The 50249-nt window shown below is 42.7% G+C and carries 45 protein-coding genes and 1 pseudogene; 17 read left to right on the plus strand and 29 right to left on the minus strand.

All coding sequences use genetic code 11. The features are described from left to right. The first annotated feature begins 297 nt into the window (after window positions 1–297). The 5 genes from mnmG to JMY06_RS09585 all read left to right on the plus strand — a co-directional run bounded on the left by mnmG (window position 298) and on the right by JMY06_RS09585 (window position 6082). Window positions 298–2193 (plus strand): tRNA uridine-5-carboxymethylaminomethyl(34) synthesis enzyme MnmG, encoded by a 1896-nt coding sequence (gene mnmG, locus JMY06_RS09565; protein WP_201618065.1) that lies wholly within the window; start codon window positions 298–300, stop codon window positions 2191–2193. A gap of 85 nt (window positions 2194–2278) precedes the next feature. Continuing rightward, window positions 2279–3238, plus strand: coding sequence for an AEC family transporter (locus JMY06_RS09570; RefSeq protein WP_201618066.1), 960 nt, complete (start codon window positions 2279–2281; stop codon window positions 3236–3238). Window positions 3239–3367: 129 nt separating this feature from the next. Next, window positions 3368–3577, plus strand: a complete 210-nt coding sequence (locus JMY06_RS09575) for a ChaB family protein (protein WP_201526038.1) — start codon at window positions 3368–3370, stop codon at window positions 3575–3577. Window positions 3578–3735: 158 nt separating this feature from the next. After that, on the plus strand, window positions 3736–4695 hold the full coding sequence (locus tag JMY06_RS09580) for an AEC family transporter (protein ID WP_201618067.1): 960 nt from the start codon (window positions 3736–3738) through the stop codon (window positions 4693–4695). A 325-nt stretch (window positions 4696–5020) separates the two neighbouring features. Continuing rightward, window positions 5021–6082: an ornithine cyclodeaminase family protein gene (locus JMY06_RS09585; protein ID WP_201618068.1), complete on the plus strand. Its 1062-nt coding sequence runs from the start codon at window positions 5021–5023 to the stop codon at window positions 6080–6082. A 115-nt stretch (window positions 6083–6197) separates the two neighbouring features. Here JMY06_RS09585 and JMY06_RS09590 read toward each other — a convergent pair whose 3' ends face one another. The 4 genes from JMY06_RS09590 to katG form a co-directional block, all read right to left on the minus strand. Then, window positions 6198–6362, minus strand: a complete 165-nt coding sequence (locus JMY06_RS09590; RefSeq protein ID WP_201526041.1) for a hypothetical protein — start codon at window positions 6360–6362, stop codon at window positions 6198–6200. Window positions 6363–6392: 30 nt separating this feature from the next. Beyond that, window positions 6393–7412: an LLM class flavin-dependent oxidoreductase gene (locus JMY06_RS09595; RefSeq protein ID WP_201618069.1), complete on the minus strand. Its 1020-nt coding sequence runs from the start codon at window positions 7410–7412 to the stop codon at window positions 6393–6395. Between the two features lie 407 nt (window positions 7413–7819). Beyond that, window positions 7820–8755, minus strand: coding sequence for a LysR substrate-binding domain-containing protein (locus JMY06_RS09600; protein WP_201618070.1), 936 nt, complete (start codon window positions 8753–8755; stop codon window positions 7820–7822). 381 nt (window positions 8756–9136) lie between these two features. Then, entirely contained in the window at window positions 9137–11365 is a 2229-nt protein-coding gene (katG, locus tag JMY06_RS09605) for a catalase/peroxidase HPI (protein WP_227672276.1), read from the minus strand. Window positions 11366–12114: 749 nt separating this feature from the next. On the opposite strand from katG, the gene JMY06_RS09610 reads away from it, so the two are divergent. The 5 genes from JMY06_RS09610 to JMY06_RS09630 all read left to right on the plus strand — a co-directional run bounded on the left by JMY06_RS09610 (window position 12115) and on the right by JMY06_RS09630 (window position 18464). Then, a complete protein-coding gene (locus JMY06_RS09610) occupies window positions 12115–13812 on the plus strand; it encodes an AmpG family muropeptide MFS transporter (protein WP_201618071.1) in 1698 nt (565 codons plus the stop codon). A gap of 62 nt (window positions 13813–13874) precedes the next feature. Continuing rightward, window positions 13875–14798 carry a peptide chain release factor N(5)-glutamine methyltransferase gene (gene prmC / locus JMY06_RS09615; protein ID WP_201618072.1) on the plus strand — a complete coding sequence of 308 codons (924 nt, stop codon included), beginning with the start codon at window positions 13875–13877 and terminating at the stop codon, window positions 14796–14798. A gap of 97 nt (window positions 14799–14895) precedes the next feature. After that, entirely contained in the window at window positions 14896–15687 is a 792-nt protein-coding gene (locus JMY06_RS09620) for a HesA/MoeB/ThiF family protein (protein WP_201618073.1), read from the plus strand. A gap of 52 nt (window positions 15688–15739) precedes the next feature. Continuing rightward, complete coding sequence (locus tag JMY06_RS09625) at window positions 15740–17080, plus strand: ABC1 kinase family protein (protein WP_201618074.1); 1341 nt, start codon at window positions 15740–15742, stop codon at window positions 17078–17080. A gap of 139 nt (window positions 17081–17219) precedes the next feature. Continuing rightward, window positions 17220–18464 carry a YbfB/YjiJ family MFS transporter gene (locus JMY06_RS09630; RefSeq protein ID WP_413786913.1) on the plus strand — a complete coding sequence of 415 codons (1245 nt, stop codon included), beginning with the start codon at window positions 17220–17222 and terminating at the stop codon, window positions 18462–18464. A gap of 2 nt (window positions 18465–18466) precedes the next feature. Here the strand turns inward: JMY06_RS09630 and JMY06_RS09635 are convergent, their stop codons facing one another. Beyond that, complete coding sequence (locus tag JMY06_RS09635; RefSeq protein WP_201618076.1) at window positions 18467–18955, minus strand: Lrp/AsnC family transcriptional regulator; 489 nt, start codon at window positions 18953–18955, stop codon at window positions 18467–18469. 241 nt (window positions 18956–19196) lie between these two features. Here JMY06_RS09635 and leuA point away from each other — a divergent pair, with 241 nt between their 5' ends. Beyond that, window positions 19197–20993: a 2-isopropylmalate synthase gene (gene leuA / locus JMY06_RS09640; RefSeq protein ID WP_201618077.1), complete on the plus strand. Its 1797-nt coding sequence runs from the start codon at window positions 19197–19199 to the stop codon at window positions 20991–20993. Window positions 20994–21311: 318 nt separating this feature from the next. Then, window positions 21312–21938, plus strand: coding sequence for a hypothetical protein (locus JMY06_RS09645; protein WP_201618078.1), 627 nt, complete (start codon window positions 21312–21314; stop codon window positions 21936–21938). Between the two features lie 148 nt (window positions 21939–22086). Here JMY06_RS09645 and accC read toward each other — a convergent pair whose 3' ends face one another. The 5 genes from accC to JMY06_RS09670 form a co-directional block, all read right to left on the minus strand. Beyond that, window positions 22087–23451, minus strand: coding sequence for an acetyl-CoA carboxylase biotin carboxylase subunit (gene accC, locus JMY06_RS09650; protein ID WP_201618079.1), 1365 nt, complete (start codon window positions 23449–23451; stop codon window positions 22087–22089). A 145-nt stretch (window positions 23452–23596) separates the two neighbouring features. Then, a complete protein-coding gene (accB, locus tag JMY06_RS09655) occupies window positions 23597–24025 on the minus strand; it encodes an acetyl-CoA carboxylase biotin carboxyl carrier protein (protein WP_201618080.1) in 429 nt (142 codons plus the stop codon). 400 nt (window positions 24026–24425) lie between these two features. Then, window positions 24426–25793: an MATE family efflux transporter gene (locus JMY06_RS09660; RefSeq protein WP_201618081.1), complete on the minus strand. Its 1368-nt coding sequence runs from the start codon at window positions 25791–25793 to the stop codon at window positions 24426–24428. A 421-nt stretch (window positions 25794–26214) separates the two neighbouring features. Continuing rightward, complete coding sequence (locus JMY06_RS09665) at window positions 26215–26688, minus strand: PH domain-containing protein (RefSeq protein ID WP_201618082.1); 474 nt, start codon at window positions 26686–26688, stop codon at window positions 26215–26217. Continuing rightward, complete coding sequence (locus JMY06_RS09670) at window positions 26685–27185, minus strand: EVE domain-containing protein (RefSeq protein WP_201618083.1); 501 nt, start codon at window positions 27183–27185, stop codon at window positions 26685–26687. The genes JMY06_RS09665 and JMY06_RS09670 overlap by 4 nt, the downstream gene beginning before the upstream one ends. A gap of 263 nt (window positions 27186–27448) precedes the next feature. Here JMY06_RS09670 and hemW point away from each other — a divergent pair, with 263 nt between their 5' ends. Continuing rightward, the gene (gene hemW, locus JMY06_RS09675) at window positions 27449–28678 is read left to right on the plus strand and encodes a radical SAM family heme chaperone HemW (protein ID WP_201618084.1); all 1230 of its coding nucleotides are present in this window, start codon (window positions 27449–27451) and stop codon (window positions 28676–28678) included. Between the two features lie 61 nt (window positions 28679–28739). Here hemW and JMY06_RS09680 read toward each other — a convergent pair whose 3' ends face one another. Then, window positions 28740–28880 (minus strand): lipoprotein, encoded by a 141-nt coding sequence (locus JMY06_RS09680; RefSeq protein ID WP_201618085.1) that lies wholly within the window; start codon window positions 28878–28880, stop codon window positions 28740–28742. Window positions 28881–28982: 102 nt separating this feature from the next. Next, window positions 28983–29126 carry an entericidin A/B family lipoprotein gene (locus tag JMY06_RS09685; RefSeq protein ID WP_201618086.1) on the minus strand — a complete coding sequence of 48 codons (144 nt, stop codon included), beginning with the start codon at window positions 29124–29126 and terminating at the stop codon, window positions 28983–28985. A gap of 281 nt (window positions 29127–29407) precedes the next feature. Between JMY06_RS09685 and JMY06_RS09690 the strand changes: the two genes are divergently transcribed. Continuing rightward, window positions 29408–29959 carry a tRNA (cytidine(34)-2'-O)-methyltransferase gene (locus tag JMY06_RS09690; RefSeq protein ID WP_201618087.1) on the plus strand — a complete coding sequence of 184 codons (552 nt, stop codon included), beginning with the start codon at window positions 29408–29410 and terminating at the stop codon, window positions 29957–29959. A 46-nt stretch (window positions 29960–30005) separates the two neighbouring features. Here the strand turns inward: JMY06_RS09690 and JMY06_RS09695 are convergent, their stop codons facing one another. The 7 genes from JMY06_RS09695 to JMY06_RS09725 form a co-directional block, all read right to left on the minus strand. After that, window positions 30006–30377 (minus strand): TusE/DsrC/DsvC family sulfur relay protein, encoded by a 372-nt coding sequence (locus JMY06_RS09695; protein WP_201618102.1) that lies wholly within the window; start codon window positions 30375–30377, stop codon window positions 30006–30008. Between the two features lie 11 nt (window positions 30378–30388). Beyond that, entirely contained in the window at window positions 30389–30718 is a 330-nt protein-coding gene (locus JMY06_RS09700; protein WP_201618088.1) for a hypothetical protein, read from the minus strand. 130 nt (window positions 30719–30848) lie between these two features. Next, window positions 30849–31172: a hypothetical protein gene (locus JMY06_RS09705; RefSeq protein WP_201618089.1), complete on the minus strand. Its 324-nt coding sequence runs from the start codon at window positions 31170–31172 to the stop codon at window positions 30849–30851. Between the two features lie 50 nt (window positions 31173–31222). Next, entirely contained in the window at window positions 31223–31666 is a 444-nt protein-coding gene (tusD, locus tag JMY06_RS09710) for a sulfurtransferase complex subunit TusD (RefSeq protein ID WP_201618090.1), read from the minus strand. Between the two features lie 212 nt (window positions 31667–31878). Further along, window positions 31879–32937, minus strand: a complete 1059-nt coding sequence (locus tag JMY06_RS09715) for an NADP-dependent oxidoreductase (RefSeq protein ID WP_201526064.1) — start codon at window positions 32935–32937, stop codon at window positions 31879–31881. Between the two features lie 57 nt (window positions 32938–32994). Beyond that, window positions 32995–33921, minus strand: a complete 927-nt coding sequence (locus tag JMY06_RS09720) for an IS30 family transposase (protein WP_201618091.1) — start codon at window positions 33919–33921, stop codon at window positions 32995–32997. A 160-nt stretch (window positions 33922–34081) separates the two neighbouring features. After that, window positions 34082–35320: an amidohydrolase gene (locus JMY06_RS09725; protein WP_201618092.1), complete on the minus strand. Its 1239-nt coding sequence runs from the start codon at window positions 35318–35320 to the stop codon at window positions 34082–34084. A 285-nt stretch (window positions 35321–35605) separates the two neighbouring features. On the opposite strand from JMY06_RS09725, the gene glnE reads away from it, so the two are divergent. Together glnE and JMY06_RS09735 are read left to right on the plus strand one after the other, a co-directional pair. Continuing rightward, window positions 35606–38458, plus strand: coding sequence for a bifunctional [glutamate--ammonia ligase]-adenylyl-L-tyrosine phosphorylase/[glutamate--ammonia-ligase] adenylyltransferase (gene glnE / locus JMY06_RS09730; protein ID WP_201618103.1), 2853 nt, complete (start codon window positions 35606–35608; stop codon window positions 38456–38458). Between the two features lie 280 nt (window positions 38459–38738). After that, a complete protein-coding gene (locus tag JMY06_RS09735) occupies window positions 38739–39668 on the plus strand; it encodes a branched-chain amino acid transaminase (protein ID WP_201526066.1) in 930 nt (309 codons plus the stop codon). Window positions 39669–39796: 128 nt separating this feature from the next. On the opposite strand, the gene JMY06_RS09740 is transcribed toward JMY06_RS09735, so the two are convergent. The 4 genes from JMY06_RS09740 to JMY06_RS09755 form a co-directional block, all read right to left on the minus strand. After that, the gene (locus JMY06_RS09740) at window positions 39797–40813 is read right to left on the minus strand and encodes a ChbG/HpnK family deacetylase (RefSeq protein WP_201526067.1); all 1017 of its coding nucleotides are present in this window, start codon (window positions 40811–40813) and stop codon (window positions 39797–39799) included. After that, window positions 40810–41283, minus strand: a complete 474-nt coding sequence (locus JMY06_RS09745; RefSeq protein ID WP_201618093.1) for a GtrA family protein — start codon at window positions 41281–41283, stop codon at window positions 40810–40812. The genes JMY06_RS09740 and JMY06_RS09745 overlap by 4 nt, the downstream gene beginning before the upstream one ends. Next, on the minus strand, window positions 41276–42457 hold the full coding sequence (locus tag JMY06_RS09750; protein WP_201526069.1) for a glycosyltransferase family 2 protein: 1182 nt from the start codon (window positions 42455–42457) through the stop codon (window positions 41276–41278). Before JMY06_RS09750 ends, JMY06_RS09745 begins: the two co-directional genes overlap by 8 nt. A gap of 98 nt (window positions 42458–42555) precedes the next feature. Further along, window positions 42556–44175, minus strand: a complete 1620-nt coding sequence (locus JMY06_RS09755; protein ID WP_201618094.1) for a glycosyltransferase family 39 protein — start codon at window positions 44173–44175, stop codon at window positions 42556–42558. A 211-nt stretch (window positions 44176–44386) separates the two neighbouring features. Between JMY06_RS09755 and JMY06_RS09760 the strand changes: the two genes are divergently transcribed. After that, window positions 44387–45250, plus strand: a complete 864-nt coding sequence (locus tag JMY06_RS09760; RefSeq protein WP_201618095.1) for a glycosyltransferase — start codon at window positions 44387–44389, stop codon at window positions 45248–45250. Window positions 45251–45302: 52 nt separating this feature from the next. Here the strand turns inward: JMY06_RS09760 and JMY06_RS09765 are convergent, their stop codons facing one another. The 6 genes and pseudogenes from JMY06_RS09765 to JMY06_RS09790 all read right to left on the minus strand — a co-directional run. Next, window positions 45303–46229 carry an IS30 family transposase gene (locus tag JMY06_RS09765; RefSeq protein WP_201618096.1) on the minus strand — a complete coding sequence of 309 codons (927 nt, stop codon included), beginning with the start codon at window positions 46227–46229 and terminating at the stop codon, window positions 45303–45305. Between the two features lie 127 nt (window positions 46230–46356). Next, a complete protein-coding gene (rffA, locus tag JMY06_RS09770; RefSeq protein WP_201618097.1) occupies window positions 46357–47493 on the minus strand; it encodes a dTDP-4-amino-4,6-dideoxygalactose transaminase in 1137 nt (378 codons plus the stop codon). Continuing rightward, on the minus strand, window positions 47477–48052 hold the full coding sequence (locus JMY06_RS09775) for an acyltransferase (RefSeq protein WP_201618098.1): 576 nt from the start codon (window positions 48050–48052) through the stop codon (window positions 47477–47479). Before JMY06_RS09775 ends, rffA begins: the two co-directional genes overlap by 17 nt. Window position 48053: 1 nt before the next feature. Beyond that, complete coding sequence (locus tag JMY06_RS09780; RefSeq protein ID WP_201618099.1) at window positions 48054–49091, minus strand: TDP-N-acetylfucosamine:lipid II N-acetylfucosaminyltransferase; 1038 nt, start codon at window positions 49089–49091, stop codon at window positions 48054–48056. 2 nt (window positions 49092–49093) lie between these two features. Then, window positions 49094–49963 carry a glucose-1-phosphate thymidylyltransferase RfbA gene (gene rfbA, locus JMY06_RS09785; protein ID WP_201618100.1) on the minus strand — a complete coding sequence of 290 codons (870 nt, stop codon included), beginning with the start codon at window positions 49961–49963 and terminating at the stop codon, window positions 49094–49096. A 56-nt stretch (window positions 49964–50019) separates the two neighbouring features. After that, window positions 50020–50172: pseudogene (locus tag JMY06_RS09790) on the minus strand (dTDP-glucose 4,6-dehydratase); the annotation flags it as partial. Window positions 50173–50249: the final 77 nt, after the last annotated feature.

Consider the following 50249-nt stretch of genomic DNA (forward strand, 5'->3'; position numbering starts at 1 on the left):
TTATGAAGCTGCTGTGATTCTAGCCTGTGTCTTTATTTGGCTGCCGCTGATTTGAATTCTATACAGACCCTAATATACTTATAGTTTTTAGAGATTAATTGATGGTTTTTCAGTATAAATACTCTTAAAGCTTTGATTTATTGTTATAATTATTAGTTTTCTAGCTTTTGGTCGCGTTTAGCGGCTGTTATCCTTTTTTTTAAAATACGATTGATGTCCATTTGCGTTATTACCTGTTATTGATTATTAACCAATAATAGGTAATAAAAAAGTACTCATTAATCAAGCGAGGCACATATGCAATACCCAAAAACTTACGACGTGGTGGTCATCGGTGGTGGTCATGCCGGTACAGAAGCGGCCTTAGCTGCCGCGCGTATGGGCGCGCAGACCTTGCTATTGACCCATAATATTGAGACCCTCGGGCAGATGAGTTGTAATCCGGCGATTGGCGGTATCGGCAAGTCGCATCTGGTGCGTGAGATTGATGCGCTTGGTGGCGCAATGGCGCTGGCTACTGATAAAGCTGGTATTCAGTTTCGGGTATTGAACAGTCGTAAGGGCGCGGCAGTTCGAGCAACGCGTGCACAAGCAGATCGTATTCTCTACAAAGCCGCTATCCGTCATACGCTTGAGAATCAGCCCAACCTTGATATATTTCAGCAAGCTGCTGATGATATCTTGGTCGAAAATGGTTGCGCAACTGCCGTTGTGACGTCTACTGGTATTGTCTTTAAGACTGAAACCGTCATATTGACCTCAGGAACTTTCTTGGGCGGCGTTATCCATATCGGTTTAGAGAACTCCAAAGGGGGACGAGCAGGGGATCCGCCTTCTATTAAGCTTGCCGACCGTTTGCGTGAGCTTAAACTTCCCGTAGGTCGCCTCAAGACAGGCACGCCCGCACGTATTGATGCGCGTAGCGTCGATTTTAGCGTGATGACCGTTCAGGCCGGCGATACGCCATTGCCAGTGATGAGTTATATGGGTGACGCCTCCATGCATCCTGAGCAAGTGAACTGTTATATTACTCATACCAATGCGCGTACCCATGACATTATCCGTGAAAATTTAGACCGCTCACCAATGTTTTCTGGCAAAATTGAAGGGATTGGCCCACGTTATTGTCCTTCCATTGAAGACAAAATTCATCGTTTTGCGGATAAAGACAGCCATCAGATATTTATTGAGCCCGAAGGCTTAACCACCCATGAGCTGTATCCAAACGGTATCTCAACCAGTTTACCGTTTGATGTGCAGTTAGAGTTTATTCATAGTATGAAAGGGCTAGAAAATGCACATATCACCCGTCCCGGCTATGCGATTGAATACGATTATTTTGATCCCCAAAGCCTAAAGCCAACTCTTGAAACCAAGTCCATTGATCGCTTATATTTCGCCGGTCAAATCAACGGTACGACCGGTTATGAAGAAGCAGGCGTGCAAGGATTGCTAGCAGGTACCAACGCGGCATTAGTCACTCGTGATAATAATGAGTTTGAAACCTGGACCCCGCGCCGTGACCAAGCTTATCTTGGCGTACTTGTCGATGACTTAATCACTCACGGTACTACTGAGCCGTACCGGATGTTTACCAGCCGCGCTGAATATCGTTTGCTACTGCGTGAAGACAATGCCGATCAGCGTCTCACTGAAATCGGTCGTAAGCTTGGCTTGGTAGATGATACGCGCTGGCAGGCCTATGAACAGAAAATGGATGCTATCAGTACAGAGGCCAATCGCTTAAAAGACTTATGGGCAACGCCTGTAAATGCGCTTGGACAACAAGTAACCGCGCAAACTGGCGAGGTGTTGACGAAAGAATCTACCGCTTACGACTTGCTTAAACGTCCGCAAATCCACTTCACCGATATTGCTGCAATTACTGACTCGCAAGTTGATGCCCAAGTCGGCGAGCAAATTGAGATATCAGTTAAATATGCCGGCTATATTAACCGTCAGCAAGAAGAGATTGATCAGATGAAACGTCTGGAGTTGACGCCATTGCCACTGGACTTTGATTATAGTATGGTGTCCGGCTTATCTAATGAGGTGGTACAAAAACTGACTCAAGTTCGTCCTGCAACGCTTGCACAAGCGGGCCGTGTCAGTGGGGTTACGCCTGCCGCGATTCAAATTCTAGCGATGACTGTCAAAAAGCAGAAAAAAGTAAAGGCGGCATTAGAGTCATAATTTAATCTGAACCGTTCTAGTCTATTATAACTTACCCTGATACTGTCCTTATCTGTTTGGGCACCTTGTCGACCTGAGCCTATTTATGACTGCTGCTATTATTTTTGCGATTACCATTATTATGCCTAACCTTATGTTAATGGGGTTGGGTTTTTTTATGCAGCGTCATGAACAGGCGAGTCAAGAGTTTATTGATCAAGCGTCAAGTTTCGTCTTTAATTATTGCCTGCCAGCGTTATTGTTTTTTAGTGTGGTCGATAGTGAGGTCGATTATGCCAAGCAAATGGTCCTCATAGTTGCTGGCATTGTCGTCACCTTTATCTTGTTTATTGGCTCTGAGATATATGCCAAACGCTTTATCAGTAAGCCTGCGGATCGAGGGGTATTCGTCCAAGGTATATTCCGTAGCAATATGGCCATTATCGGTCTGGCAACGGTCGCCAATGCTTATGGTGAGCGCGGCCTAAGTATTGGCGCGGTCTATATGGGTATTGTGACGATATTGTTTAATATTTTAGCTGTCATTACCCTGAGCCGCGTGTCTAAAAGCGCCGATGATACGTGGGTCAGTCGCAGCACAATGGTCATTAAAAAGCTGGCGACCAATCCACTTATTATTGCCTTATTAGGTGCCTTTGCTTATAAGGCGCTGCCACTACCACCATTAACCGGTATGATTCATACCACTGGTGATCTGCTTGCTGCGGTGGCGCTACCATTAGCACTTATTTGTGCAGGCGCGAGTATTGATTTAAAGTCTATGCTCAGTCCCTCGGGATTGTCCATGCAGGCCAGTATCGGCCGCATTGTTATTGCCCCATTGCTGGCGATTGCGGTGGGTTTGGGTTTTGGCTTATCTGGTATCCATATGGGCGTGCTGTTTCTGATGGCAGCATCGCCGACTGCTGCTGCTAGCTATGTAATGGTAAAAGCTATGGGCGGTAATGATATATTAGCGGCTAATATTTTAGCTTTTACTACCGTAGTAGGTATGTTCGGTATGGCAATTGGGGCGGCAATATTGCGTGGATTTGGACTGATGTGAGATGTTTTTTTATCGTTAACACTTTTAGAACAGCAGGATACCGAGCTGTTCTAGTTTGAGGGCTAGCGGTATGTAAAAATACAGTGGCTAATAACAACTCCAATCGATTATACAAACTAGGTGCACCCCATGCCTTATGATAAATTATCAGACCTTCCAAGCGCTGTAAAAGACAACCTACCAAAACATGCGCAAGAAATTTTTCAAGCCGCCTTTAATAGCGCCAGCAACGAGCATGGTGATGAATCGCGCTGGTTTGCTACTGCGTGGGCCGCTGTCGAAGAGGTCTATCAAAAAAATGATGACGGTAATTGGGTAAAAAAGCCCAATCATAAATAACCAGTCTAATTATAACCAGCGGCCTATACGTCATAGCTATCATAAGTTGCCATGAGCCATCATAACTCGACCGACCCAATCATTTATAACTCTCCATAACCTAATCTATAACAATCATACCTGCATTATTGAGGGTATCCTGTTGACTTGAGCCATTTATGACCGACGCTATTCTTTTTGCGCTTACTATTGTTGTGCCCAATTTAGCCTTGATGGCGTTGGGTTTTTTTATGAAAAGACAGGGTCAGGCCAGCCAAACGTTTATTGATCAAGCATCCAACTTTGTCTTTACTTACTGCTTGCCAGCCTTACTGTTCTTTAGTGTGGTTGACAGCCATGTCGATTATGCCAAGCAAGCCGTATTGATTGCAGCTGGCGTGTTGATCACCCTTATTCTATTTTTTGGTGCTGAGTTATTTTCTAAGCGTTTTATCAGTGATCCCGCTGATAAAGGGGTATTTGTACAAGGAGTATTCCGTAGTAATTTGGCCATTATCGGTCTATCGACGATATCGAATGCTTATGGGCAGGAAGGGTTAAGTATTGGTGCGGTCTATATTGGTGTGGTGACGATACTATATAACACCCTAGCGGTCATCACTTTAAGTAAGGTGTCTACTGATTCTAATGAGTCATGGCCGAGCCGTATTAAGTCCGTCTTTAAAAAGCTCATTACCAACCCGCTGATTCTGGCTCTCTTAGCCGCTTTTGCTTACAAAGCACTACCACTACCGCCACTCACAGGGGTTATTCATTCAACTGGCGACCTACTGTCATCAGTCGCCTTACCGCTGGCACTGATTTGCGCTGGTGCTAGTATTGATTTGAAGGCTATGCTGCGTCCATCGGGTCTGTGTGTGCAGGCCAGTGCTGCTCGTATTATTATCGCACCACTATTAGCAGTTGTTATAGGTTTGAGCTTTGGTTTAACCGGTATTCATATGGGTGTGTTGTTTCTGATGGTGTCAGCGCCAGCAGCAGCGGCGGGTTATGTGATGGCAAAAGCAATGGGCGGCAATGATGTACTGGCGGCGAACATTCTAGCCCTTACTACCGTGGTTGGTATGTTCGGTATGGCGATCGGGGCAGGACTATTACGCGGGTTTGGATTGATGTAAAACATGCTTAGTGTTAGAGACTGATTGTTAATTAAAAGGTAGTAGATAATTTATTAAAATAGCCTAAGCCCCAATTTCCAAATTAACAGAGCCCACTTAATACTTTGAATGGGCTTTTTTATGTCAATAATAAGTGCCTAAAATTTTTTAGCTTGTCTGAATTTTTTGTTATCTTAATATTAAACAATTAAAGTATTACCAACTGTTTTGCGCGTTATATAACGGCATGATAGGTAACTTATGATAATAATTAATTTAATAAAAATATTGTTAGTATTAGCGACCATCATCGACTCCCACTATTAACCAACAAGGAACGCTTTCAATGCAACTCTTAAACCAAGCAGAGGTCACCGAATATCTTAATATACAAGATGCTATCGACACTATTGAGCAGCTATTACACCAGCAAGCTGCTCATCCAAGCTGGATTAAATCGCCTGAACGCTTAGTGATTGAGACTTTTAGCGAAGATCTTTTTAGCAATAGTGGCGAGCACAGCTCAGGCGCGCATTTATCAATGCCTGCAATTATTTATAATGGTAAGCAAGAATATACTGCCGTGAAGCTGGTCACCATTTGTCCTGACAATCCCAGTCGTGACCTGCCAACGACTACCGCCATTGTCACGGTATCTAATAATGCTACCGGTAAGATATTAGCAGTGATGGATGGTATTTATATTACTCAAGTGCGCACCGCAGCGCTATCGGGTATCGCTACTAACTATATGTCAAAATCTGACTGTCAAAGCGTAGCAGTTGTCGGCTGCGGCGGTATGGCTTATGAGCAATTGAACGCGGTACTAACGGTACGCCCTAAAATTAAAACTGTTTATTTATGGAATAGAAGCCCCAGAGGTGCTGAGCAATTTAAAGCACGCTTCGCCCGTGATTATGCGCAGTGGAATGTTGAATTAAACGTCTGTGAGCAGATTGAAGATGCTATTAAAGATGCCGATATTATCAATGTAGCAACTCGCTCTGATGAGGGTTTATTTAGCGTTGAGCAAATAAAGTCTGATGCACACATCAATGCAATAGGCGCGTATCGGCCATCGATGAAAGAGATTAGCAATGATGTTATTAAAAATAGCGGTATGATTATAGTCGATGATCTGGCTGGTAGCCGTCATGAGGCTGGTGACTTGATCCAAGCTGATGAAGCTTCCGATTGTGCGTGGACGTGGGATGATCTGAGTGGTGATTTGCAAGCGCTAGTGACAGGCAAATTAACGGACAAAGCAGCTAAGGCGAAGCAAGCCATAACCTTGTTCAAGTCTGTGGGCGCAGCAAGTTTCGATGCAGCAGTAGCGCTATATGTAGCCAAGCAAGCACAGGAAAATAACTTAGGGGAACAGGTTGTTTGGGAAAAACTTCCAAAGTAATCATTATTACAATTAATATTTTTTGTAATTAGCCTTCTTAAACCCATAAATATAGCCAAAAAAAACCTCCTATTTTAATTAAATAGGAGGTTTTTGTTCTTGATTTATTTATTGGCTATCGACGGTTATTACGTTTATCTTCACGACGCTTTTTACCTTTAGGGCTGATACGATAGGTCAAATAGCCGCCTATCGCCATAACCGCAATAAAAGCCAAAATATAAATGAATATTGATGAGCCAATAAGTAATGAGGCACCGATAATAGGAGTAGCGTCCATGGCAGTTATCCAATCATAGTTTATCAATAATTATGCAGGGGCAGCAGCAGATTGTAAAGTAAACAAATTTAGCTGAGGTGTAAGCGCTAGTGAATGCAGACGTGCCGCTTGGTCATAGACGTTGGCGGTGACAATCAACTCATCCGGCTGATATTTTGCAATAAATTCAGCAATTTTTGGCTGCACGGTTTCTACTGAACCAATAAACGAGATCGATAATGCCTTGTTGACAGCCATTTTTTCTGCAGGACTCCAGATCGCATTCATATCTTCTATGGGTTTTGGCATTTGCCCACGCTCATTACGGAGCAGGTGCACAAAGCTTTGCTGTGCTGAGGTAAAGTGATAATTGGCAGTGGCATCATCATCAGCTAACAGTAGATTTGCAGCAAGCATGACATAAGGCTTGTCGAGATAAGCAGAAGGTTGGAACTGCTCGCGGTAAGTGGTGATAGCATTCTCAAGCATTTGCGGTGCAAAATGCGAAGCAAATACATACGGTAGCCCTAAATGTGCCGCTAAGGTTGCACCAAATAATGAAGACCCTAAAATCCAAAGTGGCACATTTGATTTTGCACCAGGGAATGCTTGCACTGGACTGTTATCAGTACCATCGCCTAATAAATATAACAACTCTTGCACATCTTGCGGGAAGCGCTCAGCATCTTGCATCTGCCGACGTAACGCCTGAAAGGTAGCGCCATCGGTACCAGGGGCACGGCCTAGACCTAAATCAATACGATCGCCATACAACGCTTGTAACGTACCGAATTGCTCAGCAACCACTAAGGGCGCATGGTTCGGTAGCATGATACCGCCTGAGCCAATACGAATATGCTCAGTTTGGCTACCAATATGCGATAGCAAGACTGAGGTCGCGGCACTAGCAATACCCGCCATATTATGGTGCTCGGCCATCCAATAGCGGTTTAAGCCAACCTTTTCTGCTTGCTGGGCAATCTCAACCGTTTGGGCAATACCATCAGCGATGGTTTTACCGGTAGGGACGGGTGCTAAATCTAGGAAGGATAAAGGGATTGTGTTACTCATAAGTCACCTATTATTATGATGCCATATCGAATATGGCATTCTTATCTTTGTGTTTATTTATAGTATTATAAAAGCGCTGGAGGTTCGCTATAACATTTTTTTATAGGCTTGGTATAGGCCGCCTTGAGCGCTTAACACTTAATATAATGGGGCGGAATTTCGGAATATAAAGGTCAATGTTAAAGGTAATAACAAATCTTAATAAGACTGTGTTTTAAGCAGGGTGTAGCGAAGAATAAGCCTAATAGGCAAGCCTAAATTAGAAAGTTTATGTATTATTATAAGGAAAGTAGAGGATTATAATAATAACTAAGAGCCAAAATCAGAGAGAAAAAGGCCTCATTATCAATGAATAATGAGGCCTTAGCAATAAATAGTGCGTTGGAGTACGCACGTTATGAGCCAAACTAATCTTGGTGGTTAAACTGCTTCTGACACAGCTCCATAAAGGCACGGCCGTATTGACGGATTTCAGCATCATCACGCACGGCCATCCAACTGGTAAAGCGGCCAAAATGATCGACTGGAATGGGCGTTAGATTATGATAATGACTGGGCTCAAAGGCCATCTCAGCGATAATACCAATACCTAAACCCAGTGCCACATAAGTGCTGATCACATCAGCATCAAGGGCTGCTAGTACGATGTCAGGCTCAAGACCTGCATCACTAAACGCTTTATCGATCGCACTGCGGCCGGTAAAACCGCCGTGATAAGTCACAATCGGATAGCTGGCAAGGGTCGGTAGATCAACAGTCTCTAGACCGGCAAGCTCATGATCACTCGGCACAATAACACGGTGCGTCCAATCATAATAACGATGGCAGCGCAAATAATTATTATGAAGCAGCGACTCGGTGGCAATACCAATATCAGCTTGGCCACGAATCACCATCTGTGCGATAGTTTCAGGATCGGATTGCTGTAATATTAAATTCACTTTTGGAAAGCGTTCTTTAAATTCTTTTACCACTTGTGGCAACACATAGCGCGCCTGCGTATGAGTAGTCGCAATCGTTAGCGTACCGATATTTGGATTGTTGAAGTCGAGGCTGAGGTTTTCAATCGTACGGATTTCAGCAAATATAGACTCAATGTGTGGCATGAGCGCTGTGCCCATGGTCGTCAGTCCCGTTAGGCGTTTGCCTTGACGGACGAATACTTCGGTTTTCAGTTGATTCTCAAGCGCAGCAATATGCTTGGATAAGCTTGATTGACTGGTATGTAGCACTGTTGCGGCTTGGCTTAAGTTATAACCATTGACCACGGTATGCCACACTGTTTCCAACTGCTTAAGTTGAATTTGTAGATGCCGCTGATTGACCACCACATCGATTGCCATAACCTAATTCCTCATAAATATAAAAATATACACTGTCTGTATATAAGAAAATCAAAACCCACAAAAATGCAGCAAGTCGCTAGTGTAAAACAAAGCCATTATTCTTTTATATACTAAATAGAAATTTATTTATACTATTTTGGAATATATAGTTAAAGTATTAAGTAAAGAAATGAGCGGGAATGTGGAGTAATTATGATTAGATTTACGAGTTAGCTATTAGGGTTGGTTCTTTTAACGAGCTGCTCAACGTTTAATAAACCTGTGGCGAGTAGTAAAAGTGATAGTTATGAAGTTTTAAGCCTGTCATCATAATGATAAAAAAGAACCACCTTATATAAGATGGCTTTTTTCGTAGGATTAAATAATTATAAGTAAATGCTAAAAGCAATTTGCATTCATGACCTTACTCCAAGCTTTGATAAAGTCATGGACAAACTTTTCTAAATTATCATCTTGTGCGTATAACTCAGAATAAGCACGTAAGACAGAGTTTGAACCAAATACCAAATCGACACGGGTGGCCTGCCATTTCACATTACCGGTCGCACGTTCGCGTATTTCATAAAGGTTAGAAGTATGAGGCGAGTCAGCATTGTCTTGCATAGGATGCCAAGTAAGATTCATATCCGTTAAATTAACAAAAAAATCATTACTGAGCACGCCGGCACGGTGGGTAAAGACGCCGTGTTGGCTGTGATTGTAATTGGTGTCGAGAACGCGCATACCGCCGATGAGTACAACCATTTCAGGGGCGCTTAGGCCCATCAGTTGGGTGCGGTCAAGGAGCATCTCTTCTGGGGATACTGCATAGTTGTCTTTTACCCAGTTGCGATAGCCGTCATGACGCGGCTCCAGATCAGAGAAGGATTCAGCGTCAGTCATCGCATCCGTTGCATCGCCGCGCCCTGCGTTGAAAGGTACAGTTGTCTTAACGCCTGCATCAGCAGCAGCTTGCTCAATAGCGCTATTACCAGCAAGGACGATTAAATCAGCCAAGCTAACGGGTTTAGCAAACTCAGTTTGAATGCGAGTTAAAGTCTCAAGTACACGTTGTAACTGCTCAGGCTCGTTACCAATCCAATCCTTTTGTGGCGCTAGACGAATACGGGCACCGTTGGCACCGCCGCGGTAGTCAGAGCCACGGAAAGTACGGGCGCTGTCCCACGCAGTGATAATTAGCTCGCGGCGGCTGAGGCCACTGTCTAAGATTTGCGCTTTTAAGGTTACAATATCATCAGTCGTTAAGTCAGCGTTGCCTTCTGGAATAGGATCTTGCCATAAAAAGTCCTCTGCTGGTACGTCAGCGCCTAAGTAGCGTGATTTTGGTCCCAAGTCGCGATGGGTCAGCTTAAACCAGGCCTTGGCAAAGGCTTCGTCAAAGTATTCTGGATTTTTATGGAAGTTTTCTGAAATCACGCGATAAGCCGGATCTTTAATCATTGCCATATCGGCATCGGTCATCATAGGATTGCGGCGTACACTTGGGTCATGCGCATCTACAGGCTTGTCTTCTTCACGAATATCGGTAGGCTCCCATTGCCATGCACCCGCTGGGCTTTTGGTCAGCGCCCAGTTGTGATTGAGAAGCAACTCGAAATACTCATAATCCCATTGGGTCGGATGGGTGGTCCATGCGCCTTCAATACCACTGGATACCGTATCGCCAGCATTACCGCTGCCATTAGGGTTGTGCCAGCCTAACCCTTGCTCTTTGACATCGGCAGCTTCTGGCTCATCCTCTAAGGCGGTCGCATCGCCATTACCATGACATTTACCAACGGTATGGCCACCGGCGGTTAAGGCAACAGTTTCTTCATCATTCATCGACATCCGGCCAAAGGTCGTACGGATATCTTGTGCGGTTTTTATCGGGTCAGGGTTGCCATCGACACCTTCAGGGTTAACATAAATCAAGCCCATTTGTACCGCAGCCAATGGATTTTCAAGTGATTCCCGCTTATTATTATCGTCATAGCGGTTTTTAGTTTCAGCAAGCCATTCACGCTCCGAACCCCAATAGATGTCTTTTTCTGGATGCCAAATGTCAGCGCGGCCACCAGCGAAACCTAAAGTTTTAAAGCCCATAGACTCATAAGCCATATTACCAGCTAGAATCATCAAATCAGCCCAAGATAGCTTATTACCATACTTTTTCTTCATTGGCCATAAAAGGCGACGGGCTTTATCTAAGTTAACGTTATCCGGCCAGCTGTTCAACGGAGCAAAGCGCTGATTGCCAGTATTAGAACCACCGCGCCCATCGGAGCGGCGATAAGTACCCGCTGAATGCCAAGCCATACGAATCATAAGGCCACCGTAATGACCCCAATCGGCCGGCCACCACTCTTGCGAGTCCGTCATCAAATCTTTTAGGTCTTGTTTTACGGCTTCTAAGTCTAATTGCTTAAAAGCGGCTGCATAATCAAAGTCAACATCCATTGGATTGGTTTTATGATCTTGCTGATGTAAAATATCTAAGTTTAAGCTGTTTGGCCACCAGTCCGTTGCTGCAGAAGCTGAGGTTGTATGTGCTTGGTGCATTACCGGACAGCCACCCATGCTAGGACGCTGCGGGGTATGCGACTCATCTACGTTTTCACTATGCATCGTAGGGCCTTTACCATTGCCTTGGTCATAAGTGGTATTGCTTGCGGTGGCTTGATTGTCATGGTCGACAGGGCAGCCGTTAGACTCTGATGTTGAATTACTGGAGGTCGAGTTGGTCATGGGATAATTCCTTGGCTGTTACAATATAAAAAGGGAATAGTGATAGGGGATCGTTATTCTTTATGGATACAGCATATAACGTTATTATCAATTAATAAAACCAATATATGAGAACAAGGAGTTTTATAATATAAATCATTAATTGCATAGCGTTCTATTATTTATATGAGTGTAGCAATAGCAACACCTAAATACGTATTCCATTAATGCTGAATTATAGTCATTGTCGCTTATAGCTAACCAGAAGGTTTTATCGGATTTGGTGAGGAGTTGTTATCGATTTACCGAGGCGTTATTATAGGTAGCTAACTGAATGGTATTGTAGTGCATAAAATCCTAGATTGCCCTTAATATTTCTGTAAGTTCACTATGTTGTAAGTTCACTATATATAGTGTTATCGCTATGAGATATCTACCTTTCATAGATGCGTATAATAGGGGGGGTTAATACAAAAATATTATCAGAATGTCTAGTCAAGATAAGCGTTCTAAAGTACCATAATTCAATTTTGTCGCAAGTACGGTTATTTGTGCAGCGCTAGACGATTTCTTATGGTTATTTAACATTGATGTTTAGTAGGAAGTTGCGCACTGTTGTGTTCTTTCGTCTCAAGTTTTGGTGAGTTGTTATGTCTGCTGTCCAACCTGTGCCACCCAGTCCTCCAATTGCCAAAAAGTCTTGGGGCGAGGCGGCACAAGCTTATCTTGATCGCCGTGCGATTATCATACTATTTTTGGGGTTTTTCGCTGGCATTCCTATTATGCTGATCTTCTCAAGTCTGTCATTGTGGCTGCGAGAAGCAGGAATTGACCGTGGCGTAGTGACGATGTTCAGTTGGGCCGCGCTGGGCTATTCGTTTAAGTTCATTTGGGCGCCCTTGGTCGATGCGGTACCACTACCGATCCTGACCAAACTACTCGGTCGTCGGCGTGCTTGGATATTAGTTGCACAGTTGATGATTATTCTGGCGATTTGTATCATGGCGAGTGTCAACCCGATTACTGAGGGTAGCCTAACGCTTATGGCAATCGGCGCGGTACTGCTTGGGTTTTCATCAGCCACTCAAGATATCGTGGTTGATGCTTACCGTATTGAGCTGGCACCGCCAAGTCTACAGGCGGTGCTGTCTGCTATGTATGTCGCAGGCTACCGTATAGGTATGATTGTCGCGGGAGCTGGAGCGCTATATCTGGCTGATTATTTTGGCTCTACCGAAGCCCTATATAGCTATGAGGCATGGCGCAATACCTATTGGGTAATGGCAGGAGTCATGGCTGCTGGGGTTGTAACCACCTTGATTATTCGTGAGCCTGTCATCAGTCGGGTGCTCACCACAAAAACATCAGACGACGAGCCATTTCTAATACCCCACAAAACGTCAGACTACGCGCGTCTGTTATTAGTATTTGTCTTATCTGTTTCTGGTTTTATAGGGGTATTCATTACAGCCGGGTCGCTACTGCCAGAAACTGACAGTGCGGTGTTGGGATTCTTGTTAGAGATAGTACATCTAACAGTGAGTTTGGCCGCCGCTTTGATTATTGGCTATGGTTTAGTAAAAGCGGGTTTGGTTAAAAAACAAATGGCTATGGAGATGTGGGTTGAGCCTATTGCTGATTTCTTCCGGCGCTATGGTAAAAAGGCGCTATTATTACTGGCGTTAGTCGGACTTTACCGTATTTCTGACATTGTCGCTGGGGTCATCTCCAACGTTTTTTACTTAGATATGGGCTTTACTAAGATTGAGATTGCCAATGCGGTGAAGTTGTTCGGGGTCATTATGGCCATTGCCGGTGGCTTCTTGGGTGGCTTATTAGCACAAAGAATGCGTATTATGAGAGCCATGATGGTTGGGGCAATCCTCGCCTGCGTGACTAACCTACTGTTTGTTCTATTGACTTATAATCCGGGTAGTTTACCTTACATGTATTTGGCAGTTAGTCTTGATAATTTGGCTGCAGGGCTTGCCAGTGCCATATTTATTGCCTTCTTATCTGCACTAACCTCCATTCGTTTTACTGCCGTACAGTATGCAATATTTTCCTCGCTAATGACCTTACTCCCTAAAGTGCTAGGTGGTTATTCGGGTACTATCGTTGATAATACGAACTATCAATTCTTCTTTATCTTCACCTTTGCTATTGGGATTCCTATTTTGGCGCTGATTTATTATGTTGATAAGCATATCGTCATTGGCGATAACGATGATATTTATGATGATGGCGGTGACGATGATAATGACAGTAGTGGTAATAAAGGTGTTGAATTAACCAAAGCTAACCCTAATTTATCCAATACTAATGAGCCACCGCGTGCTACGGAATAAAGTACGAATTATAATGAGTAAGACGTAGATAACTATGAGTAGATAACCATGAAGAGTCATTTATGACCGTGCCCAAAGTAAAAGCAACGACAGTGCAGCAAATAAAACAGCAAGTAGCAAATACGGCTAACAATGCTGGAATTCCACCGTTTTGGATAACGGATTGGTTGCTCTATGTGCTAGATAAGCCGTCGCTATTTCTTCTTACGGATGATAGTTATCAGCTGGCTGATACTGAGTTTGAACAATTTAATATTGGGGTGACTAAGATGCTGCAAGGCATCCCTTTAGCTTATTTGACTGGACGACAGAAATTTTGGTCACTTGATTTTATGGTCAATGAGCATACCCTAATACCAAGACCGGATACGGAAGTGTTGGTTGAACAAGTGCTGCTTTGGATAAAGGCGCAGGATGGTGTTGAAATTAATAATAATGGTACTATTACCCAATCTTATGCTATCAATAATAAACGCTTGCTTGACTTAGGTACAGGCTCAGGCTGTATTGCCATTAGTCTTGCGCATGAGTTGAGCAAAGCCAGCTGGCAAGTAGTCGCTGTTGATTTTTCGGCGGAGGCACTGAAAGTAGCACAGTATAATGCCGAACTGAATAAGATTGATAATATTGAACTTGTCCAAAGCAGCTGGTATAGCGAATTATCCACAGAGGCTACTCAGTTATTCGATATCATTGTCTCAAATCCGCCCTATATTGATGAAGCGGATGAGCATTTAACAGGTTTGCTAGCAGAGCCAATCAGTGCCTTAAGTGCGCCCAATCAGGGCTTGGCTGATATTGAACATATCGTTGAGTACGCGCCGCAATATTTATATAGTGACGGACTATTAGCGGTTGAGCATGGCTTTGATCAAGGGGCTGCCGTCCGCCAGTTATTTTTAAATAATGGTTTTGCAGCAATACAAACTATCCAAGATTTTGGCGGCAATGAGCGCGTGACCCTTGGGCAAATTAAAGCGCTTTAGGTAATTTATTTGAGCTTATAGACCGTACCTACTTTATTTGATATTCCCTATATGCTCGCTCAACACTGTTTTTCTTAAGCTAAGTTATGGTAAAAATATGACGCACTCATTAGATACAGAGATGTTGTTAGATGCTGAACTGCTACGTTACGCCCGGCAAATATTACTTGAGGGTTGGGATGTTGATGCGCAACTACGGTTAAAATCTGCCCGTGTGGTAATGATTGGGGCGGGTGGCCTGGGTTGTCCAGCTTCTGAAACCTTAGTGCGCGCCGGTCTTGGACAAGTGCACCTGATCGACGATGATGTCATTGAGATGAGCAATCTACAACGGCAAACGCTGTTTTTACCCACTGATATTGGTAAGCCCAAAGCTTCGACAGCCGCGCAGATGTTGCAAAGGATTAATCCTCTTATCAAGGCTCGCGGAACCGTTGCCCGTCTTAGCGAAGAGAATGCTTATGAGCTGCTGGATATGGCATCTGGCAAGCCGGATTTACTATTAGATTGTACCGATAATTTTGCGACTCGCGATATCGTTAATCGTATTAGCGTGCGCTATCAAATTCCGCTTTTGACCGCCTCTGCGATTGCTATGCAAGGGCAATTGGCGCTGTTTGAGCCGCAGTTAAATTCGGGCTGTTATCACTGCGTATTCGGTGCGCCTAATACTGATACAGAACTTGATGAACGTACTTGTGCTAATTCCGGTGTCCTTGCTAGTACTACTGCTATTATGGGTAGCTTGCAGGCTAATGCAGCGTTGCAATATTTAGGATTAACCAAAAATCCACTGACAGGCAAGTTGTTATTATGGGACGGTAGCTTGATGCAGCAGAGGCTGATGGGCTATAAGCAAGATACAGATTGTCCCATTTGTAGCGTTTAACTTCTTATGTACTTTTATAATTATCTTTTGCTTACTACTATAGTTGTCCTTTATGAAAAATTATCGTCCTCATTTATTAAAGCACACATTTAATGTGGTGAACCGTGTGCGCCAAACGGCCAGTATTGCAGGCCTATCAGCATTAAGAGTCGCTAAAGGCGAGAAGCCGGATGCAAGACTGCTAAAAGATACCTTTGAGCAGCTGGGCACCACTTATATTAAGATAGGCCAGTTTATTGCCAGTACGCCTTCACTCTTTCCTCGTGAATACGTCGAAGCCTTTCAAGACTGTTTGGATCAAACCACACCGTTATCGTATGATTATATTGAAAAAGTATTGACCGCTGAACTAGCGGTTGATGGACAAACACTGGCTGATAAGTTTGCCCATATTGAGCAAAAACCGCTCGCTTCAGCGTCTATTGCCCAAGTCCATGCTGCGCGTCTGCACAATGGGGATGAAGTGGTATTAAAGGTGCAAAAGCCCGGGGTCGAAACCATCATGCAGACAGATTTAGGAGTGCTGCATGCGGTCACTAAAATAATCGAGGTGTTAATGCCATCGATGAGGTTCGCCAGTATCGCGCCCATTATCGATGAGATACGCTTGCGTATGCTGGATGAGACTGATTTTATCTCTGAGGCGCAAAATATCCGTGATTTTCAACAGTTCTTAGCGGTATCAGGTAACACGCGGGTGATAGCGCCGCAAGTCTATGATGAGCTTACCACGAAGCGCATATTGACCATGAGCCGTTTGCGCGGCGTGTCTATGGTCGATGAGGCGGCAATGCACCAATATTGTGATGACCCTGCACAAGTCATGGCTGATACTTTGAATACTTGGTTTGCCAGCCTGATGCTGTGCAATAGTTTCCATGCTGATTTGCACGCGGGCAATTTGATGCTGCTAACCGATGGCCGGATTGGCTTTATAGATTTCGGCATCGTGGGTAAGTTAAAACCTGAAAGCTGGCGCGCATGTATGGGTATGATGCAAGCCTTACAGGAAAATGATTATCATGCCATGGCAAAACATATGGTTGATATGGAAATGACGCACGGGCAAGAGGTAGATGTCGTGGCTTTAGGTGAGGATTTGCAGCGTATGATGCAAGTTATTATGGCAGAAGATAGAGCATTCACCAGCGGTATACCTTTTAATACCAAAGAGCAGGCCGATGAGCTCAATAAAATGATGCTAGAGGTAGTGGCGGTCGGTAAGCGTCATGGCATTCATTTCCCGCGTGATTTTGCCTTGTTGACCAAGCAGTTGCTATATTTTGACCGGTTTATGCGTACGCTAGCCCCTGATATGGATATGTTTAGTGATCAGCGCGTAAATATTCTGGGGCAGGATACGCCATCGACGGTGACACCGGTAATTGCTTGATGGTTATTTTTCTATAATGACTACATTATATTGACTGCTCTATAATGATTGTTTTATAAGAATTTTTAAGTTTAGATTTTTACACTCATTGCTAACACAAAGGATTGTGTGCTGCTGGCCACAAATTGGCTCTGTCATGATGACTGCTCCTCAAAACCATACTAGATTTACCATTACTAATGAAACCGCTATCGCTTTAATAGGCTTATACTGTATGGCGGTGGTGATGGGTTTTGGGCGTTTCCTATTTACGGCCACGTTGCCTGACATTATGAGCCAGTTGACGCTATCAACCACCATTGCAGGCTGGCTGGCATCGATTAATTATATTGGTTATTTTATTGGCGCGCTGATTGCGATGTTTGTACCGCAGCGCCTCACATGGCAAGCCTTGATACTCGGCACCATCGTCAGTATTGTGACCACTATTATGCTTGTGATACCAGAGCTATCTTTAAGCTTATGGTATCTCATTCGTTTGTTGGCAGGTATTGCCAGCGGAATAGGGATGATTCTTAGCTCTTCTTTTATCATTCAACGATTTAGTAGCGCTCGGCGTTCTGTGTTATCGACGATACATTTCGCTGGCATTGGCGTCGGTATCAGTGCGTCAGCTGTGCTCACATGGTGGCTGTTAACACTTGGTTATCATTTTGATGTGATTTGGCTGGTTGCAGGTGTGAGTAGTTTACCGCTGTTGTGGCTGCTCTACGCTATTCGTCCGCTAACTACCAATTCAGAGGCTAAGATTAGCGATCAGCGACCATCTGCGCATCAGACCTATATTAATTTTAAACGATCGTTATATGAGGCGATCACAGGCCAAACCAAAGCTATTTCATTATTAGCGGCCAGCTATGTGCTGGCAGGGTTTGGTTATATTACTTCAGCGACCTTTTTACCGGTGATGGCCGCTCAGCGCTTGACGACTCAGACCTATGCCGGACTACTGATTTGGCTGGTTGTTGGTATTTGTGCGATGTTATCCAATCCGGTTTGGGGAGCGTTAGCTAAGCGTATTGGAGAAATCAAAACTTTAATGGGGTTGACTTTGTTGCAGGCGCTGGGAATGCTATTGCCCTTATGGTTGGATGGTGCACTTGGGTTATATGCTAACGCTGCTATTTTGGGTTCAACCTTCGTCGGCATGGTTTCAATGACCCTCAATATTATCAAGAATATGAATCCCGACTATTCCAATTTATTAATAGGTTTGGCGACTTTAGCTTATGGTGCAGGTCAGTTCGTCGGGCCATTAGTAACGGTAGTGTTAGCGGGTAAAAATGATAATTTTAATGCCGGCTTGCTGGTTGCTGGTATTGGATTGCTCGTCAGCTTAGTTTTACTGGTGTTCTTCCGGAGACAATCACAACGTATCGCATAAATTTAAACAATACTGCGACTAAACACCTCTCGTAGCTCAAAGCTGGTATGAACCTGTGCCACGCCCTCGATACGATTTAGCCGGTGTAATAAAAACTCCTCATAATGTGCCATATCGCGCACTCGTACCTTGATTAAATAATCTTCACTACGACCAGTCACAATGCTACAGCTAATCACTTCATCAAAGCTTTGGATTTTACGCTCGAACTGCTCAAAGCGTTCGGCGGTATGGCGATCCATACTAATAGCAATAAACACAGCGAGCGGGTAGCCCAATTTCTGTGCATCAGTTTGAGTGTGATATCCAGTGATAATACCAACCTCTTCTAGGCGCTTAACACGACGTGCACAAGGTGTGGCAGATAGATTAACACGCTGGGCAAGCTCAGTAATACTCATCCGCGCCTCTAGCTGTAATAAGCGCAATAAACGCTTGTCGGTCTCATCGATATCAATTGATAAAGAGTCTTTAGAATGGCTATTTGGCATAATGTGCTATTTTATTAGTGATTTAAGTTGATTATATCAATAATATTAGATTTTATCACTAATATTGCCATAAATAATATGGTATAAAGCTGTTTTCCACCTGATAAAATTTGTTATCATAATGGTATAAACTTTAGTTATCTCGTATGATAAACGCTGTTTTATTTACGAACTAAGTTATTTACAAGCTAAGAAATTGCTAATATAACTTTATTTTTTATACCTTATCTAAGGATTGATTATGTCTGACCAAGCCACACGCACTACAGAATCTGCACCTGCGAAAATTACTCCAAAACATGCTGCTTTTGATTATAAAAAGTATCGCCCTTTTGCATTTGCGCCTTCGTTGCCAGACCGGACATGGCCAAGCAAAACGCTTGAAAAGTCGCCAATATGGGCCAGTGTCGATCTGCGTGATGGTAACCAAGCCCTAATTGATCCAATGACTATTGATCAAAAAATGCGCTTTTTTAAGACTTTAGTAGAAGTGGGTTTTAAAGAGATCGAGATTGGTTTTCCATCAGCGGCGCAAGTAGAGTTTGATTTTGCGCGTAAGCTTATCGAAGAAAATCATGTGCCTGATGATGTGACGTTGCAAGTGTTAGTTCAAGCTCGTGAGCATTTGATTGCGCGTACTTTTGAATCGTTAAAAGGTGCTAAGCGTGCCATTGTTCACGTTTATAACTCAACCTGCCGTATCCAACGTGAAAAGGTATATGGCAAAGATAAGGCTGAGATTAAAGAAATTGCTATCACTGGTGCGAAGTTATTAGTTGAATATGCCGCCAAGTATCCTGAGACTGAATGGGTATTTCAGTACTCGCCTGAGAGCTTTAGCCAAACTGAGACTGAATATGCCGTAGAAGTCTGTGATGCCGTCTGTGATACTTGGCAGCCACAAAATGGCCAAGAAGTAATTCTTAATTTACCAGCGACTGTTGAAGCATCTATGCCCAACATATTCGCCGATCAGGTCGAGTATTTCTGCCGTAATTTAGTAAAGCGCGAGCATGTGACAGTTAGTCTGCATACTCATAATGACCGTGGCTGTGCGATTGCAGCGGCTGAGCTTGGTGTCCTCGCTGGTGCGGATCGTATCGAAGGCACGTTGCTTGGTAACGGCGAGCGTACCGGTAATATGGATATCATGGTGATGGCGATGAACTTGTTTAGCCAAGGTATCGACCCTGAGCTTGATTTCAGTAATATGAGTGAGATTGTACAAGTAGTGAGCGAGTGCAATAACTTACCGGTGCATCCGCGCCATCCTTATGTCGGTGAATTGGTATTTACCGCCTTTAGTGGCTCGCATCAAGACGCCATTAAAAAATCTCTCGATTATAATGAGAAGCACAAAGAGCAGACCGAAAACGTTTGGGATGTGGCTTACTTGCCAATCGATCCGGCGCACATTGGTCGCAGCTATCAAGATGTGGTACGTATTAATAGCCAGTCTGGTAAAGGCGGCGTCGCTTATATTCTTCAACGTAACTATGGCTTTAACTTACCACGGTGGATGCAAATTGACTTTAGCCGCGTCGTCCAGCAGCAAGCAGAAACCGCTGCGCGTGAACTACAAAATGATGAAATCTTACAAACCTTTGAACATACCTACTTGCAGAAAGGCAGTTTTGAGTTATTAGACTACAGTGTGAATAATAAAGGCGGTGAAGTTTACTTTAACGGTCAAGTACAGATGAATGGCGATACCATCACTATTGATGGGACAGGTAACGGTCCATTATCATCGTTCATTGACGGCCTAGCGCAGCATACCGGTAAGTCTTTACACATTATTAACTATGCTGAGCATGCCATCAATCCGCATCATAACAATATTAATGGTGATGGCAACGGCATCGATGATGGTACCAATAGTGATAATAAGACCAATGCCAATGCAGCGGCTTATATTCAGCTGAATGTTGATGGTGACGTTTACTCCGGTATCGGCACTTGCAGTAGCACCGTATCAGCGATGCTAAAAGGGGCATTGTCTGCCTTTGCTCAAGCACCAGTAGGAACAGCGGCATAAGTTTTTGCTTAACTTAATCAGGTATTGGTATAAAACGTAGCAACGATAACGCCATGACTCTTTGCAATAAGCAATCTTAAGTTATGGCGTTATTTTTTGCGTCATTTATTTGCTTTTATGTTTAAATGTTCAGGCTTCTGACTTCTAAGATGTCGCAAAACCTAATTTTAATAGAAACTTAAAGTAGTATTTAAATAATATCAGTTGTCGGGCTATACCCGTATTTAGCAGTCAATAGCATAATTTTACTTGTGTTTTTAGAGCCCAAGACTTACGCTAATGTGTATATAACGTATTGATATAAATAAAAGGTTAACTATGGCATCGCTCTCAATGGCTTCATTTACATTGGCATCTATTTTGTCGTCGCTACCCACCGCTGGCGAACAGGCCAGCCAGTCGAAGATTACGACACATATTAGCCCTGCAATTGCTGGGCAATGGGAGATTGACTTAAGTAGTGTACATACCATCAGTAAGCCTGTGCCACGCTCCAGCGATCCATCACTAATAACTGCTGAACCTAAAATATCCGCGGGTAAATCAGGCGGAGTGATGAATCAAAGTGAGCAGCGTATTATTAATATCGTCCCTAAAAATACATCAAATATTAATTCCAACACTACTTTAACAGCTACAGCTTCAAAAAAACCTGCCCAATGTCGTGAGATATATAACTTTGCGGCCGATAATGAGATGTGGGCAGTCAGTGGTAAGGAATGGACGTATGGACGTTATTTAGTGACCCATCGTGAAGAGGGCTTACCGATTATCGCTATTAAAACCGTTTATGATAATAATGAGGTCGACTGCTCTGGTAATCAGGTTGACCAAACCGATGAAGCCTTAATCGCATTTTTAAATCATGATGGTAATAAAATGCAGTGGTGTGCTGACTCTGAAGGCACTGAATGCTTTATGAGTTTCCATCGTATATTGCCGTAACTGTTGCGTTTATACCAGTTAGTTGGCCCACAAACCAATAAGCTTAACCACAAAAAAACCGCTATTTGATAATATAGCGGTTTTTTTATAAGCATTTTTCTATATTCATATTACTTTTGGATATTATCTTTGGAGATGAAGATAAAAGCTATGACGCTGCGTTTTTATCTTTATTGGCCGTTAATAGTTCTCTTTCAAGATAATGGATATTTTGTGCTTCGTTAACAAAATTCTTATCCGCTAAAATCACATCACGATGCAGTGGGATATTGGTATTAATCCCTTCGATAATCAGCTCATCTAGTGCATGTAAGGTTTTAGCAATGGCTTGCTGGCGAGTCTGCCCATGACAGATGAGCTTACCAACTAATGAGTCATAATAGCTCGGCACTTCATAGCCCGGATATAGATGGGAGTCAAAGCGAACACCAGTGCCACTTGGTGCAAATAATTGCGTGACTTTGCCGGGTGAGGGCACAAAAGTGACCGCATCTTCAGCATTGATACGACACTCAATAGCATGTCCTTGAACTTCAATCTCTTCTTGGCGATAGGACAGACCGTAACCGGCAGCAATTTTTAATTGCTCAACCACTACATCAATACCGGTAATCATCTCAGTAACGGGATGCTCAACTTGAACTCGGGTATTCATTTCAATAAAGAAGAACTCATTATTTTCAAATAAGAACTCAAAAGTCCCAGCACCGCGATACTTAACCAGCTTACAAGCTTTGACGCACGCATCTAAGATGGGCTGACGGACATCATCAGGGATATCAGGAGCAGGAGCTTCTTCTAGTACTTTTTGATGGCGACGTTGTAATGAGCAGTCACGATCATAGAGATGAATGGCATTACCATTACCATCACCCAATACTTGAATCTCAACGTGGCGCGGGTTTTGTAAGTAGCGTTCCATATAGACGGTATCATCACCAAACCACAGCTCAGCTTCTTGTTTTGCCGCTTGGACTTGACCAATAAGCTCATCAAAACGCTCAACCACGCGCATACCGCGTCCACCGCCACCAGAGGCCGCTTTAATCAGCAGCGGAAAGCCGATATTGCGTGCTTGTTCTTCAGCGTTATGCAAGTTTACTGCACCCACAGATCCGGGTACGGTAGGGACGCCTGCTTTTTTCATGGCATTAATTGCGGAAACTTTATTTCCCATTAAGCGGATATGATCCGCGTTAGGACCGACGAAAGTTAAGCCTGCTTCTTCAACACGCTCAGCGAACTCAGCATTTTCAGCCAAAAAGCCATAACCAGGGTGAATGGCATCAGCGCCAGAAACTTCAGCAGCGGTTAAGATAGTATTAATATCTAGATAGCTCTGGTTAGCGTTAGGCTTGCCAATACAGATGGCTTCATCAACAAAGCGCAAGTGCATCAGGTTTTCATCAGCGGTCGAATAAACGCCAACAGTCTCGATACCAAGCGCTTTACAGGCGCGAACGATACGTAAGGCAATCTCACCTCGATTGGCGATGAGCAGTTTTTTTATCATGGGGTCATCCTTGTCAAAGCGGCAGCGATTAATTGTCCCGCTACGAGTTACTCATCATGCAATCATATTCAATGCAATAGTAAATGAGGTAGTAACTGTCATAACGAGGTATCAATCATAACTAGGTAAAGTGGGGCGTAGACCATTAGGCTTTATAGCGTATAACGGGCTGGCCAAACTGTACGACCTCAGAGTTATCCACTAAGATTTCGTCAACCACACCACTTTGAGTAGCCTCAAGCGGGTTCATGATTTTCATGGCTTCAATAATGCCAAGAGTATCGCCCGCTTGTACTTTTTGACCGACTTTGACAAATGGCGGGTCATTAGGACTAGGCGCAGAATAAAACACACCTACCATTGGTGAAGTTTCAACGCTACCCGCTTTTACTTGAGCTTTCGCTTCAGTAGCAAGAGGAGCGACGCCAGCAGAAGGTGCGGCTATCATAGTTGGAGCCGGAGCAGCGTAATGACGGGTTAAGCTGATGTGCTCATCGTCTGAACTGACTTCTAAGTTGACCAGTTCATTTTCTTCCATGAGGGCGACTAGGGTGCGTATTTTTTCAATATCCATAATTTTAATGAGGCCTTTTACTAAAATTTAAGAAGAAATAGTGTAACAAAATATTGTTTAATCAATTACTAATGATACCTATATTCGGCGCAATGAGCAATCAATGTACAGTTGTTAACTGAGGGGTTTTACATATTTTTGATGGTAATATGTTTCTGGGTAATAAATATTCAACTATTTATCATAGTCTATGTAAGCAGGCAGCGCTAGCATTGATTACTAGATACTACGATAGAGACGTATTATGGAACATGAAAGTAGAGTAAAAACTTCAAAAGTTTTGAATAGTCTAAATAAACAACACCAAGATAAAAGCCGTTGCATATCTGTATACGCAACGGCTTAAGTAGTTTACTAGTTTGTGAGTAGTCAGAATAGAATAAAGCGGCTGGGTGACAAGCTAAGCCCATTGCACCTGTAAGCGGTTTTGCTGATAACGCAAACGTAGCGTAAGGAGGATGGAAGATAAGAATAGACCGGTAATTAATGCCATCCAGAACCCTTGCGCGCCAACATCGGTATAACGCACTAGATAGACACCAAGTGGCAAGGCGACTATCCAATAACAAAATAGTGTCACCCACATCGGTACAGTCGTATCTTGCATACCGCGCAGAATACCAGCGATATTGACCTGCCAGCCATCAAATAACTGATAGGCAAGCGCAAAGACTAACAGGTGCATAGCCTGCGCTCTGACTTCCGGATTGTCTGTGAAAGCTGCTGCCAGTTGTGGTCTGAATATCCAAATTCCCAGCATACAGACGACAGCAATAAGTACCGTCCAGATAAGCCCAGTGGCTTGCACTTGGCGTAAAGCCAACAGATTCTTTTCACCAAAACGATTGGACACCATAATAGTCAGCGCCATTGCCACCGATATCGGTATCATAAATAGCTGTGAGGTCACGGATAATGCCACTTGATGCGACGCTGTTGCTAATTCGCCAAGTGGACTGATAACCAGTGCTCCTAAGCTAAAAAGACTGGCTTCAAAAAAGATGGAGATACCAATCGGTATGCCAAGCTTCAGTAGTTTAGTAATTTGCTGACGATTAGGCGCTGTAAAGCTATAGAAAAAGCGTGTACTGGCAAATTGCTGGCGCTTAGTAAAGGTAGTGTAAGCCCCAAGCAGTAGAACGTTAATCCATAATACTATCGCTGTTGCTACCCCGCAACCTGCACCGCCCATCTCGGGCATACCGAACAGACCATGGATGAAAATATAGTTCATCGGGATATCTGCCAATAGACCGATAACACTGATGATAGTCACTGGCTCAGGGCGACCGAGCGCTTCGCAGTAGCTGCGTAGTACCGCATATACGGCAAGGGCTGGGAAACCAAAAGAGACACCATGTAAGTATTGAGTCGCTATCGGTTGAATGTTTTCAGGGACGCCCATCACACCTAAAATATTAGGTGCTAAATTGACGATAATAAAGCCAAGGATACCAATGACGCCAGCAGTCCATAGCGATTGCTGGGTGATATGTGGGACTTGGCCGTATTTATTTTGACCGATTGCCTCACCAATCAGTGGCGTGGTGGCAATCAAAATACCGGTTGCTAATAAAAACAGCGGTAGCCAAATACCAGAACCAACCGCCACAGCAGCCAAATCAAGTGCTGAAACTTGCCCTGCCATAATGGCATCAACGACACCAAGCGCCGCTTGGCAAAACTGAGTAATCAAAATAGGTAACGCTAGTACGCCTAAACGTAAGCTGTAGCTTTTAAAATCTTTGAAGGATAATACGGAAACCATGGTTAGCAACTTGTCAATTATTCACGGTGGTTACTGTTGATGTCAAATATAGCCATCAACAAATCAATAGCGAAACAGTAAGATAGAGATAATGGCTATGAGAATGCCAGTGATAGTACGCTGATATATTATGTTCAGCATTACTATATAAGTTAATAGGGGTTTATCTGTTTATTAAGAAGTAAACAGGTGTGAGAACATAAAAAATAATGCACTTCAGCTATAAAATATAAGCCCTAAAATACAGCCACTAAAATAAAAATAACCTGTCAACTCAAGGTATGAATTGACAGGTCAAAAGTAGACAGAATGGTAAACAAGCCTCGCGGTGATGTCAACGTTTTCGCAATAGATAGTACGCCTCAGTCATATACACTCAGAGACGGTTGTATTAAGTCGTACAAGCATTTTTCTATGACAATTACTTCTCGATTAAGCCGTCACGACTACTATTGGGCTGTAGGGTAGTCGTGCGTACTTGGATAGCATTATAAGATGCGGGTTTGTCTTTTGGCGATATCAGCACGCCTCCATTTCCATCCCTATTTTTATATGCTATTTCAATTCTATCTAAGAATAATGCAGGCGCTGCCAAGAAACTGCTAGAAGGCTGGATGCTAGTGATATCTTTCAAGTTGATGCGACTAGTAGAAAACCCATTATTGACCAATAACTGGTCGTTAGTAACGGTGTATTGTATTTTACAATACGGCAACCAAAGTAGCAGTAGCGTAAATGATATTGGCAAAAAAAGTATAAATATATTTTGGACAAGTGAGGTATTGCTGTTGAACCAATATGGTACGAAAAGACTGAAAACCATCAGCAAAGTAGAATCAATAAAAACTAAAGTTAACCAAGTGTCAATTTTGGAAGCAAAAATAATGTCCGTCATGTTAAGTTATTATCTACCTGATTATCTAACAATCCAAGAGTCTCCGCCATATCCATAATCGCCAGCCAATGTTTGGGCTCAAGTGGAATGACCGTCAATTGCTCACAGCCTTTTCTAAGTAATAGTGAATCCTCAAGCATCGGGATGAATTTAAGCTCGGACAACGGCAAAGTCTCAGTAAAGGTTTGCTCAAAGGTCAAATCCACCATATACCAGCGCGGTTCTTCTTCTGTCGCCTTAGGGTCGTAATGACGATGTTCAGGATGAAATTGGGTCGGGTCGGGGTAGCCCGCTTTACTGACGGTCATGATGCCAGCGACGCCCGACGGCTTGGCACTTGAATGATAAAAAAACACTTTATCACCTACCTGCATATCATCGCGCATAAAGTTACGGGCGCGATAGTTACGCACGCCATCCCACATCTCTGTTCCTAAACGTTGCAGATCGTTTATATCAAAACACTTTGGATTGGATTTTATAAGCCAATATGCCATTGTCTCTATCCTTTTTTAAAATTTATTATGGTTCTATAAGGTAACCGTAATTGTCAGCTATTTTGCCTGTAATGGAGCGCCGTTAACATAAGCGTTTGTTACTTGTTTTATTATAGATGTGCTTTTCTTAAAGATACCCTTTTTTTTAATGAGCTTAGCCGTTATCCTAGCGTTACTTTTTGCTGTTGATGACAGCTTCTCATTGATGAATAAGTCCATTTATGCCCAAATCTAAATCTAATAGCCTTTTGAATGCTTCTAGTATGAATAATATAGACGCGAGGAGTATTCCGCTGGCGCTCTATATCCATATTCCGTGGTGTGTGAAAAAATGTCCCTACTGTGATTTTAACTCACATGAGCTGGGTACGGATATATCGTTGTCGATGTATGACGATTATGTGGATGCGTTATTATTAGATGCACGTCTCCAATTGCCACTGACCCAAGAACGAGATATTAGCTCGATTTTCATTGGTGGTGGCACGCCGTCGTTACTACCGATTGCACAATATCAGCGTTTATTTTCAGAATTACGCACAATTTTTGATTTTGCCGACGATATTGAAATTACCATGGAGGCCAATCCAGGCACTTTGGAGCATGCGCCATTTGCTGAGTATTTGGAGGTCGGCATCAACCGCTTATCTATTGGCGTACAAAGTTTCGCTGCTGATAAATTGCAAACGCTTGGGCGTATTCATGACCCCGAGCAGGCTTTATCAGCGATTAATGCGGCGCGCGAGGCTGGATTTGCGCGGGTAAATGTAGATTTGATGCATGGCTTACCGCAGCAGACCGTGATCGGGGCGTTATATGACATTCAAAGCGCGCATGATGCTGGTGCGACGCATATATCATGGTATCAGCTGACTATTGAGCCCAATACTGTGTTTTATCGCAGCCAGCCTATATTGCCTGATGAAGACAGCTTGGCGGATATTGAGCAGGCAGGGCAGACTTTATTACAGCATTTGGGTTACGATAATTATGAAGTTTCAGCTTGGGCTGGCGCGTCAGATGCACCCTGTCGTCATAATGTGAATTACTGGCAGTTTGGGGATTATCTGGCGATTGGCGCGGGTGCTCATGGTAAGGTTAGTATCGCTAATAACGTGCCAAATCTGTTAACAAACAGTGAGTTATTAGTGGAAACAGGCATTCATCGGTTTAGTAAATCACGACTGCCAAAAGATTATGTTGCTTTTTCTGCTACAGAAAACCAGACTATCCAAAATGCGCCCAAAATGATTGGCTGGCAAGAAATTGCTAGTGATGAGTTAGTCAGCGAGTTTATGATCAATGCGCTGCGTCTACATGAAGGGGTAGCGTGGTCATTGTTTGAAGCACGAACGGAGCTAAATTATGACAGTATCGCGGCACAAATAAATGAACTGGTTAACAAAGGCTTATTGGTTGATAGCTCAGAAAAACTACAGGCTACGGCTTTAGGTCAGCGTTATTTGAATCAAATATTACGAGAGTTTTTATAAAGTATAAAAAAAGGCCTACCGTTGGGTAAGCCTCTTCAAAATGAAATTCAATAATAAAAACTTAGATCTTTCTTTGAACTTCTTGAGCAGTACTACTTACAGCATTACCAGCGATTGATATGTCTTGGCCTAGACCTGTAAACGTGTTGCAACCAGTTAGTACAAACATAGCGGTCAAAGATGCGATAATTACTTTTTTCATAGTAGTGTCCTCAAAAGGGATAGAATTACGAGAGTTTTTATGAAGTATAAAAAAAGGCCTACCGTTAGGTAAGCCTTTTCATTACTAAATCTAAAAGTATAACTATTTGATTTTATTCTGTACGTTACCTGCGCCGTCAGTAACAGCATTACCAGCGCTTGATACGTCTTCGCCTAGACCTTTAAAAGTGTTACAGCCAGTTAGTACAAACATAGCAGTCAAAGATGCGATAATTACTTTTTTCATAATAGTGTCCTCAAAAGGGGTAGATTTACACAAAAGAGCAAACAGCGTTAAGCGGTTTGCCTAAACGCTATCAACTGAGTATAGGATAAAAATTCAGGTTTACAACATCAAATTAAAAATATTAACTAATATTCTATGACATCATGGTATTGTCCTGATATCCATTACGGCTATCATAATAAAAGTTAAATTATATGCAAAGTATCAAAGTGTAATTTTTGACACTAAACTGTAACTTTTGATTACGGAGCAGTTAAACTCTCCTCATTTACGGAATTATTATGACCATTCATATTGTACTGGTAGCCCCAAAGATGCCTAGTAACACTGGTAATATCATTCGTCTGTGTGCCAATAGTGGCGCGCAACTGCATTTAGTTAAGCCGTTAGGGTTTGAGCTTGATGATAAAAAGCTACGCCGGGCAGGTCTCGACTACCATGAATATGCGCATCTACAACTTCATGACGATTGGGCAGCAGCCAAGCAGGCACTGGGGGGCGAAGGTTGTGAGATTATTACTGCCCTGACTACCAAGCTGAGCCGCCCATTTTATGATTATGATTTTATGACTCAGCCAAACAATATAAATAACCATTCAAAAAATGTCGCCTTGATCTTTGGCTCTGAGACAGCGGGATTACCAGATAATATACGTGAGGATATTGGTGTCGATAACTGGCTCAGACTACCGATGTTACCCGACTCGCGTAGCTTAAACTTATCCAATAGCGTGGCGATATGTTTATATGAAGTATGGCGTCAGCAAGGCTTTAGCGGTGACGAAGGGCGCAGTGTTGGCTATGAGACGCTGACAGTATACGATGCAAAATAGTACTGGTTGGTAAGTGCGGCCCGATTATTTATTAAATTATAATAAGTTATAAGCAATTAGGCGGCTTTGGTAGTCCAGCAAGGCGATTTACATGGCGCGCAACCAATCCAGTATTGAACAACTGCTGGAGTTTTTGGTTGCTAATATCCTGCTCCGGCAAAGTTTGTTGTAGCCATTTAATGAGTGGACGGGTAGCCGGCGCGTGATTGAATTTGGTAAAAAAAATACGCACTTGTTGCAAAACCTCTAAATGCTCAGAACTCAGATTAACATCAAGGGTATCAGCAAGTTGTTGAGCAACATCCGGCGTCCAAATAGTATGGTCACACAGGTGACCGTCTTGGTCTAATGCAATAATGTTGGCACTTGTAGTGGAAGGCCCGGTAGCAGAGGTGATAGTAGGCTTAGAATAAGTCATATTAGAAGTACTCATAAGGCAATAGTTACCACTTTATCAAAGCTAGTATCTTGAGTTAGCTTAACCCATTCGCCATCAGTTAAAAGAGCCGTTAACTTAGCATTGAGTTTTAGTTGTGATGTGGTAGTTGTACTAAGCTGGGCAACATCTTCGGCTAGGGCATAAATACCAGTGATACCTTCTATGTCAGCGTCGCCCAAATAAGCATTGAGCCAATCAACAAAAGCAACGGTCGCGCCTAGTAATAATATGCTGTCACCGGCCCGCCATGTTAACGCCAGCTCATTGGTGCTGCGTCTGAGCGTATCCATAGTGCTATGTATTTGATATAAAGTTGCCATAAAGGTGTCCAATTGGTTGCGGTACTCAAGTGAGCATTTAATCTAACTGTAGATAAATCAAAGTAAAACTTATACCTGATTTTTATAAAGATTTTAAGCAGGGTTAGCTGTTAGGATTAATGATAGGAAACTAAAAAATTAAGATTTGCTCAAAGTCTTGGGCGTTAACCATTTCTGGGATAAGCATTAATTGCGTGGCTAAATCATTTGGCAGCATACCCGTCAGCCAACCACTAAAGACATCATCTGGTAGCCAAGCGGCTGGCATGTCATATAATTCGAGCGATTGAATCATGCCATGCAGACGAGACTTAGGTTGCATTAATAGCCCAAAAACAGGCGCATCTAAATAAAGTTGTACCTCATGACCAAAGGTCGCTAGGGTTAAGGCCAGTGCACAGCCTTCATAACTTGCCATTTCGCTGTCAGTGCGTAGCTGAATCAGTAATTTCATTGTTAGTCCTTCGATTATTATCAATGCAATTGCGCTTAACTTGACTATTCTCAGAACTGTATTAAACGGCAGTTGCCTTGCATCATCATCGCAAGCTCACTTAAGCCGACTAACTGGAATTCTGTGGCGATATTGTCGCTATGCAGCTGATGGCGTGCGCTATTATCCGTATCGCTGATACCGCGACTGAGTGCCGTGCTCACGCAAACTGGTAGCGGCAGCTGATATTGCCCGGCAAGTGCTTGCCATTCTTGCGTTAAATTGACTTGGTCAGCGGACTGCCAACGTAATCGATTGGCAGTATGGGCCGCATCGGCATAGAAGAAAATATTTAAAGGCTGTTTAATATTTTCTGAGCTTTCAAGATTTTTATCAGCATTGTCACTGTCATCATTGCTGGTTTGTGCAAGTAAGGCACGAGTGTAACGTAGCGCTAAATGAGCAAGTGGATGGCTAGGATCTTTAGTAATCAATAGTAGCGGGGGGAAGGTCATAAGTGTGGTATCACAAGTTATCGTACGTATATGAAGTTATTATCCTATTATGGCAAAAATTAACGCTAACGCAAAGGTCAGTCTATTTATTGACATCAAATCCGCACTAATAAAAAAGTAAATAAGCCATCACTCTAAAAGAGCAACGGCTTATTTATAAAAAATAGTCTATACATGCATAATAACTACATGCTCAAATGGATTTTCGTAGTTTATTTTTCATTGTCTTCCCCATCACAGCCTTCTGTATCCCCAACTTTAACCATTTGCTTACCGATATTATCACCTTCAAACAAGCCGATAAAGGCCGAAGGAATATTGTCAAAGCCTTCAATTAGGTTTTCTTTATAGACCATTTTTCCATCGTTATACCATTTGCCGATTTGTTTTTTGGCCGCGTCAAACTCATCTTTAAAGTCGTAGACGACAAAACCTTCCATACGCGCACTTTTTTTGGTTAAAGTGTGCATAGGGCGAGGGCCCTGTGGCGCTTCCCCTTTGTTATAATCAGCAATTTGACCACAAATTGCGATACGGGCATGCTCATTAATATTAGCAAAAACGGCATCGAACAACTCACCGCCGACATTATCAAAGAATACATCAACGCCGTTTGGACACGCTTCTTTTATGGCCGCTTCCATGTCATCAGTTTCTTTATAATTAATGCCTTTATCAAGACCTAAATCGTTTTCTAAATAATCAATTTTCTTAGGAGAGCCCGCAATACCAATAACTTTGCAGCCTTTAATGCGAGCGATTTGAGAGGCGATACTACCGACTGATCCTGCGGCACCTGATACGACAACAGTTTCCCCTTGTTTAGGTTGGCCAATTTTTAACATACCAAAATAAGCAGCCAATCCTGTGACTCCAAGCATACTGACAGCGGTGGAGATTGGGGCAAGGTCGGGGTCTACCTTTTCAAGGTCATCTGCGCTAACGCTTTGGTATTTTTTCCACGCAAAACGACCGTGCACAATATCGCCTTTTTTAAAATCATCATTATCGCTGTCGATAACTTGCGCGACCGTTCTGCTGGTGATAGCTTCGTTGAGCTTAAACTTTTTACCGGCATTATCGCTATCGCCTTTGTCCATAAAGCCGCGCATGCCGGGGTCGACCGACACATAAATACTTTTGAGTAATACTTCGCCATCTTTGCAGGTAGGCATATCGATATCATTAAACTTGAAGGTGTCTTTTGTCACCGCACCTTCAGGGTGTTTGGCCAGTACGATTTCTTGGTTTTGTTGTTTTGAATGATTCATTTTAATATCCTTTTTTTATATTATTTAATTTCTTAGATTAACACACCAAGTGCAACGCTAAATGATGTCATAGAAAACCTGATTCGGTGTTTTGAATCCCAGTCGTTTTCTTGGTCTGTTATTCAATCTGTCTTCAATATCTTGTACTTCATTATTAGATACTTGTCTAAAGTCACAGCCTTTAGGCAAGTACTCTCTGATCAAACCATTGGTATTCTCATTTGTTCCTCTCTGCCATGAGGCGTAGGTATCAGCAAAGTAGAACAGGCTAAAGAGGGTTTGTTTAATCTCTTTATTATCAGCGAACTCTTTGCCATTATCAGAGGTAATCGTTTTAACTTGCAGTCTGATAGGTGTCAGTAGATCTATCATAGCCTCTGCTACTAAGTGCGCCGTTTTCTTGGTCACCCGTCTCATTTTAACCAAGCCTGTTCTTCGTTCTACTAGCGTCACGATAGCTTGTTTGTGGTTTTGACCAATAATGGTATCGGCTTCCCAATCACCGATTCGCGAACGGTCTTCTACCACTTGAGGACGGTTGTGAATAGAGACTCGGTCATTGATGTGTCCACGAGTCTCGTTAGTAAGTCTTTGCCGATAAGGTTTGGCTTTGCGTCTTAAATGCTGCCATAGTCCGCCACCTTGTCTCTTATCTGTCCAGAGGTAACGATAGATGCTCATATGGCTAATACCACCATGGACGCCTGCTATTTGTTCAGGACTCCAGTTCTCTTCAAGTTTGTCTGTGACCCAGCCCCAAACCTCTGACATGATAGTGTAAGCGTTATTTGCTCGCCGTGCTGTCGCTTGCTCATTTGCAAACTGTGCCCGATAACCTCGCTGACTTTGATTACGTCTAATTTCTCTGGATATGGTACTCGGGCTTCTGTTTAATTTATCGGCTATAAATTTAGTACTGTGTTTTGCCCCTTTAAGAGCATAAATCTGATATCGTTCACCTAGGCTTAGATGTGTATAGCTCATGGTTGCAATCTCACTTTGGCGGTGGATAGAAACTTTGATGCTAGCGCATCTAGGTCTTTTTTTCACCTGCTCTTTGAAATTGCACTTCATTTGTTAATCTAAGTTTTTTATTAAACTGTGAGTTTTGCTGAATAGCTTTCTTTAGAGCTTTAGTTGTTTATTAGCAAACTAATTTGCCTTTATAATAAACAGCTTCGCGTTTTGGCAAACGTGCCACAGCCTCAGCTGAACAGGATGCTTTAACCAGTATAAAATCAGCATCTGCCCCTACCCATGGCCATACTTGTTTGCCTTGATCATCCAAAGGTAAGGGTTGATCAGTGATCATTTTCAACGCACGATTCAAACGATATTCGTCAGTCCAGCCGTAGAGTTGCGCGCATAGATTGGCTTTTTGCAGCATATCGCCTGAACCAAATGGCGAGAAGTTATCCATGATATTGTCAGTGCCCGCTCTGACGTTGACCTTGTGTTTTATCAAGGTTGGAATAGGCAATGCGTTCTGACCTATCGGGATGCTGGACACGATACCAATACCATATTCTGCAAACTGATCTGCTATATGTTCAAGTTCATTTTGTGGCAGCATGGCGAGCGCATAAGCATGAGTGATAAAGGTTTTACCTTGCAAGATTGGGCTCTCTTTGACGCGCTGTATCATGTGTTCCATCACCGCCTTACCAGAAGGCAGGTCTTCATGAAGATGAATGTCGACGCCTTTATCATAATCTAAAGCAATATCAAACATGATATCCAGAGATTTTTTCATGTCGCCGTCTACGATTGTGGGATCCAGACCGCCAATAAAGTCGATATCTATTTGCGCCGCTTCTCTTAATAGGCCCTCGGACTGTGAGTAAAGAATGCCATGTTGCGGAAAGGCGGCAATTTCCCATGTGAAGCTGTCTTTATAATTGTCTAATGCTAACAGTAGGTGCTCTAAGCTTTTCAGGCCACTGACCGGATCAACGTTACAATGACAACGCGCAAAAGTAGAGCCATAGCTTTGCAGTAGTTGTATGCTTGCTTCTGCCCTTTGCTGAGAATCGGGAAGGAGTTTTGGAATCAGCTCCTCCTCCAGTCGAATCATATTCTTTATGTCACCCGTCCAAGGAGCGGCATGCCAATCGCCACCGTAATAGGTTTTATCAATATGTACATGCATATCCTGAAAAGTCGGTAACATTAGTAAGCCATTAGCCTCGACTATTTTTACATTTTGAGCACTATTTTCAGTGCTGTTTTTTAGCTGTCCTTTGGCATTAATAGCTTTGATTTTTCCATTAGTAATATGGATATCAAAGAACGCTGTTTCTGTGGCAACGATCTGTTTATTGCTATCACGTACGAAACCTGTCTCTAATCTGACATTGCGTAGTAAAAGTTCTTGATTGCTCATTAAAATGTCCAGTTTTGATTGATTGTATTTATAATAGGAATGAGCGTTTGTTTGTTTAACCTAAATTGTATCGGTAATATAAGCCATTAGGATTGACAATATGTGTAGATTGAGTAGGGTTATGTTTACGGTTATTGTGGATTGACGCACTGTAGCCACCTCATCATAAAAATATAAAAGAGATATAAATAATATCGCAAGGTTCAGGTAGCCTATTTGTTCCATGCTGCAAGGAGTTTTATCGCTATGTCGCCAGTTATGCCGTCATCCGTCACGCTAGCTACCATGCTTAACAGTGGCAGCTATCAATCAAATCATCAGCCAAGCTATCAACCTACGCCCGCACAGCTACAGGTTTTACAAATCGCTAGTGAGTTTGCCTATCAGATTTGGGAGAGTCGGACGATTTCGTGCCAGACGTTTTTGCGCAGCTATCCATTAATGCAAACTTTAACTCGCCAGCAAATCGATGACCTTATTCAAGACTATACTTTGGATGAAAACTATCAATCTGCTGATGAAGCTCAAGTAATGAGTGGTCTGCGGCATCTACGTATGCTGCTTATGATGCGCTGGATTTGGCAAGATGCGTTGGGCGTTATTGAGCTTGAGCAATTAACTGACGAGCTGTCTGAGTTTGCTGGTGGTTGTATTTTATTTGCTAAAGACTATACCTACCAGCATCTGGTTAGCCAATATGGGCAACCGACTTTTATTGATGACAAAGGCACTCAGCACATCGATGATATGGCGATTATGGCGATGGGCAAGCTTGGCGCTCATGAGCTTAATTTATCTAGTGATATAGATCTGATATTTGTCCATCAAGCGCGTGGACAGACTGATGGTGATAAGGCTAAAGGAGCGCGAAGTATTGATAATAAACGCTTTATGACCCGTCTCGGTCAAGGTATTATCAAGCTGCTCGATAACAATACCGCTGATGGCTTTGTGTTTCGAGTTGATATGCGCTTGCGTCCGTGGGGTGATGGTAGCGATTTGGCCATTCATTTGTCGGCATTACAAAAGTATTTTGCCAATCACGGACGGGCTTGGGAACGCTTTGCGTGGTTAAAAGCGCGAGTCGTTGGGCAGATTGCTCAGCCATTTTATGATGAATTACAGGCATTGATTAAGCCATTTGTGTTTCGCTATTATGTTGACTATAGTGCCTTTGCAGCCCTGCGTGAGATGAAATCACTGATTCAAAATCAAGTGGCACAGCGTGAAGACTTAGATAATATCAAGCTTGGAGCGGGCGGCATTCGTGATATTGAATTTATTGTGCAAGCCTTTCAGCTGATTTATGGTGGACGACATCCACAGTTGCAGGTCAAGTCTTGTTTGCATGCTATGGTAGCCTTGTGTGAAATTGGCTATTTAAAACGTCCTACTTATGAAGTGTTGCAAGCGGCTTATCGGTTTTTGCGCCGGCTTGAGCATGCCATTCAAGCAATTAACGATCAACAGACTCAGCGCTTGCCGCACGATCCCTTTTGGCAGCATAATTTAGCGATTACACTGGGCTTTGGGAATTGGGAGAGGTTATTAACAACACTCAATTGCCATCGAGATAATGTAAATATACCATTTGAGCGCATGGTAACCGAAAGACAAGTACCTGCCCAAGACGATACCACGCTTGAGCCGACTAATATTGATGCTCAAATCGCACAATTAGATACGGTGTTGACTGGGGACAGTCGGGCGCAACTACAGATTTTTTGGCAATCAAAAATGGTGGCAAATCTAAGTGATGAAGCCAGAACCCGCTTAGATGACGCTTATCCGGTGATATTACATGCGCTACTTGAACACCAAGAGCAACAACAGTTGGCCAATACCGCATTGCCGCGTCTTATTGCCTTGCTTGAGGCCATTTGTCGCCGTTCGATTTATCTGGTCATGATTGCAGAGAACCCCAATGCGACCGTTGAGCTGATTCCGATGTTATCTGCCAGTCCTTGGATTGCCAATGAGCTGGCACGTTACCCTGTGCTTCTCGATAATTTCTTGCAGCAGCGCTATCGTTATCTACCGGACAAACCTGAGCTACATGATATTTTGCGTCAGCAGCTATTACGGGTTGAGCCGGAGGATGAAGAGGAGCTGCTCAGTGTTCTAAGATTATTTAAAAAGAACCAAGTATTGGCGGTAGCTGCTAGTGACGTATTGGCTGAACGCCCGATTATGAAAGTATCTGATTCCCTAACTTATATTGCAGCGGTCGTATTAGAAGCGGCACTTGAGCGGTCTTTTGCCGAGTTGGTCAAGCGTTATGGTTATCCCATCGCTCAAGATGGCGATCCGGTCACTGAGGCTGATTGCGGCTTTGCGATTATCGGTTATGGCAAACTTGGCGGGCTTGAATTATCTTATTCCTCTGATTTGGATTTGGTGTTTTTACATAAGATTAAAGAGCAGGGTATGACTACTGGTGAAAAATCAGTCAGCGGCATGAAGTTTGCTGCGCGCCTTGCTCAAAAGCTCATGACTTATTTGAATACCCAAACTCGTGATGGTCGCGCTTATGAGGTTGATATGCGTCTGCGACCATCGGGAAATGCTGGCATGATGGTGGTTTCTTGCCACGCTTTTGAGACTTATCAGCTCGATAAAGCATGGTCATGGGAGCATCAAGCACTGGTACGAGCGCGGGCCATTTGTGGTGATAGGCGTGTGACCACCCGTTTTTGTGATATCCGCCGCACGGTTTTGGCATTGCCGCGCACCATTGAACAAGTGCGAATGGAGGTGACCAGTATGCGTATTAAGATGCAAAAGCATCTGGGCAGCAGCCAACGAAAGCAGCAAGCCGGCAGGTTCCATCTAAAACAAGACGCTGGCGGAATTGTTGATATTGAATTTTTAGCACAATTTGCAGTGCTGGCTTATTCACATGACTATCCGAGTCTTACCAAATGGAGCGATAACGTCCGCATTTTTGAGGAGATGGCGCTGCTTGGTATTTGGGAGGTGCAAGTCTGTCAGGATTTGTCCGACGCTTATTTACGAGTACGGGCGGCGACTCATCAATTGGCATTGGCTGAGCAGTCATTATTAGTGGATGAGGCACTCTGGCAAGAAACACGGGCGCTCGTACAAGCGCAGTGGCAGCATCTGATGGGTGTAGAATAAGGCAAATCTAATTAATTAGAGGTGGTTTTAATATAAATTAGCCTGCCTAAAAGTAAAAAGATTGATATAAATAAAAGCCATCTAACATAAAACTAAAAGATATCATTTACCCTCGCTGCCAGTGATATAATCATCTACTCACCATAGAAATGACAGAAAATAAATGGTTCAAGACCGATTATGTGACGTCTATATTTAACATTATGGTGCAACAATACAAATTTAATTAACTTACTCAACAAAAAAAGTTAGGCGTCAGCGCTAGCATAAGGAATATCGAATGAATATGGCAACACAAGACGGCAAGCTTTGGATGAATGGCGTAATGGTAGATCAGCCAGATGCCAAAGTTCACGTATTGACCCACAGTCTGCATTACGGCATGGCAGTATTTGAAGGCGTACGTGCCTATCAAACTGCTGATAAGCGTACCGCAATTTTCCGTTTAAAGGACCATACTGAACGTCTGCTAGGTTCTGCTTTTATTTTTCAAATGGAAGTGCCTTTTGATGCCGCGACCCTTGAGCAAGCGCATAAAGATGTGGTTAAGCAGAACAACCTAGAAGAAGCCTATATTCGCCCGCTGATATGGATTGGCGCAGAAAAGCTTGGCCTGTCTGCCCATGATAATAGTGTCAATGCGATGGTTGCGGCATGGCATTGGGGTACTTATTTGGGTGAAGAAGGTATTCGAAATGGTATCCGGGTAAAAACGTCCTCTTATTCTCATCATTTACCTAACGTCACGATGTGTAAGGCCAAAGCTTCAAGTAATTACCCGGTGTCTATTATGGCCAATCGAGAAGTAACTCGTAATGGCTATGATGAAGCGATCATGATGGATTCACAAGGCTATGTCTGTCAGGGTTCAGGCGAGAATTTATTCTTAGTTAAAAATGGTGAGCTACATACGCCAGATTTAGCAGGCGGCGCATTGGACGGTATTACTCGTCGCACGATTATCCAGTTTGCTGAAGATTTGGGCATTAAAGTCACTGAGCGCCGTATGACTCGTGATGAGTTTTATTTGGCCGATGAAATATTTATGACCGGTACGGCTGCTGAAGTGACACCTATCCGTGAATATGATGACCGAAAAATCGGTAATGGTGGCCGCGGTGAAATGACCGAAAAATTACAAAGCTTATATTTCGATGTGGTACATGGTCGCAATGAGAAATATATGGATTGGTTAAGCTTTATCGACTAATTATTGTTTATAAAGCAATTCGTGCATAATTTAGTATGAATAAAAAACCAAGACTTATTTATAGTCTTGGTTTTTTATTCGCTGTATCTTAAAAATGCTATTTATTAAGTATTTTGATTAACCAATATTCAGCTAGCTACTATATCCGACCACCTTACCAACCTAACCTCGTATTGATGTAACAACTGCTCGAATTGACGACTCATTAGCCACTCAAACTCGCGTTCACGAGCAGCCTTAATATCGTCTTGCCAATGGCTAGCAGGGACAGCAGGGTGACACATAATAAGGGTAGGACTCAAATTACTAGGCAAAGCATTGGGCACTGAATGTATGGCTGGCGTGGTGCTTCCATACTGTGCATAAGTGCCAAGCGACTCAATACTAAGCGGCAGGGAATGCATTGCGGGTGAGAGATGGTTTGTGCGCGGGGCATTGGTTAGCCAGCTTTCCCATAATGCGGCAAGCTGTTGAAAATTAGCATCAAAATCATAGACGCCGCCGAAGTAATGGTTGGTAGCGATATTGTTTTCTGCACATAACTTGCGCCACGCACGTCCACCAAGTCCATAGATTATCCAAGATTTTAAATCATCAACCAAAGGCGTTGTGACGCGTGCGCAGATAGGGTTGTTTGAACCATCGCTATAACGAGCGTTTAGCTCTTTGATTAGGCTTTGGCGAATAATAGGGAACTGATGAATATGTTGATGGCCATCGATGAAGACTGGTGCGTGCCCGAAAGTATCTTCAAAACCATCAAGCTGACGATTAATAACATCCGTAACTTGGGTCGGATTAAGCCGGCGCAGATAACTGGTTATCATTATTGATTTTAATGATCCTTGTAGCGCCGAGGGAAAGATGCCAGTCAAGTCTAAATGCAGACCAATATCGACATTTAGGTCAGCCAGCGTGCGCATATCGGCAGCTGTAATTTGGCCACCTGCCATATAACTACTGGCGCCAATACGCCCGCGTTCAGCAAGCTGGATTACCGCATCATTCACTGCGCTCGAAAGGCCTAAGTCATCCACATTAATGATGATGGCGCGTGCACTGTTTGATGATTGTGACGTTTCATTTTTAGAAGCGTTTTTTTTAGAATTTGTATCTTTAGAAATTGTGTTTTTTATTTTAATCATGATTTAAATGCCCAAAGTTTACCCAATGTAAAAGTCATTACCGTAATAACGCCAGTGACGACTAGCCATATCAGCATATAGTAACGCTCACCAAACCAGTTAAGCCCCAATACAAATAAGCCTTGATTGGCTATAAATCCAGCAGCTGAGCTGGCAAACCATTTTATCAAGATAGTAAGCGTGCTTTTTTGGGGGGGATGATGAGGCTTTATAGTTGTGTGCGTTGGTGCATCATTAGTAATGTTGCTGGTTGATTGACGAAAAGTCAGATAAAAATGGCCGACAAAGCTCACTACAAACGCCACTAAAAAAGCAAGAACGTTGGCCCAAGCTGGTGAGATAGAGGTATTGCCTACTATATTAATTAATACTAAAAAATGCACCAAGGCGGCACTTGCACCTACCACTAAAAACCATAGCGCCTGCTTTGATGCGGATGTTGTTGCTACTTTCGATGCGTTGTTATTCATGGAATGTGTGTTCAGAGTGTTTATAGGTGATATCACCGACAGGTTGCTTAGTATAACGATTATCAGCAAAGTTGTAATTTACGTGGTTTGTATTGGCGTAATTTTTATCAATATTCTTTTTATCAGCCAGACCGTTACCAGTATAACGCTCGCTACTGGTATTACCGCTATGAATAGTCTCATCAATTAAATATAAAGGCCGTTGTTTGACTTCTTCATAGAGTCTGCCCACATACTCGCCAATCACCCCAATACAGACCAGCTGAATGCCAGTTGAGAACATAATACCAGCGGCAACCGTTGCCCAGCCTGCGACATCACTGCCAAATAATAGCGTTTCAATAACAATATATAAGCCGTATATAAAGGCTAAGGCAGAAACTATAAAACCCATTCGTGATATCAGCCGCAGCGGCTTTTGTGAGAAAGAAGTAATACCAACCAAGGCCAATTCAAAAAGGCTACCAAAGTTAAACTTACTCTCGCCAGTGCCGCGATTGTCAGCAGTAAAGGGTAGATAGACCGTATTAAATCCTACCCAAGCATACAGACCTTTCATAAAACGTTGACGCTCAGGTAGCGAGCGCAGCGCCTGTACGACCTTGCGGTTCATCACGCGAAAATCACCGGCATTTGGGCGAATCTCATAACGTTGACGGTCTTGGATGAAGTGATAAAAACTGCGCTTTAAGGTTTTAGCCAGCTTGCTCTCATGAGGGCGATTGGCTTGAATACCGGCGACCATATCAATATCAGACTGCTCAATCATACTGAGCATTTGCCCCAATACTGATAAAGGGTGCTGACCATCGGCATCAATCATCGCCACCACATCGCCTTCTGCTTTGGCAAGACCAGCACTTAGCGCCGGCTCCTTACCGAAGTTACGTGATAAGCGTACCAAAATCAGCTCCGTATTGTGCGGACGTGCAGGCATCAAGGTGGTGACTACATCCATCAGGTTATCACTACTACCATCATCAACGATAATAATCTCACAGCTTGCTGGTGTTATTTCATCATTAGCCTCTTTAGAGGCATCGCTGTTTATAGGCGCACGCAAGGCTGCGGTAAATTCAAACACCTGCGGTAAAAAGGCCTGCAACGCCTCGGCATCATTATAGGCTGGCATGATAATCGACAAGTAAGGCACACTAAGATGATTTTGAGGCATGAATACACTCATCAGCGTTGGTTAATATGAATGGCTACTCAGCCCCCATTTATTAGTCGTTATTTACGGAGTCGAGCGAAGACAGCTAGTTGTTACCTTTATTTAATACAGCGACTTGGTACATAAGCGATCCAGTTTACGGTTAAGGGCTCTTTGGCATTAGGGTCAGGCCAAGCAATCTGCCATTGTCCTTTTTGTACTATCAGGGCGGTAGCGTTATTCGTATTATCTATTTTATTGTAATTTGAGCTGGCATCTGCCACCATCAATTCATCAAGTAAAGGTAGCTTGATATAGTCATCGTCTTGCCACATAACTAGAGTGCCGTTTTTCTGAAGGCGCTCAGTGCTCATCCACGGTGAATGACTGGCAGGACCTGAAATCATTTGCGACGGGAAATCACTATTCATGGCGACTAACGCCCCGAGCCAGCGATCCCCTGACACGCTATCAAGCGGGCAGCTACTCAGCTTACTCCATGTACTAGCCGCTTGGGTAGCTAAGGCTTGTTCAGGCCAGTGCATACGCGATGGTTTATGACGTATTTTATCACCAAAACCGACGTATATGACCATTAATACTGTAGCGAGTGTCAGCCAAATGGCCAGTGCGCGACGCAATTTAATAGCCGTTAAAGCTTGCACAGCTGGGACAATAAATGAGGCAGCTAGTAAGCCTGACAGTGCCCACATTGGCATGCCCCACATATCACGCAGCCCGATACCAAATACTAAGTTTAATACCACGAGCACAACTATGGGCGCAGCCCAAAGGTACCACAGTAAAGAAGCACCTGCTGGCAGGCTATGCTTATAGGCGCTAACACCAAATAAGCGTTTGCGATTAAGCGCTAACATTAATACTAGCGGAATATGCGCCATAAGCTGGGCGGCAATAAAATTTACCCAACTAAAATGGCGGCTAACGTTACTAGCAGTTTCACTGACATCATGTGAGCGCCCATTAGCATAACCGAGCGGCAACCAATCATGCATCACTAACCAGTATAAATGCGGGGCAAATATAGCCAACATTACAAAGGCCGCTATCCACGGCTGCGGCTGCTTTAACAGCGGCCATTGTCTAGGCAATAATAAGTAAAGTGCCATAGGCAGTAATAAGAATATGACACTATATTTAGTGAGCATACCCAGCCCACCGAGCACCCCCAGTAATAGCCAGTCTGTCAGTCGACTTCGAGTCAGCGCTTGATAAAATACTAAGTATAATCCTACCCAAATAGGGAACTGCGCAACGTTATGGTTAAACTCAAGACTAGGATAGCTATAGTAGATAACAGCTAATGTCAAAGCGCTTCCTAAGAGCCCTGTTGCTGGTGACCATATTTTTTTGCCCAGCTGATAAACCAAGAATAGCGTCAGTAGCACATATAATTGGCTTAGCAAATAAGGGCCAATATGTCCAAACAGTTGATAAAAGCTGTATAATATCCATGATGATAATGGGGGGTGCTTATAATACCCCCATTCCCATTCACTACCCCAGTTTATGCCTTCACTGACATCCAAAGGTACGCTATTGGCAAGGAAGGCAGGAGCAATAGACCAAATGAGAAAGTAAACCAGTAAGAATAGACCAAACCAGCGCCATTGCTTTTGTCCTGTCTCATTATTACACAAGGTATCGTTACCGTTATGAAGGCTATCTGCTTGCATTTTAGCGCGTGAGGCTGACTTATTACTAAATGACGGGGTCATGACTATACTCTTTTTATAGTTTGTCTGGTCTTATACTACAGCTGGCTCAAGTATACTTAAAATATAATACTAATAGCGCAGCAGGACTTCATTGTAATAGTCCAGCTATAACAATTTAGCGTCATTATAGAGTTTAATGTCAGTCAATTATAGTAAGGCTGCCTTTTTATCTTTATTTTTTAGAATAGCAATAAACTTAAGAGAGTATGTTATGAGTAATGAGGTTATCAAAGTATTTGTCGGATGTGACCCTAATAACTGTGATTTAGAACAGATGATGGTGCTAGATTATAGTCTGCATAAACAGACTAGTGCGCCTGTTGAAGTCGTCTGGATGCAGCTGTCACGCGATCCTAACAGCTATTGGTACTCAAACCCCGAGACCGGTGAGGGCTGGAATACTACTAAGTGGGCCACACCTTTTTCAGGATTTCGTTGGGCCATTCCAGAATATTGTGATTTTTCTGGTAGAGCCATTTATATGGATGCCGACGTGGTCATTCTAAGCGACTTGGCAGCGTTATGGAATCACCCTATCGAAGGACAGTCTATAGTAGCTGCAAAAACAATCGCAGATATGACCCGTTTGTGTACTTGTGTCTGGGATTGTGATAACGCCAAAAGTACTATTTTACCGGTTGAGCAACTCAGAAAAGATGCGAATAGTCATCAAAAAATGATGGACTTGCTCAAACAAAATCCGCAATTGGTAGAGCCTTATCAAGACAGTTATAACTGTGTAGATGGGGAAGCGTTGGCAATAGAAGATATTAAGATACTGCATTACTCAGACATGGGTACTCAGTTTAGCCATAAATATGCGCTAGCAAGGGTCAGTGCAGAGGGCTCTGAGCATTGGTTTGATGGGAAGATAATGCCGCATCCAAGGCAAGAGCTAGTCGAGTTATTTGATAGCTATTATAACGAAGCATTGGCTGCTGGCTACAAGCTAGATAATTATCGTATCAATGCCTTTGGTCAATTCCCTAAAAAGACCCACAAGCGCTATAAAGGCAATAAAATAACCCGTCCGAGCAGCTCTAAGTCGTTTCTTTCGAGGTTATTCAAACGCTAATTTGAGTTTGACTCGCTTTATTAAAAGCTAGATTAACATACCAAGTGCAACGCTAAGTAATGGAATAGGATACTTGGTTTGGTGTTTTAAATCCTAACCGTTTTCTTGGTCTGTTATTAAGTTTGTCCTCAATGGCTTGTACCTCATCATCAGATACTTGTCTAAAATCACAGCCTTTAGGCAAGTACTCTCTGATTAAACCATTGGTATTCTCGTTTGTTCCTCTCTGCCATGACGCATAAGTATCAGCAAAGTAGAACATACTATAGAGCCTGTTTTTGACCTCTTTATGGTCAGCAAACTCTTTACCATTATCAGAAGTAATTGTTTTGACTTGCAGTCTAATTGGGTTGAGTAGCGTTATCATAGTATCCGCCACCAAATGAGCGCTCTTTCTAGTGACTCGTTGCATCTTAACCAAACCTGTCTTTCGTTCTACTACCGTCACAATGGCCTGCTTGTGGTTTTGACCGATAATGGTATCGGCTTCCCAATCGCCAATACGGGATCGTTCCTCTACCACTTGAGGTCGCTTATGAATAGAGACTCTGTCATTGATGCGTCCACGAGTCTCACAGGTGAGACGCTGACGATAAGGTTTGGCTTTACGTCTTAAATACTGCCATAACACGCCGCCTTGTCTTTTATCTGTCCATAGGTAGCGATAGATGCTCATGTGGCTAATGCCGCCATGGACCCCTGCTATTTGTTCCGGACTCCACTGTAATTTTAGCTTATCAACAACCCAATCCCAAACGTTTAAAACAATGGTGAAAGCGTTGTTTGCATGCCTCGCTTTGGCCTTGTCGTCTGCATACTGGGCTCGGTAGCCACGCAGGCTTTTATTACGCCTGATCTCTCTTGATATGGTGCTGGAACTTCTATTTAATTCGCCTGCTATAAATTTAATGCTCCGGTTTGCCCCTTTAAGGACATAAATCTGATATCGTTCCTCTAGGCTTAGATGGGTATAGCTCATGGTTGCAATCTCACTTTGGCGGTGGATAGTGGCTTTGATGCTAGCGCATCTAGGCTTCTTTTTCACCTACTGGTTGAAATTGCACTTCATTTGTTAATCTAAGATATGTCAGTTAAGGACTTAGAACCTACTTTTCTTTGTAAAAGGCTTGTATAACTGATATTACTTTATCTTGGTCTTTTTTATCTATGCCATACCATAATGGCAATCTCAATAATTTCTCACTTTCTATTGTTGTAAATTCATCCTCTCCATGGAAGTGGCCAAGTTTTTTTCCGGCTATAGAACTATGTAGAGGAATATAGTGAAATACAGCCATGATGTTACTATCTTTAAGAAAGTTAATTAAATTGATGCGAGTTTCCATATCTTGAACCTTGAGATAAAACATATGAGCGTTATATTTACAAGACGTAGGTATAACAGGAAGTTGTATTTTTTCTCGTAGCTCAAGTCCTTTAAGCTGCTCATAGTAATAAGACCAAGCTTGCAAGCGATCTTGGTTAATTTCTACACTTTTTTCAAGCTGTCCCCAAAGATAAGCGGCTTGTATGTCGCTAGGAAGGTAACTACTGCCTATGTCTACCCAAGAGTATTTATCAGTCATCCCGCGAAAAAACTGGCTACGGTTAGTGCCTTTTTCTCGGATAATCTCTGCTCGTTCCCTAAATTTTTCGTCATTAATTATTAATAAGCCACCTTCACCGCCACTAGTATAGTTCTTGGTTTCATGAAAGCTGAAAGTACCTAAATGTCCAATAGTGCCTAAGGCCTTGCCTTTATAGGTACTCATCATTCCTTGTGCGGCATCTTCTACTACATAAAGGTTGTGACGTTGTGCTATATCCATAATGGTGTCCATCTCACAACTAATACCCGCGTAATGCACAGGAACGATGGCTATTGTTTTTTCAGTAATAGCCGCTTCAATTTTGGCTTCATCGATATTCATAGTATCTGGACGAATATCAACAAAAACAATTTTTGCCCCGCGTAAAACAAATGCATTTGCTGTACTAACGAAAGTATAGCTAGGCATTATTATTTCATCACCTGGTTTAGTGTCGATCAAGATTGCTGCCATTTCTAGTGCAGCGGTACAAGAGGGGGTTAGCAAGACTTTATTACAAGATAAGCTCTCTTCAAACCAGTCATGACAAAGCTTGGTAAAAGGGCCATCACCAGATATCTTATCACTGTGCATGGCTTTTAAAACGTATTGGTCTTCATTGCCTGTATAGGGCGGTTTATTGAAAGGAATCATTATTTATCTCTTCCAAGAATTTTTTTTCTAAGACAAGTAAGTCTTTTTTTCTTTCCTTGACTCTTTTAGCAGGAATACCTACGTAAATGCCCCAAGGACTGGTATCTTTATTTATTAAACTCATTGCCCCTACAGAACTTCCTTCTGCAAGGTTCACACCGGGCATAATCATACTACCTGCACCTACAATTACTTGGCGCTCTATAACCACTTTTTCTTTTTTCTCATTTTTATATTTTGAAGGTACAAATGAGCTAACCATAGTCTCTCCACTATAATCATCCGACTGCGAAAAGATTTTTACGCCGTAGGATAACCCAGAGAAATCCCCTAAGTAGATTCCCGCTTCGCCGCCTGCTATTAGACACATAGGGGCAATCTGGCAAAAGTCGCCTATTTTTACTCTACCTGACACCACACAAAAATCATCAATTCTTGAATTATCACCAATCTCTATCTGATCGGCATTGTATATACTGGCTTTATCACTAATTCTTACATTCTTGCCTAGGGCTTTAAATCCTACTTCTTGTAATTGGCTAGCGGTTAGATAGGCCATATCAAAATAACTCCGTTAATTGGTTCAATAGGGTTTTTTTAGAAAAGTATTGTTTTATTTTACCAACATTAGCTGGGTGATAGTGGTTTACTAAAGAAGTGAAGTCCTTAACATCGTATATTTCAATTCCTTTTTCTTTGAATAGCGGCCATTGGGTGGTGTTACTACGAATATATACCGTTTTCCCCAGACCCAATAAGGTGATGATGTTTCCCAAAGCCTGTTGCCGACTATTATTAAAAATGGCAATATCGATTTTTTCTAAAAATTTTAAGTAATCTTCAAAAGGCATAAACTCAGTTAAAGGCACAAATTTGTCACCAAAAAGCTCTTTTCCTATTTTTATAACTTTTTTAGCATGACTTTGATCGCTGTATGATAACGGGGCATAAATACGAATATTTTTATTCTTAAATGGAAGTAACTTTTCTAGTATTTCAACATGGTTATTAGTACTATTTGCTGAATTGCCTAGCTGAATATTTATCGTACTGCTATCATTCTTTGAGATATCAAGCTCTTTATAAATATTGCTAAGATACATAATGCATTCATAATATTCACCTTGAGCGCCATACCATTCTCTTGCTAAATCAATATCACCTTTAATATAAGTTACTAAATGACCCATTTTTTTAATGACAGAGCGCCTAAAAAACTCTCGTACTCGCCATTTATGATTACGTTTACCAAAACGATATACGTATAAATCACCACCCCATATAGCCCAATAACATTTTTTTAATAACCAAGGGGTAAAAAACAAGATTTTTATAATTGTGTGATCAGCTAAACTATGTAAGATAATTTTATCTGCTTGATGCATCCTTACTAAGACTTGGATGTAATGTTTTAATTTTGCAGTGCTCGTTTTTTCTGACAGTAGTTTTATATTCTTGCCGTGTATAAGATTATCTTGAGCCATCCCTCTAGTGAGTGAAAATTCGTGCTCATCAAAATTAAAGTTTTCTTTAACAAAGTTTATAAAGGGGGGTATGAACTTTTCACTACTAGCGATATGCAAGATTTGTTTACTCATCTTTATGGCACCAAATCTAATAAATATTTACCGTAACCATTTTTATTGAGCTTATTGCCTATCCGCTGTAGGTCTTGCTTAGTGATCCATCCATTGTTATAAGCAATTTCCTCTAAACACGCAATCTTATAACCTTGATGTTTTTCGATAGTCTCTACAAACATACCGGCTTCTAGTAAGCTTTCATGGGTACCAGTATCAAGCCAAGTAAATCCAGGACCAAGCAATTCGACACTTAAATCACCACGCTGCATATAGATCTGATTAACAGTCGTAATTTCAAGCTCTCCACGATTAGACGGTTTTACTTGTTTGGCTATTTTCACAACATCGTTATCGTAAAAATATAGGCCAGTTACCGCATAGTTAGACTTGGGATGACTTGGCTTTTCCTCAATGGAAATAGCACGCTTATTTTCATCAAACTCGACCACACCAAAACGCTCAGGGTCTTTAACCTGATACCCAAAAACGGTAGCCCCCGTTTTATGATTAGCAGCCTTATGCAGTAGCGGGGAGAATCCTGGGCCGTAAAATATGTTATCACCTAAAACCAGACAAACATTACTATCACCAATGAACTCTTCACCAATAGTAAACGCCTGTGCCAAGCCATCTGGGTTGGGCTGAACAGCATAACTAATGTTAACACCCAGATCCTCACCATCAGCAAGTAAACGTCTAAAACCATCGATATCATCCGGAGTGCTAATTATTAAGATATCTCTAATACCTGCTAACATTAATACTGATAAAGGGTAATAAATCATCGGTTTGTCATAGATAGGAAGCAGTTGTTTAGACACACCTTTAGTAATAGGGTACAGGCGTGTACCAGAGCCACCAGCTAAAATGATTCCTTTAGTATTCATTAAGTTTGTACTCCTAATCTCTCACGTTGGTAGCTGCCATCTTGAATTCGGCGGCACTAGGCAAGATTATCCAGATACCATTTAACCGTTTTATGTATGCCGGTCTCAAAATTTTCAACTGGTATCCAGTCTAAGTCATTTTTGATCTTTGTGGCATCGATAGCATAGCGAAAATCATGGCCAGGACGGTCTTTCACATAGGTAATGAGTGAACCACCCCGACTATATCGGAGACTGTTTGTTTAAGTTAGGCCGCTAGGCCTAACTGATTAAGATTATCATAATA

The organism is Psychrobacter urativorans, assembly GCF_904846675.1.
GTDB classification, from domain to species: Bacteria; Pseudomonadota; Gammaproteobacteria; order Pseudomonadales; family Moraxellaceae; genus Psychrobacter; species Psychrobacter urativorans_B.

Excerpts from the sequence above, each read along its gene's own strand:
- JMY06_RS09680 (WP_201618085.1), bottom strand. The coding sequence starts at position 28,880 with ATGAAAAAAGTAATTATCGCATCTTTGACCGCTATGTTTGTACTAACT.
- JMY06_RS09700 (WP_201618088.1), bottom strand. The coding sequence starts at position 30,718 with ATGGCAACTTTATATCAAATACATAGCACTATGGATACGCTCAGACGC.
- JMY06_RS09765 (WP_201618096.1), bottom strand. The coding sequence starts at position 46,229 with ATGAGCTATACCCATCTAAGCCTAGAGGAACGATATCAGATTTATGTC.
- JMY06_RS09670 (WP_201618083.1), bottom strand. The coding sequence starts at position 27,185 with ATGGCATATTGGCTTATAAAATCCAATCCAAAGTGTTTTGATATAAAC.
- JMY06_RS09660 (WP_201618081.1), bottom strand. The coding sequence starts at position 25,793 with ATGGTTTCCGTATTATCCTTCAAAGATTTTAAAAGCTACAGCTTACGT.
- JMY06_RS09750 (WP_201526069.1), bottom strand. The coding sequence starts at position 42,457 with ATGCCTCAAAATCATCTTAGTGTGCCTTACTTGTCGATTATCATGCCA.
- glnE (WP_201618103.1), top strand. The coding sequence starts at position 35,606 with ATGCTTAACAGTGGCAGCTATCAATCAAATCATCAGCCAAGCTATCAA.
- JMY06_RS09775 (WP_201618098.1), bottom strand. The coding sequence starts at position 48,052 with ATGGCCTATCTAACCGCTAGCCAATTACAAGAAGTAGGATTTAAAGCC.
- JMY06_RS09630 (WP_413786913.1), top strand. The coding sequence starts at position 17,220 with ATGACTGCTCCTCAAAACCATACTAGATTTACCATTACTAATGAAACC.
- tusD (WP_201618090.1), bottom strand. The coding sequence starts at position 31,666 with ATGACCTTCCCCCCGCTACTATTGATTACTAAAGATCCTAGCCATCCA.
- JMY06_RS09665 (WP_201618082.1), bottom strand. The coding sequence starts at position 26,688 with ATGACGGACATTATTTTTGCTTCCAAAATTGACACTTGGTTAACTTTA.
- JMY06_RS09645 (WP_201618078.1), top strand. The coding sequence starts at position 21,312 with ATGGCATCGCTCTCAATGGCTTCATTTACATTGGCATCTATTTTGTCG.
- JMY06_RS09575 (WP_201526038.1), top strand. The coding sequence starts at position 3,368 with ATGCCTTATGATAAATTATCAGACCTTCCAAGCGCTGTAAAAGACAAC.
- prmC (WP_201618072.1), top strand. The coding sequence starts at position 13,875 with ATGACCGTGCCCAAAGTAAAAGCAACGACAGTGCAGCAAATAAAACAG.
- JMY06_RS09625 (WP_201618074.1), top strand. The coding sequence starts at position 15,740 with ATGAAAAATTATCGTCCTCATTTATTAAAGCACACATTTAATGTGGTG.
- leuA (WP_201618077.1), top strand. The coding sequence starts at position 19,197 with ATGTCTGACCAAGCCACACGCACTACAGAATCTGCACCTGCGAAAATT.
- JMY06_RS09580 (WP_201618067.1), top strand. The coding sequence starts at position 3,736 with ATGACCGACGCTATTCTTTTTGCGCTTACTATTGTTGTGCCCAATTTA.
- JMY06_RS09590 (WP_201526041.1), bottom strand. The coding sequence starts at position 6,362 with ATGGACGCTACTCCTATTATCGGTGCCTCATTACTTATTGGCTCATCA.
- JMY06_RS09705 (WP_201618089.1), bottom strand. The coding sequence starts at position 31,172 with ATGAAATTACTGATTCAGCTACGCACTGACAGCGAAATGGCAAGTTAT.
- JMY06_RS09715 (WP_201526064.1), bottom strand. The coding sequence starts at position 32,937 with ATGAATCATTCAAAACAACAAAACCAAGAAATCGTACTGGCCAAACAC.
- JMY06_RS09740 (WP_201526067.1), bottom strand. The coding sequence starts at position 40,813 with ATGATTAAAATAAAAAACACAATTTCTAAAGATACAAATTCTAAAAAA.
- JMY06_RS09595 (WP_201618069.1), bottom strand. The coding sequence starts at position 7,412 with ATGAGTAACACAATCCCTTTATCCTTCCTAGATTTAGCACCCGTCCCT.
- rfbA (WP_201618100.1), bottom strand. The coding sequence starts at position 49,963 with ATGAATACTAAAGGAATCATTTTAGCTGGTGGCTCTGGTACACGCCTG.
- JMY06_RS09690 (WP_201618087.1), top strand. The coding sequence starts at position 29,408 with ATGACCATTCATATTGTACTGGTAGCCCCAAAGATGCCTAGTAACACT.
- JMY06_RS09570 (WP_201618066.1), top strand. The coding sequence starts at position 2,279 with ATGACTGCTGCTATTATTTTTGCGATTACCATTATTATGCCTAACCTT.
- accB (WP_201618080.1), bottom strand. The coding sequence starts at position 24,025 with ATGGATATTGAAAAAATACGCACCCTAGTCGCCCTCATGGAAGAAAAT.
- JMY06_RS09720 (WP_201618091.1), bottom strand. The coding sequence starts at position 33,921 with ATGAGCTATACACATCTAAGCCTAGGTGAACGATATCAGATTTATGCT.
- katG (WP_227672276.1), bottom strand. The coding sequence starts at position 11,365 with ATGCATAGTGAAAACGTAGATGAGTCGCATACCCCGCAGCGTCCTAGC.
- JMY06_RS09685 (WP_201618086.1), bottom strand. The coding sequence starts at position 29,126 with ATGAAAAAAGTAATTATCGCATCTTTGACTGCTATGTTTGTACTAACT.
- JMY06_RS09695 (WP_201618102.1), bottom strand. The coding sequence starts at position 30,377 with ATGACTTATTCTAAGCCTACTATCACCTCTGCTACCGGGCCTTCCACT.
- JMY06_RS09780 (WP_201618099.1), bottom strand. The coding sequence starts at position 49,091 with ATGAGTAAACAAATCTTGCATATCGCTAGTAGTGAAAAGTTCATACCC.
- JMY06_RS09725 (WP_201618092.1), bottom strand. The coding sequence starts at position 35,320 with ATGAGCAATCAAGAACTTTTACTACGCAATGTCAGATTAGAGACAGGT.
- JMY06_RS09635 (WP_201618076.1), bottom strand. The coding sequence starts at position 18,955 with ATGCCAAATAGCCATTCTAAAGACTCTTTATCAATTGATATCGATGAG.
- accC (WP_201618079.1), bottom strand. The coding sequence starts at position 23,451 with ATGATAAAAAAACTGCTCATCGCCAATCGAGGTGAGATTGCCTTACGT.
- JMY06_RS09745 (WP_201618093.1), bottom strand. The coding sequence starts at position 41,283 with ATGAATAACAACGCATCGAAAGTAGCAACAACATCCGCATCAAAGCAG.
- JMY06_RS09585 (WP_201618068.1), top strand. The coding sequence starts at position 5,021 with ATGCAACTCTTAAACCAAGCAGAGGTCACCGAATATCTTAATATACAA.
- hemW (WP_201618084.1), top strand. The coding sequence starts at position 27,449 with ATGAATAATATAGACGCGAGGAGTATTCCGCTGGCGCTCTATATCCAT.
- JMY06_RS09760 (WP_201618095.1), top strand. The coding sequence starts at position 44,387 with ATGAGTAATGAGGTTATCAAAGTATTTGTCGGATGTGACCCTAATAAC.
- JMY06_RS09755 (WP_201618094.1), bottom strand. The coding sequence starts at position 44,175 with ATGACCCCGTCATTTAGTAATAAGTCAGCCTCACGCGCTAAAATGCAA.
- JMY06_RS09600 (WP_201618070.1), bottom strand. The coding sequence starts at position 8,755 with ATGGCAATCGATGTGGTGGTCAATCAGCGGCATCTACAAATTCAACTT.
- JMY06_RS09735 (WP_201526066.1), top strand. The coding sequence starts at position 38,739 with ATGAATATGGCAACACAAGACGGCAAGCTTTGGATGAATGGCGTAATG.
- JMY06_RS09610 (WP_201618071.1), top strand. The coding sequence starts at position 12,115 with ATGTCTGCTGTCCAACCTGTGCCACCCAGTCCTCCAATTGCCAAAAAG.
- mnmG (WP_201618065.1), top strand. The coding sequence starts at position 298 with ATGCAATACCCAAAAACTTACGACGTGGTGGTCATCGGTGGTGGTCAT.
- JMY06_RS09620 (WP_201618073.1), top strand. The coding sequence starts at position 14,896 with ATGACGCACTCATTAGATACAGAGATGTTGTTAGATGCTGAACTGCTA.
- rffA (WP_201618097.1), bottom strand. The coding sequence starts at position 47,493 with ATGATTCCTTTCAATAAACCGCCCTATACAGGCAATGAAGACCAATAC.